Here is a 56,309-nt window from a genome sequence, read left to right on the forward strand (position 1 = left end):
GGGCGCCATCGAAGCTTTCGTGCGCCAGCACTCCCGCGCCGCCCAGGGCGAAGCGGCATGAGCGTCAAGGTTACCACGTTGCCATCGGGCCTGATCGTCGTCACCGACGCCATGGCCCATCTCGAAACCGCCTCGCTCGGTGTCTTTGCAGGCGCGGGTGCCCGCTCGGAGGGCGAGAAGGAGCATGGCCTCGCCCATCTCCTCGAGCACATGGCCTTCAAGGGCACGAAGAGCCGTGACGCCAAGCGCATCGCCGAGGAGATCGAGAGTGCCGGCGGCGAACTCAACGCCGCCACCTCCGGCGAGCAGACCGCCTATTACGCCCGCGTGCTGAAGGAAGACGTCGGACTCGGCTTTGACATCCTTGCCGATATCCTCACCCAGTCTGTATTCGACAAGGATGAACTGGCGCGCGAGAAGAACGTCATCCTGCAAGAGATCAGTGCGGCCGAGGACACCCCCGACGACCTCGTCTTCGACATGTTCAATCAGGCCGCCTTCCCCGGCCAGGCGATCGGCCGCCCCATTCTCGGCACCCCGGAGACGGTGATGTCGTTCAACCGCGGCGCCATCCAGGACTACCTCGACACCCATTACCGTGCCGGGCGCATGGTGGTGGCCGCCGCCGGTGCCGTCGACCACGACCGTGTCGTCGAGGACGCTGCCCGTCTCTTCGTTGGCCTGCCCCAAGGCACTGGCCCGGCGCCGACGCCCGCCACCTATCGCGGCGGCGAGCATGTCGAGGAGACCGATCACGAACAGGCCAATGTGCTGATCGGCTTTGCTGGCCGCTCCTATCGCGACGAGCTCAGCCCGGCGCTGGGCGTGTTCACCAACATCCTTGGTGGGGGAATGTCCTCGCGCCTGTTCCAGGAAGTGCGCGAGAAGCGGGGCCTATGCTATTCGGTCTACGCGTTTCAATGGGGCTATTCGGACACAGGCGTGTTCGGCATTTCCGCTGGCGCCGGGCCTGACGAGTTGCCGGAGCTCGTTCCCGTGATCCTCGACACCGTCGCCGAGACGGCGCGGGCCCCCGGGGAAGCCGAGATCGCTCGTGCCAAGGCACAGATGAAGGCGGGCCTCCTGATGGCGCTCGAATCCTCGTCCATGCGGGCCGAGCAGATGGCGCGTCACATGCTGATCTGGGGCCGCCCGCTGCCACCGGCGGAACTCATTGCCAGGATCGAGGCCGTCACCGCGGATGATGTGCGCAAAGCGGGCGAGGCGTTATTGGCTTCGACGCCGACGCTCGCCGCGTTGGGGCCGGTGGCCAAACTCCCGCGCCTCGACAAGATCCGCACCCGATTGGCAGCGTGAGGGGCACGCCCTTGAGCAAAATGCTTTCAGGCAGAAGTGGCTCTCAAAAGTAACTCGTTGGTATTAAAAGTATTTTTCGATTCTTAACGATTCGATCTGAAGGTAAAGCGTTCTAAATGTCCTTCCTGCGGCCCTTTTCCTTCGCGGATGTGCTGCCTCCGCTTCAGGGCCGCAGCGTGGAGTTGCGTGCGCCCGAAATGCGCGATTTCGAGGCCTGGGCCGCCTTGCGCGCCGCCAGCCGCGAGTTTCTGCGCCCCTGGGAGCCGACCTGGCCGCCCAACGACCTCACCCGCATGGCTTTCCGCGCCCGCCTGAAGCGCTACAGCCAGGATGTGCGAGCCGATGCGGCCTATCCCTTCTTCATCTTCCGCCAGAGCGATGGCGCGCTGGTGGGCGGCCTCACCCTCGGCCAGATCCGCCGCGGCGTAGCGCAGACCGCTTCGCTCGGCTATTGGATGGGCCAGGCCCATGCCGGCCAGGGCTATATGAGCGACGCCGTGCGCACCATGCTGCCCTACGCCTTCAACGGCCTGCGCCTGCGCCGCGTCGAGGCCGCCTGCCTTCCGGAGAACGAACCCTCGATCCGGCTCCTGGAAAAGGTGGGCTTTATCCGCGAAGGCTATGCGCGCTCCTATCTGTGCATCGCCGGCTCCTGGCGCGATCACCTGCTCTACGCGATCCTGGCCGATGATCCTATAAGATGACGGGGTCTGAGAGTGTTAGGGTCGAAACTCATTCAAGCTATTGAAAGAATTTTTCCAATGTGATTCAAAGCTTTGAATGAAGCTTGGAGCTTGGATCATGGCGAATGAGTTCTGGTTCAGTGACGATCAATGGGCGAGGATTGAGCCACTCTTGCCGAAGCATCGATCCGGCGCGCATCGGGTCGATGATCGCCGGGTCATCAGCGGCATTGTCCACGTCCTCAAAAGTGGGTGCCGCTGGCAAGATTGCCCAGCTCGGTACGGTCCGGCGACCACCGTCTATAATCGCTTTCGACGTTGGACGATGCAGGGAATTTGGCGTCGCCTGTTCCTCGCCTTGATCGAGGTTACTCCTGGCGAGGCGCAGATGATCGACTCCACAACCGCCAAGGCCCATCGTTCCGCCGCTGGCGGAAAAGGGGGGACCAAATTCAAGCGATCGGGCGCTCACGCGCTGGCCGCACGACCAAAATCCATGCCGTTGTAGACGGTTGGGGACGACCAATAGCCTTCGAAGTGACCCCCGGCCAATTGGGCGATGTCAGAGTAGCCCTGCCTTTGCTCGCTTCTTTGCCGCCAGCCGCCTTGTGTGCGGCAGACACTGCCTATGACAGCGATGGCCTCCGCCAATTCTTGCTGGAGCGCGGAACTCGGCCGGTCATACCCAACAATCCAACCCGCAAGCGACCTCATCCCTTCTATCCACCCCTCTACAGAGAGAGAAATCTTATCGAACGTATGTTCTGCAGGCTCAAGGACTGGCGGCGCATCGCAACACGCTATGACAAACTCGCTATCGTCTTCGCTGCAGGCGTATACCTCGCTGCTGCCGTCACCTGGTGGCTCTGATTGAGTCTCGACCCTAGAGCAAAATGCGTTCAGGCAGGAGCGGACTACGAAATTAACTTATTGGTACCAAAAGCATTTTGCGATTCTTGGTGATTCGATCCGAAAGTGAAACGCTCTAGCCCCGTCTGTCGACGGCAGCAAGCCGGGATCGACGTGCAATAACTTGCTTCATAAGGGGCAAGAAGAAGGCCTTGCTGAAGCGACCGAGGACTGCGGTCGGTTTGAGGTAATAGGATCGACCGACCCGATCGCCGTTGAATTCCTCAAGAATGATCCACAAACGGATGTCGGTATTCAGGCCGGCGCGACGCTTCTCGGTTTCGGGAATCTCCGCTGCAAATTGTGACGTGGCGGGTTGTTTGCTCGTAATCGGAAACAGGAGCAGGAGGTCTATCCCATCCGGTTGGGGAATTCTCACACCGACAGCAACCGGACGGTCCTTCCGTCCCTCTATTTCTCCGCGCTCGGCCTCCCGGTGCCAGAGATATGGATACAGGATAACCGTCGCCGACTGAATATCATCGTAGCTCATGGCTCGTCGTGTTCATGCTCATAAGCTTCAATAGCGCTTTTGAACCCTTCGAATAACTCATCTGGCATGACATCGAGAGCACCAACAAAACGAGTTTGCGCGGCCGATGTCAGGCGCTGGTAATCTTCGACACTAAGCAACACCAGACGGGGCTTGTTGCGCTGCGTGATTGTAACGGGCATGCGCAGAGCATCTGCGATGATGTCACCCGATTTTCGAGACAAATCGCTCGTCGTATAGCTTTTCACAATGAAACCCTCCGACCAAAACATACAGCATATACAGCAATGCTGTAAATGTTGCAATGCGTACTCCACCACGCGGAACAGCCATCCGATCCGATCCGCCTCGATTTAAGGGCTTCTCTCGGGCAGTAATCACAAGTCCAAACTAAAAAGGGCGCCCTTCATTTCTGGAGGGCGCCCGTGTGGTATTGCGCAAAAAACCTCAGCCGAGCAGCGCCTTCAGTTCGGCCCTCAGTTCATCGCCAAGCCCTTCGCGCTCCAGTGCATAAGCGACGTTGGCGGTGAGGAAGCCGATCTTCATGCCACAATCATAGATGCGTCCCTTGAACACCGAGCCGTAGAACTTCTGCTGCTTGGCGAGCTTCAGCATGGAATCGGTGAGTTGGATCTCGCCGCCTGCGCCACGCTCCTGTTTTTCCAGGAGATCGAAGATCTCGGGCTGCAGGATGTAGCGGCCCGACACGGCAAGGTTGGACGGCGCCGTGCCCTTCTTGGGCTTTTCCACCATCTTGGTGATCTCGAAGGCGTTGCCGCCGACGCTCTCGCCCTTGCCGACGATGCCATATTGATGGGTCTGGTCCTCGGGCGCCTCGAACACTGCGATGTGATTGCCGCCGACCCTGTCATAGGCCTCCACCATCTCGGCGAGGCAGCTCGTGCCCTTGGAGTGATGAAGCATGTCCGGCAGCAGCAAGGCGAAGGGTTCGTTGCCGACGATCTCGCGCGCGCACCACACGGCATGGCCGAGGCCGAGGGGGGCCTGCTGACGGGTGAAGCTGGCCTGCCCGGCGGCGGGGAGGCTGCGCTGCAACTCCTCGAAGGCCTCCATCTTGCCGCGCTCCTTCAGCGTGGCGTCGAGTTCATAGGCGACATCGAAATGATCCTCGATGACGCCCTTGTTGCGGCCGGTAACGAAAACGAAATGCTCGATTCCGGCCTCGCGGGCTTCGTCTACCACATGCTGGATGACCGGTTTGTCCACCACGGTCAGCATTTCCTTTGGAACGGACTTGGTGGCCGGCAGGAAGCGGGTGCCGAGGCCGGCGACAGGAAACACGGCTTTACGAATGCGCGTCATGAGAAACCTTCGATAGACCCTTTGGAAATTTGGGTGATGTTTCAGAGACTGGTATGAACCTCCTCGGGCGAGGAGGCGATGGCCGACCCTATCGACAGTTGGGCCGGGCGGCAACGCCGGGCTTGCCTGCTTGAGGTGTCAAATAAGCGGTAAGGGCTTGCGGCACCACCGCTTCTCGCCAGGATTGCGGTGGAATGTCTCAACCATGCGACAAAATCCCAACACGCCACTGTGCAAAGCGTTTCGAACAGCTCATTCCGGTTGACGCCTTCAGGAATCCGGAAGGGGCGACTTGCCCATTTTGCCATAGCTGGCTACTGGTTCTCGACACAATTGAGTGGCAGGTGGGCGGACCCGTCGAGTGACAAAGGACCGGAGGCTGGCGCGGGGTGCCAAACTCTGGCTGGAGATCGCATGTTGCAGTTTATTCGCGTAATCGCAGCCTCCCTGGCCATGATAATCGTCATGGCCATGGTCGGCGGCGCTGCGCATGCGCTGGAGCCGGTATCGGTAAATGGCGACGTCGACGCCATCGACCTCCTTCCCGCGGTCGAGAGCTATTCGAGCCAGGGCGACCGTATCCAGATCCAGACGGCTCCGGGCGCCGACGGCATCGTGCGCCGCATCGAGGTGCGCTCGAAGCAGCCGGGCACCAATCCGCACTGGATCGTCTTCGCCCTCGCCAACACCACGGACGAGCAGATCGACCGTATCGTCGTCGCCCCCCATTTCCGCCTGGTCGGCTCGGGCCTGGTCTGGCCCGATCTCGGCGCATCGCGCATCGCTGAAATCACGCCGAGCCAGGGTTTCCAGCCCGAGCGCCAGGACGACGATGATGCCGACGTCTTCCGCGTCACCTTGGATCCCGGCTCGCGCATCACCTTCGTGGCTGAGCTGCGCACCGCCAAGCTGCCCCAGCTCTATCTGTGGGATCCGGACGCCTACAAGGACAAGGTCAACTCGCTGACGCTCTACAAGGGCATCGTGCTAGGCATCGCCGGCCTGCTTGCGCTGTTCCTCACAATCGCCTTCGTGGTCAAGGGCACGGCGATGTTCCCCGCCGCTGCAGCCCTGGCTTGGGCTGTGCTCGCCTATCTCGCCATCGATTTCGGCTTCCTGCACAAATTCCTCGCTATCGCCTCCGATGGCGACCGGGTCTGGCGAGCCGGCGCCGAGGCGGTGTTCTCGGCGACTCTCCTGGTCTTCCTCTTCGCCTACCTCAATCTCAACCGATGGCATGTGCGCTATTCGGTGGTCTCAGCGCTCTGGCTGGTGGCGCTCGCCGCCCTCGTCGGCCTTGCCGTGATCAATGCCCCCGTCGCCGCCGGCGTCGCTCGCATCTCGATCGCGACACTTGCGGTGGTGGGCCTGCTTATCATCCTCTTCCTCGCCTTCTATGGCTATGACCGCGCCGTGATGCTGATTCCCACCTGGACATTGCTGCTGGGCTGGGTCGCGGCGGCGGGGCTGACCATCATGGGCCATCTCACCAATGACCTGGTTCAGCCCGCCCTTACCGGTGGTCTCGTGCTGGTGGTGATGCTGATCGGCTTCACGGTGATGCAGCATGCCTTCGCGGGAAGTGCCTTCGCGCCCGGCCTGATGACGGACAGCGAGCGCAAGGCTCTCGCCCTCACCGGCTCCGGCGATGTCGTATGGGACTGGGACGTGCCGGCGGACCGCATCTATGTGAGCCCGGAGGCCGACCAGTTGCTCGGCGTGGCGCCGGGCGCCCTCGACGGGCCGGCCAGCGGCTGGCTCGACCTCGTCCACATCTTCGATCGCGACCGCTTCCGCACTGCCCTCGATGCGGTGATCGACCAGCGCCGCGGGCGCGTGAGCCAGGATTTCCGTATCCGTGCCGCCGATGGCCATTACATGTGGTTGAACCTCAAGGCGCGTCCCGTGGTGGGTTCGGATGGCGAGGTGGTACGCTGCGTCGGCACCGTCTCCGACATCACCGAGCAGAAGACGGCCGAGGAACGACTGCTGCACGATGCGGTGCGTGACAATCTCACGGGCCTGCCCAATCGCGAGCTCTTCACAGACCGCCTGGATACCGCCCTCACCTTTGCCAAGAACGATCCGAGCATCAAGCCGACCGTGCTGCTGCTCGATCTGGACCGCTACAAGCAGGTCAACGACGCGGTGGGCCATTCGGTTGGCGATTCCATCCTGCTCACGGTCTCGCGCCGCCTTTCGCGCCTCTTGAAGCCGCGCGACAGCGTCTGCCGCATCTTCGGAGACCAGTTCGGCATGCTGATGCTCTCCGAACCCGATCCCGAGCGCATCGCGGCCTTTGCCGAGGCGATCCGTCGCTCGCTGCGCGCGCCCGTCGCCGTGGCCGACCGCGAGATCTTCCTCACCGCCTCCATCGGCGTTGCCATCTATGATCCGCAAGCGCCGGTGAAGGCGGACGAGTTGATCAAGGATGCCGAGATCGCGATGTATCACGCCAAGAAGGTCGGCGGCGACCGCATCGAGATTTTCCACTCGGCGATGCGGGTGGAACGTCCCGATCGCTCGACCCTGGAAGCGGACCTGCGCCGCGCCATCGAGCGTGACGAGCTGAAGGTGCTGTTCCAGCCGGTGGTGCATCTGCAGGACCGCACCATCGCCGGCTTCGAGGCGATCGTGCGCTGGGAGCATCCCAAGCTCGGCCGCCTGCCGCCCGCCGAATTCACCGCCATGGCGGAGGAAACCGGGCTTATCGTCGATGTCGGCCTGTTTGTGCTCGACCGTACCGCCCGCCAGCTCTCGATCTGGCAGCGCCTGGTCGAGGTCGATCCGCCGCTCTTCGGCATGGTCAACATCTCAAGCCGGCAATTGCTGCGCCAGGACCTGGTGCAGGACCTCAAGGCGGTGATGGCGCGCGCCGGCATCGAGCGCGGCTCGCTCAAGCTGGAAGTCTCCGAGAGCCTGGTGATGGAGAATCCGGAATATGCAGCACAGATCCTGGCTCAGCTCTCCGATCTGGGCGTGGGCCTGGCCATGGACGGCTTCGGCACGGGCTATTCCAGCTTGTCCTACCTGCAGCGCTTCCCGTTCGACCTTTTGAAGATCGATCCGAGCTTCGTGAAGCCCAACAGCCGCGGCCGGCCGGTGATCCTGAGATCCATTATCGGCATGGCGGGGGATCTGGGCATGGAAGTCATCGCCGACGGCGCCGAGACCGATTCGGATGCCGAGGAACTCGGCCAGCTCGGCTGCCAGTTCGCACAAGGCGAAGCCTTCGGCGATCCCGTAACGGCAGAAGAGGCAAGGCGGCTGATCGCCGGGCCGGTCAGGCTGAGGGCATAGGCTGGAAAAGTGGACGTCCCGTCCGCACTCCCGGCGCTACGCGTGTCCTGCTTCCGGCGAGAACATCCCCGGCTCGATGCCGAGCTTCCTCAAGGCCCGCAGATATTTCGTATCGACATCCGCGTCGAACAGCAGCGCCGAATCGGCGTCGCAATGCAGCCAGCCATTGGCCTGGATCTCGCGTTCGAGCTGCCCCGGCTGCCAGCCGGCATAGCCAAGGGCCAGCAACGCCTTCTCCGGCCCCTCGCCCAGAGCGATGGAGCGCAGGATATCGAGGGTCGCCGTCAGGCAGATATTGTCCTCGATCTGCATGGTCGAATTGTCGATGACGACATCATTGGTGTGGAGCACGAAACCCCTGCCCGATTCGACCGGCCCACCATTCACGATGCGGATCGGCTGGCCGCGCGGCGCCCTGAGGTCCGCCAAGCCCTCGATCACGCCGAGCTGCTTGAGGAGGTCGGGAAACTTGATGTTCTTGGCGGGCTGGTTCACCACGATGCCCATCGCGCCTTCGGCAGAATGGGCGCAGACATAGATCACGGTGCGCGCGAAGCGTTCGTCATGCTGGAGGACCGGCGTGGCCACAAGCATCTTGCCGTCGAGAAATCCGCCGGAAGAATCATCGCCAAGGGGAATATAGCGCCTCATGGTCTCAATCGTGCCGCATGGAACTGGCTTTGTTAAGGCATAATTTTGGTCAACCGTGGCGAAGACACATCCACTCTTTGGCGACCTGCCTCACGAGAATGTCACGCCTTCGTGCCTGGCGCTATTGACCATTCGCAGTTATCCGTCTCGAAGGATCCCCATTTTGAATCTCGGCCCAGGATTGATGCGCAGCCTCGTACTATCAACCCTCGTCCTGGCTCTAGCCGGGCTTCCCGCCGCCGCCCTCGCCGGTGAAGCCTCGGCCTGGTCCGCCGTCGATGGCGCGGCTGTGCGCCTGCTGCCGGGCAACGCACCCGGCAATGGGCCCGCCGGCCTGGAGATCAAGCTCAGCGAAGGCTGGAAGACCTATTGGCGCAACCCTGGCGATGCCGGCATTCCGCCGACCTTCGACTGGTCGAAATCCGAAAATCTCGGCGGCGTGACCGTGCTCTGGCCCGCGCCGACCCGTCTGGATGACGAAGGCGGCTCCTCGGCGATCTACAAGGGCGATGTCGTGCTGCCCCTGAAGGTGACGGCAGCCGATCCCACCAAACCCGTCCGCCTGTCGCTGGCGCTGGACTACGCCATCTGCCATGAGATCTGCATGCCCGCCAAGGGCAGCGCCGATCTCACCCTGGCCCCGGGAGCGCAGGGCGGCGAAGGAGCTGATGCTATTGCCGAGGCGGTGAAGCACGTCCCCAAGCCCGCGGCGATCGGTGCGCCGGAGAGCCCTGCCATCAGCAAGGTTACGCTCGACACCTCGACCAAGCCCGCCACGCTCACCATCGACGTCAAGGCAGCCTCCGCGGCCTCGCTTTTCGTGGAAGCGCCACTAAAATGGTATCTGCCGATGCCGAACCCCGCACCAGGGGCGGACAAGGCCAATCCCAAGCAGTTCGTGTTGCAACTCGATGGCCTGCCCAAGAATGCCACGTTGAGCGGAAATGAACTTCGCTTCACGCTCTCGACTGGCGAGGGCGGCGTGGAGAGCCTATATCGGTTGCCGTAACCCCACGACCAATCCCTCCCCCATGGAGACTCACGTGACGATCAAGCCCGGCGACAAGCTTCCCGAAGTGACGTTCCGCGTCGTGACGCAGGACCAGCCCGCACCCAGGAGCACTTCCGACATTTTCGGCGGCAAGAAAGTGGTGCTGTTTGCCGTTCCCGGCGCCTTCACGCCGACCTGCCACCGGAATCACCTGCCGGGCTATCTGGAGCATTACGATGCCTTCAAGGCCAAGGGCGTCGACACGGTCGCAGTGACGGCCGTCAACGACGTCTTCGTGATGGACGCCTGGGCCAAGGCGACCGGCGGCCTCGGCAAGATCGAGTTCCTGGCCGACGGCAGCGGCGACTTCGCCAAGGCGACCGGCATGGAGCTGGATCGCGTCGCCGCAGGCCTCGGCGTACGCTCGCAGCGCTATGCCATGCTGGTCGAGGACGGCGTGGTGAAGGTGCTCAATCTCGACGATGGTGGCAAGCTGGACATTTCCGGCGCCGACACGATACTGCAGGCGCTATAACTGGGAGCGTGTTTCCCTGGGATCGCAGGCATCTTTGCCTGCTCTTCCCTCTCTGAAAGTGCGGCGCTTCCAAGAGCAGGCAGATCGCAGGGTGGCTACGACAGCGCCGCCGCCCTGTCGCGCTTTTCCTGCAAATAGGGCGCCATGCCCTCGCGGGCCAGCAGGTCGGCCTCCTCGTTCAAGGGGTGGCCGGCATGGCCCTTCACCCAGTGGAACTCCACTTCGTGGCGCTCGAGCGCGACATCGAGCCTGCGCCAGAGATCTTCGTTCTTCACCGGCTTCTTGTCGGCGGTGCGCCAGCCATTGCGCTTCCAGCCATGGATCCAGCCGGTGATGCCGTTCTTCAAATATTGGCTGTCCGTATGCAGGTCGACGGCGCAGCCGCGCTTCAGCGTCTCAAGCCCCTCGATCGCCGCCTGAAGCTCCATACGATTGTTGGTGGTCTCCAGCGCCCCGCCCTTCAGCGTCTTGCGGTGTTCGCCGAACATCAGGATCGCGCCCCAGCCACCCGGCCCGGGATTGCCCGAGCAGGCGCCGTCCGTATAGAGCGTCACCCTCTTTTCGGTCATAGGTCGAATCCGTATTCGGCCGGGCTCGAGACGCGCTGATGGAAGCGCAGCTTCTTCCAATATTCCAGCGGATCCTTTGGCTTGACCATGGCGCCCGGCGGCACGCTGAGCCAATCGACCAGGCGCGTCAGCATGAAGCGCAGAGCCGAACCACGCGCCAGGATGGGCATGGCATTCATCTCTGCGTCCGACAGCGGCCTGACGGCACGATAGCCGGCCAGTAGTGCCCTACCCTTGGTGGCATTGTAGGCGTGATCAGTCTCGAAGCACCAAGCGTTCAGGCATACGGCCACGTCATAGGCGAGGATGTCGCTGCAGGCGAAATAGAAATCGATCAGGCCCGAAAGCTTGCCGTTCAGAAAAAAGACATTGTCCGGAAAGAGATCGGCATGGATGACGCCGGTGGGCAGCCCCTGCGGCCAATGCTGCTCGTGGAAAGCCAATTCATCGGCGATGATGGCCGTGAGGCCGTGCAGCACGCTGTCGGCGCGGCCATCAGCCTGCTTCGCGAGCGCCAGCCAGCCTGAGAGCGAGAGGGAATTTGGCCGGCTCATCGGAAAGGAGATCGTGGCGTTGTGCATCGCGCCAAGCGCCCGCCCCACGGCGCCGCAATGCTCGACACTGGGCCGCTTGATCCACACGCCTTCGAGGAAGGAGATGATCGCCGCCGGGCGCCCGGCCAGCTCGCCCAAAACCCTGCCGTCGCGCCGGTGGATCGGCGTCGGGCAGGTGACGCCGCTCTTCGACAGGTGCTCCATCAGCTCCATGAAGAAAGGCAGGTCCGTGCGATCGACCCGCTTCTCGTAGAGCGTGAGGATATAGGCACCCTTCTCTGTGCGCAGAATATAATTGGTGTTTTCGACACCCTCCGCGATGCCCTTGCAGGCGAGCACGCCGCCAATATCGTATTGGGCGATGAAACCGGCGAGGTCCTCGTCATTGACTTCGGTATAGACGGCCATCAGCGCGCCACGCTTTCAGGCTGGCGCACATCGCTGGTCCTCGGGTCCCCAGTTCTCAAGTCTCTCGGCAGGGGGAAGAACACGCTCTCATCGGCCGTCGACACAGTCTCGACCGTGATGGCATAGCGCTCGGCGAAGGCATCGAGAACCTCCTCGACCAGGATCTCGGGGGCCGAAGCGCCGGCAGCGACACCGAGCGATTTCAGATTGCCGAAGCGGTTCCAGTCGATGTCGCAGCCGCGCTGCACCAGCTCGGAGATGGTACAGCCGGCGCGTTCGGCGACCTCACGAAGGCGCTGCGAGTTGGAGGAATTGGGCGCGCCCACCACGATGAAGCCTTCGACCCGCGGCGCCACGGCCTTCACCGCTTCCTGGCGGTTGGTGGTGGCGTAGCAGATGTCTTCCTTGTGCGGACCGACAATGGCTGGGAAACGCGCTTTCAGGGCATCGACGATGTCGCGGGTATCGTCCACCGAAAGCGTGGTCTGGGTGACGAAGGCGAGCGCCTCGGGATTGGCCGGGGTGAAGGCGGCGACATCGGCGACCGTTTCGATCAGACGTATGGCGCCATCGGGTAGCTGGCCCATGGTGCCGACGACTTCCGGATGGCCATGATGGCCGACCAGCACGATCTCGCGACCGCGCTTGTGATGGATCTCGGCCTCGCGATGCACCTTGGTCACCAGCGGGCAGGTGGCGTCGATAGCGAAGAGATTGCGGCTCTCGGCGGCGGATGGCACGGATTTGGCCACGCCATGGGCCGAGAAGATCACCGGCGCCTGCGTCTGCGGCACCTCGTCGAGCTCCTCGACGAAGATCGCACCCTTCGCCTTGAGACTCTCCACGACATATTTGTTGTGCACGATCTCATGGCGCACATAGACCGGCGGGCCATAGATCTTGAGAGCCTGCTCGACGGCGTCGATGGCGCGCACCACGCCGGCACAGAAGCCGCGGGGAGAGCAGAGCAGGATCTTGAGCGTAGGTTTGTCAGAAATCATCACGCGCCGGATATGGGGCTCACGGGCGAGAGACGTCAAGCGGATTTGGCGTGGAAAATGCCGGGAGCGCGGACATCTTGTCCGCCTCTTGGAAACGATATGCCCTGCGGCAAGGAAAGAGCGGACAAGATGTCCGCGCTCCCAATCATCCCCTCTTTGCGAAGTCCTCGACCTTGGCCGCGCCCGTCATGATCGCCACTACGTCGGCCATCGAATGCGTCTTCGGGCTGACCACGGCCGCTCGCTTGCCCAGGCGCATGATATGGATGCGGTCGGCCAGCTCGAACACATTGGGGATATTGTGGCTGATCAGCACCACAGGCAGGCCCCGTTCTCGGATGGCCTTGATCAGTTCGAGCACCTGCCCCGTCTCGCGGACGCCAAGTGCTGCCGTCGGCTCGTCCATGATCGCCAGCTTCTTGGCAAACAGGGCAGCCCGGGCTACGGCCACGCCCTGGCGCTGGCCCCCGGAGAGCGATTCCACTGCGCTGTGGATCGACGGCAGGCGGAACTTCAGCTCCGACATGGCCTTTCGCGCTTCGTCCCGCATCTTCTTCTTGTCGAGGCGGCGGAAGACCGTGCCCAGAATGCCGGGCATGCGCAGTTCGCGCCCCAGGAAGAGGTTGCTGGCGATATCGAGCGCCGGCGCCACGGCAAGGTCCTGGTAGACGGTCTCGATGCCGCGATGGCGCGCATCGAGCGGCCCCTTGAAATGCACGGCCTGGCCATCGAGGAGGATCTCGCCGCTGTCCGGCTTCAAGGCACCGGTAAGTGCCTTGATCAACGAACTCTTGCCAGCTCCATTATCACCGACGACGGCCAGGATCTCGCCCCTGCGCAGTTCGAAATCCACGCCGTCCAGTGCCGTGACATGGCCGTAGTTCTTCACGACGTTGCGGGCTTCGAGAATGATCTCGGAAGAAGGTGCTTCTGTCATCAACGCCTCCCGCGCGAAAGCTGGTCGAAGGCCACGGCCACGATGACCAGTACGCCGGTGATCAGGTCCTGCCAAAGCGGATCGATGCCGGCGAGGGTCAGGCCGTTGCGTAGCACGCCGACGATCAGTGCGCCGATCAGCGTGCCGAGGAGGCCGCCGCGGCCGCCGAACAGCGACGTTCCGCCGATGACAACGGCCGTGATCGAATCGAGATTGGCCGTCTGCAGCGAGTTCGGATCGGCATTGGGAATACGGCCAAGCGCCAGCCAGGCCGTGATGCCGTAGATAAGGCCGGCCAGCACGTAGACGGAGAGGAGATGCCGCCGCACGGGGATACCGACCAGCCGGGCCGCCTCGGGATTGTTACCGATGGCGTAGACGTGCCGGCCCCATTTGGTCTGGTTCAGGAGATACCAGACGATGGCGTAGAGCAGCAGCATGGCAATGACGCCATAGGTCACCACGAAGCCGTAGATCGCGTCCCCATTGCCGGTCCAGCTCAGGAATTCATCGTCGACGGGGAAGGCACCGCCGGCGGAAATCAGGCGCAGCGCTGCGGTGATGATGCCGAGCGTGCCGAGAGTGACGATGAATGGCGGCAGTCTCAAGCCGCTGATCAGTCCGCCTGCCACGGCGCCGGCAATCGTGCACAGTATTATGGCGAAGGCCATGGAAAGCACGGGATCATAGCCCGAGTCGGCCATCTTGCCGGCAACGATGGTGCCGAGCACGCAGATGGCACCGACGGCAAGATCGATGCCCGCCGTCAGGATGATCAAGGTCTGACCGATTGCCAGCGTGCCGACCACCACGGTCTGCTGCAGGATGAGCGAGATGTTCTGCAGGGCCAGGAAGCGGTCATTGATGCTGGCAAAGATCACGCAAAAGACCACCAGCACCAGGAAAGGCCCGGCAGAGGGCGTCGCGAAGATACGCGCAAGCAGGCTGCGCTCTTTTTCGGGCGATGAAACCGTGGTTGTACTCATCAAATCCTCGAGAGGCCGCGAAGAGGATTGCGCAGTCATCCCGGACGCGATGCGGCACGCAGTGACGCTTCGCTGATCCGGGACCGCAGAAAGAATGAGGTCTTATGGGCTCTCGATCCCGTGTCTGCGCCGCTCCATTGCATGGTGCGGCGCGCACGGGATGACATTTACTCGCCGCCCCAGCAGTTCTTCAGGCCCCAGGCGGTATCCTTGGAATCAACGCCCTTCATCGGCTTGTCGGTGATCAGTTCCGAGCCAGTGTTGATAAAGCCCGTGGGCTTCTTGCCGGACTTGGCGTATTCGGCCACGGCATCGACGCCGGCCACCGCCATCTTGTAAGGAAACTGCATCACGGTGCCAGCGATCTTGCCCGACTTGACGTTCTTGACGCCCTCGCAACCGCCGTCGATCGAGGTCAGCATCACGCTCTTGGCCTTGCCGAAGGATTTCAGAGCAGCATAGCCACCCGCAGCGGCGGGCTCGTTGATGGTGTAGACCACGTTGATGTCGCCATTTTTCGACAGCAGGTTCTCCATGCCGGTCTGGCCCTTGTCCTGCGCGCCATTGGTGATGGCGGAGCCGACGATGACCGGGTCACCTTCCTTGACGCCGAAGCCCTGCAGATAGCCATTGTGGCGCATCGTATCGACCGTGCCGCCCGGCGTGCCATCCAGCATGGCGAGAATCGGCTTCTTGTCGCCCATCGCAGCCTTGGCATAGGCACCCTGCTTCACACCCGCCTCGAAATTGTCGGTGGCGTAGGTGGCGTCGACCGCATCGGCTGGATCGGTGGCGGTGTCGAGGGCAATCACCAGGACGCCGGCGTCGCGCGCCTTCTTGATGATGCCGAGCATGCCGGTGGAGTTGTTGGGCGTCACCAGGATGCCCTTGGCGCCGGCGCTGATGAGATCCTCGATGGCCGCGACCTGGCCTTCATTGTCGCCGTCGAACTTGCCGAAGCGGGCGATCAGCTTGAGGCCCTTCTTCTTAGCCTCAGCCTCGGCGGCCTGGCGCAGCTTGACGAAATAGGGATTGACCTCGGTCTTGGTGACGAGGCCGACGATGACCTGATCCGCGGCCTTGGCCTTGTCGGCTGTGGCAAGCGTGGTGAAGGCCGCAAAGCCAAGGGCGGCCGTGGTGATCAGGGCAGTCGACGTGAAAGTCTGGCTCAGGCGAAAAGCTGGCATGGAATCCTCCCAGGATTATTATGGTCGGAGCTTGTCGCTCTCTTCTCGATGGTGGCCTCTCATTCGGAGGCATCGGATTAATGCATCATCGCTGAATGATTGCAAATTTATTTTGATTGTTTTTAGGCATAACACTCCGGAGCGCATCACCGGCTAACTTGCGTCAGTCCGCCCGCCACGATGCGGTTGAGGTCATGCATGGCGCCACGCACCGGCTGGCTGTCGCAAAGCGCGCGGTAATTGCGATAAAGCACGCGGTAGACCGAGGCTGCCTCCTCATAGGGACGGTAGCGCCTGAAGCTGCGCGCGCCGAAACGAGCCGAGCCTTCGGAATAATTGGCAACCACCCCCGCCGCCACGGCGCCATGGATGGCGGCGCCGACCGCGGTGGGATTGTCGATCTCCGGCACCTCGACCTCGCGTTCGAACACATCGGCCATGATCTGCACCAGCAGCGGATTGTTGAGGGCGAGGCCGCTGGAGAGAATGATACGCCCGATGGCAAAGCCGCCGGCGATGAACAGGTCGTAGATGCTGCGAGCCCCGAAGCAGAGCGATTCAAGGAGCGCGCGATAGATCCCGGCCGCCGTCGTGCTGGTCTTGAGGCCGAGCAGCAGCCCGCTGAGGCCGGAATCAGCCAGCGGCACGCGATTGCCGTTCCACCAGTCGAGCGCGAGGAGATGGTTGGCGCCGGGCTCCAGCCTGGCAGCTTCCTCATTGTAGAGGCGGAAATTCTCGGCCGGATCCTGCGAGCGTGGAAAGGCCCGCACGAACCAGGCGAGCGTATCGCCGAATCCCGCCTGTCCGGCCTCATAGCACCAGAGGTCGCGTACCGACCCGTCGAAGGCAACGCCTTCGATGCCCGGCGGCAGCGGACGGAAATCCTTGCCGAGGACGAGATAGACCGCCGATGTGCCCAGCGCCCCGACCAGGCAGCCATCGCTGACGCCGCCCACGGCCGGCAGCACGACATGGGAGTCGATCACTGCGACCGCCACCACGGCCTTTCCGGCAATGCCGGTGCGTTCGCGCCAAGCCTGGGTCAGCCCACCGCCTGGAGAGCCGATACGTTGCGGCGGTGCGAGACGGCTGGCAAGGCCGGGCACGAGATGGGTGGGATAGCCGGCTTCCGCCGAATATTGCGCCTTGTAGGCCGCAAGGCCGAGGCTGCGCGTCTCCTGCCTCGTCAATTGCCAGACCAGCCAATCGCCGGCCTCGATGAAGCGCCCCGTCTCCCGCCAGAGCTCCGGCGCCTCAGCGGCCATCTGCACGGCCTTGGCGAGCAGCCATTCGCCCGAGACCTTGCCGCCGAAATTGTCGAGAAAGGCCCCACCCCGCGCATTGATCGCTTCAGCCTCAGCCTGTGCAGCGCCATGCTTCCACAGTTTGACATAGGCGTGAGGCTGGTCCGGATGATGGTGCGAGAGCGCCTGCCCCTCGCTCGTGGCGGGGAGAGGCGAACTCGCGGTGAAGCCGAGGCCGATGCCTTCGATCTCCCTGCCCCGCCCCAGCGCCGACAGGATCGCCTCGGCCGCCTCGACATAATCGGCCGCATCCTGGAGCGCCCAGAGGGGCGGCAAGGCGCGGCCGTCGGGCATGGCGGTCATCACACCGTGGCGGTACGGAAAAGCATGGCTCGCGATCTGCTCCCCGCTTTCGACATCCAGCAGGACGCCACGCGCTGATTCCGTGCCGTAGTCGAGACCGATGACATAGCGACGGGCCATGGGGCGGGCCTTCCCTTTTGCGACGGGCACACCTTAGACGGCAGCAGTCACAAATCAACGCTTATGTTTGTTTTCAGACAAAAGGGGGAGGTTAAATTTGCTCCTGGGAGCGCGGACGTCTCGTCCGCTCTTCCTCAATCGCAGGACGCATCGCTTCAAGCGTGGACGAGGACCTCCGCGCTCCCAGTTAGCGCCTTCCTCACCGCTGGCGCCACAACCGTGCCGAACAGCTCGATCGACTTCATCATTCTCGCATGGGGAATGCTGCCCATGCTGAACTTGATGAGAAAGCGGTCATGCTTGAAGAGTTCGTGCTCGTAGAGGATCTTGTCGATCACCCTCTGGGGGTCGCCGACGAAATCCGAACCGGTGGGCGAAATCGAGGCCTCGAACTGGCCTCGGCTCAAGGGTGGCCAGCCGCGCTCGCGGCCGATGCGGCCCATTACATCGACATAATAGGGGAAGATCGCATCGGCCGCCTTCCTGCTGTCCTCATCGATATAGCCATGCGAATTGATGCTCACCGGCAGCCTGGCCGCATCATGCCCCGCGCGCCGCGCCGCCTCGCGATAGAGATCGACCAGCGGCTTGAAGCGGGCAGGCTCGCCGCCGATGATCGCCAGGGCCATGGGCAGGCCCAGCGTGCCGGCGCGGATCACCGATTGCGGATTGCCGCCGACGCCCACCCAAACCGGCAAGGGCTGCTGCACCGGGCGGGGATAGATGCTCTGGCGATTGAGAGGGGCGCGATGCTCGCCTTGCCAGCTGATGGTGGTCTGCTCGCGGATCCTGAGCAGCAGTTCAAGCTTCTCGGCGAACAGGCTGTCATAGTCGTTGAGGTCGTAGCCGAAGAGCGGGAAGGATTCGATGAAGGAGCCCCGGCCCGCCAGGATCTCGGCCCGGCCGCCCGAAAGCAGGTCCACCGTGGCGAATTCCTGGAACACGCGCACCGGATCGTCCGAGCTCAGCACCGTCACGGCGCTGGTGAGGCGGATGCGCTTCGAGCGCATGGCGGCAGCCGCGAGCAGAACGGCGGGCGCGGAGGCGGCGAAGTCCGGGCGATGATGCTCGCCGATGCCGAACACATCGAGGCCGACCTGATCGGCGAGTTCGACTTCCTCCATCAGATTGGCAAAGCGCTCCTTAGCGCCGATGACCACGCCAGTTGCGGGATCCGCGGTGGTCTCCCCGAAAGTGTAAAGGCCGAGTTCCATGCTGTTCGAAGCCTCGCCGCGGGCATGGTGCCCAACGACATCTGGTGTGAATATTATGGTTACAAAACGTAACTTGGGCTAAATAAGATACAGTTCTAAAATGGACAAGGAGGCACATTCATGGCCCTGGGTGACACCGATGTAACCATCGACACCAGCAATGTCGCCGAGAGTTGCCGCCCTGTCACCGAGATCCTCTCTCGCATCGGCGACAAATGGAGCATCCTGATCGTGATGGCGCTGAGCGCCGGTCCGCGGCGCTTCAGCGAGCTGAAGCGCAACATCGACGGCATCTCGCAGCGCATGCTGACGCTCACGCTCAAAGGGCTGGAGCGGGACGGCCTGGTCAGCCGCTCGGTGACGCCAAGCATCCCGCCGCGGGTGGACTACGAGCTTACAGCCCTCGGCCATTCCCTGCGCGAGCCGGTGAACGCGCTGGGCCGCTGGGCCTTCGCCAACCGGCCGGCGATCCTGAAGGCGCGGGAGCTGTTCGACGGCCTGGGAGCGCGGACGTCTTCGTCCGCTCTTCCCTTGTCGCAGAGCGTGGCAGTTCCGAAAGCGGGCGGGACGTCCGCGCTCCCGGCTAGTCCGCCGGCCCCACCGCCACGTTGATGGTCTGCGCCTTCACGCCGCTGATCTGCAGCGTCACAGGGCCTGGCTTGAGATCGAAGCGCACGCTCTTGCGCAGGCCGGGGCAGCCTTTCGCGCCGCTGAAGGCGCCCGATTTCACCGCGGCGCCACCCTGAATTACATCGATCCAGCCCTCATCGGAGAGGGTCACCTGGTAGATGGCCGGCTTGTCGAGCGGCGGCAGCGACATAATGGCGCCGAAGCTGCCGGGCGCGGGCTTGTGCTCGGGAGCTATCGCAAAGGCGAGGCCATCGATCGGGCTGAGCTGCAGGGCTGCCGCGCCCTCGGGTTTGGCCAAGGTGGCGCCCGAAGCGAGTGAAGGCGGCGAGGCCTGGAACCATGCCTGTTCGCGGGTGAGATCCCATTTGAAGGACTTGCAGGCCGCGTCATCGGCGAGTGTCGGCACGGCACCCGAAATCGTCAGGGCCATGACGAGCAAGGAAAGGCTCGCAAATTTGCGCATATGCGATCTCCAGCGGCGAGGGTGCCCGGATCATAATCAGTTCGCCGTTATATCCAACTGGGAACAAGGCTGCAGTTCAGGTCACCTGAGATAAGACGTCCGGCTCACATAGGATTTGCGCGGCCCCTCGACGACATGAACAACCGCAAAGCTGCCATCGCTGCGGAATTCGTAGCGGCTGTCATAGCGGTCTGGCGCGCACAGATGGAGATCGGCGCCGACGAGGCCGCTCTCCCCCTCTTCGAGAATGAGGCGATGAAAGAGCTGCGAGCAGGCCTCGTCGAAGAAGATCGCGAGGCCGTCCTCCTCCTGACGGTAGAAATAATGGCGGGTTGCCGGCATGGCCGGGCCGCCTTCGAGGGCTAGCGTCGCGTGTTCGGCATAGATGGCCTCGCCCGCTGTCCCGAGCGTGAAGGTGGCCGTGCCCTGCATCGCCGCCATCGGCTTGCCCGAGGCAATATCGTCGACGGACCGGTCGAGCGACCATCGGCCGTCGAGAGCCGGGAGCATGGCATGGCGAAGCCACATGTGTTCCTCGTTGCAGATCCATCGAACTTGGTGGTTCCCGGCAGCAATGTCAGGGCATAGCCCTTGGCGCAAGTGGGTATCCGACGGCGGGGCAATGGCATAGCAAGCTGAGCAGCGCCAAACACGGAGTGTCGATCACCGATCGACATTTTTGGAAACGACGCGCTACCCGCCGAGGAAGATGTCGATCGGTGATCGACACTCCGATCCGATACCCCCGTCCTCCAGCAAAGAAAAAGGAGCGGGCCGATTTGCTCAGCCCGCTCCCGATAGTCTGGCATGGCCGAGGCCATGCCGCCTTTTCTTTTTATAACGGAAAGACTTACGCCGCTGCCGGCTGCTGGGCGCGCAGCAGCATGCCGAAGAGGTCGCGCGGCTCGTCGGGATCGGCCAGGAGATCGAGTTCCTCGTAGAGGCCGGTCCGGGCGAGCTGCTCGCGCACATAACGCAGGGCCGAGAAGTCCTCGATGGCGAAGCCGACGGAGTCGAACAGGGTGATCTGCCGGTTGTTGGCGCGCCCCTCGGCCGCGCCCGTCATCACCTGCCACAGCTCGGTGACGGGATAGTCGGCCGGAAGCTGCTGGATCTCGCCCTCGATGCGGGTCTGGGGCGGATATTCGACGAAGATGCCGGAGCGGCGCAGGATGTCGGCGTGCAGCTCCGTCTTGCCGGGGCAGTCGCCGCCGACAGCGTTGATGTGGATGCCGGGGCCGACCATGTTGTCGGTGAGAATGGTGGCGTTCTGCTTGTCGGCGGTGACGGTGGTGACGATATCGGCGCCCAGCATGACGTCCTCCACCGTATCGCAGATGGTGACGTCGAAGCCGAAGCCGGCAAGGTTCCTGGCGCAGCGCCGGCTGGCCGAGGGATCGATGTCATGCAGGCGCAAACGGTCGATGCCGAGCAATGCCTTGAAGGCAAGGGCCTGGAACTCGGACTGGGCGCCATTGCCGATGATGGCCATGGTGCGCGCGCCCTTCGGCGCCAGATATTTGGCGGCGAGTGCGGAGGTAGAAGCGGTGCGCAACGCTGTCAGGATGGTCATCTCAGTGAGCAACACGGGATAGCCGGTGCCGACATCGGCGAGCACGCCGAAGGCGGTGACGGTCTGGCGGCCCTCCTTGGTGTTCTTGGGATGGCCGTTGACATATTTGAAGCCGTAGACTTCGCCGTCGCTGGTCGGCATCAGTTCGATCACGCCCTCGGCGCTGTGCGAGGCGACGCGCGGGGTCTTGTCGAAGCTCTCCCAGCGCTTGAAGTCGGCCTCGATGAAACCGGCAAGCTCGACCAGGAAACGCTCGACGCCGACGGCATGCACAAGCTTCATCATGCTGTCGACGCTGACGAAGGGCACCACGTTGAGTTTGGGCAGCATGGGTCTTGCTCCGTTTGAATCAGGCCGTGCCGGCGCGCGTCGGGCGATCCATCACCCGCCGCCCCATCAGGCTGGCCACGAGGTCGACAAGGAGGATGGCGGTGCGGCCGCGCTCGTCGAGGAAGGGGTTGAGCTCGACGAGGTCGAGGCTGCGCACCAGGCCGCTGTCATGGAGCATCTCCATGACGAGATGCGCCTCGCGGAAGGTCGCTCCGCCCGGCACCGTGGTGCCGACGGCCGGAGCGATGCCGGGATCGAGGAAATCGACATCGAAGCTGACATGCAGGATGCCGTTGGCGGCCTCCACGCGCTGCAGGAAAGCCTTCAGCAGCGGGCCCATGCCGTGCTCGTCGATGGCGCGCATGTCGTGCACGGTGACGCCCGCCGCGGTGAGCGCCCTGCGCTCCGCCGGGTCGACGCTGCGGATGCCCATCATGCAGATGTTCGCAGCCTTCACCGGCGCTGCGAGGGTGGGAAAGAAGCCGTCGAAGCCAGCCTGTCCGGTGGCATAGGCAACCGGGCAACCATGCAGGTTGCCGCTCGCCGTCGAGTCGAGCGTATGGAAGTCGGGATGGGCATCGAGCCAGAGCACGAAGAGCTCGCGCCCCTGCTCAGCCGCGCGCCGGCTGAGGCCGGAGAGCGTGCCGGCGGCGAGGCTGTGATCGCCGCCGAACACGATCGGCATGCCTTCGGCGCTCATCCGGTAGGAAGCCTCTGCGAGCGCTTCGGTCCAGGCGGCGATCTCCGGCAGATTCTTCACGATCGGGTTGGGATGCTTCAACGCACGCAGGCGGGCCGGCGCCAGATTGCCGCGATCGGAAACCCGATGGCCGAGCTCTTCCAGCGCGGCGGTAAGCCCGGCGGCGCGAAAGGCGCTAGGGCCCATGTCGCAGCCAAGGCGCCCGGCGCCTTCCTGCACCGGCGCACCCAGCAAAATGCATGTTGTCGAAGGCATGTCGAACCTCGTTTGACTTGCCCGCAATCTACCGGCTCCGATTGGCGATATGAACAATACAAATTGGCAAAAGTGACAATATGGCTTATCAAATTGGCATTAAGCCTTGATCATTTCGGTGGGCCATGGACGACATCGACCAGCAGCTCCTCACCCAGTTGCGCCATAATGGCCGGCGCAGCATCTCCGATCTCGCGGCAGAACTCGGCCTGTCGCGCGCCACCGTGCGCGCTCGCATCGAGAACATGGAGAAGCGCGGCGATATCATCGGCTACACGGTCATCCTCAGAGCCGACGCCATCTCCATGCCGGTGCGCGGCATCGTGCTGATCGAGGTCGAGGGCCGCGCCGCCGACCGCGTGATCGACACGCTGGGCGGCTTTCCGGAAGTGAGCGCCGTGCACACCACGAATGGCAAATGGGACATCGTGGTGGAATTCGCGACGCAGAGCCTGACGGATCTGGATGTCGTGCTGCGTCGCATCCGGCTGATCCCGGGCGTCAATGCCTCGGAGACGAACCTGCTGCTGGCAACACCGCGGAGCACGAAGGCGAGGTTGTGATCCTTCCCGGGTGCGCGGACATCTTGTCCGCCCCTTCCTTTCAGCCCGGCGCCGCGTTTCCAAGGTGCGGACAAGATGTCCGCGCACCCAGGAAGCTCAGGTCCCGATCACGATCTCGATCAGGTTCGGCTGCCCGCTGGCAATACCCGCCTCCACCGCTCCGGCGATATCCCCGGCTCGCGTGATCCGCCGCGCTGGCACACCATAGGACTTCGCCATGGCTTGGTAATCGATCGGCGGATCGTCGAGGTCCATGGCGATGAAACGGTTCTGTCGATGCGAGGCGTAACCCGCCTGCCCCTTCATGAAGTTCTTCAGGATGTTGTATTCGCGGTTGTTCATGACGATGAAGGTAACAGGCAACTTTTCATGCGCCGCCGTCCACAGGGACTGCGGGGAATAGAGGGCAGCGCCGTCACCCACGAGAGAGACCACCGGCTCGCGACCGAGCCCCAGGCAGCAGCCCACCGCTGCCGGCATGCCCCAGCCGAGCGCACCGCCTCGCAGGAAGGAATATTGCCGCGACGAAGAGCTGTTGAGGAAGCCTCGCACATGCAGCGATGTGGCGATCGCCTCGTCGACGACGGCAACATAGGGGCCGATCGCCCGCATCGCCTGCTGTGCAGCCACCAATGGCGTGACGGGAACCACATCCATCTGCGCTGCGGCAAGCGCGGCAAGTTCCTGCCGCCGCTGTTGCTGGTCGAGCCCCGCCTGGCGCAGCAGGGCGGAATAGACCTCCGTCCTTCCGGCGACAGCCTTGGCGAGCAGGGGCGCCAGGGCATGCAGTGAATGCTTGAGATCGCCCACTACCGAGAGCCTGGTAGGATAGGTGCGGCCGAGGTCGCGCACATCCGCCGACATCTGGAACACTGCGCAGCCGGGCGGCACGGCCGAACCCTCGGTGTAGAGGATGGTGATCAGCGACTTGCCGCCGAGAGCGAAGATGGCATCGTAATCGCCGAGCCGCTGGGCAATATCCACCGCCTTCGTCGGCATGTTGCCGCGCCACAGCGGATTGGCCGTCGGGAAGGGAATGCGCGAAGGCCAGGACGAGCCATAGACGGGCGCACCCAGCATCTCCGCGATCGTCACAGCTTCCTGGGCCGCGTCACTGCCATGGATCTCGTCGCCGGCGATAATGGCCAGGCGCCCGGGCCTTATCCCGGCGAGGTGTTCGGCGAGCTTGTCGAGCGAGCCCGCCACCGGGTGCCGGTCGACCACCGAGCGCTCGGAGATGCCGACAGTGCTCATCTCCTCCATCACATCCATGGGCAGCGACAGGAAGACCGGGCCTGGTGGCGGTGCGCAGGCGTCGTGGAAGGCCCGCCTGACAAGGATCGGCAGCTGGTCGGCATGCGTGACTTCCTGCGCCCATTTTACCGCGGGCCGGGCAACCTGCACGAGATCGCCGAACAGCAGGGGATCGGTGATGGTGTGGCGTGAATCCTGCTGACCGGCGGTGACCACCAGGGGCGTCATCGAAATGCTGGCGTTGAAGAGGTTCCCCATGCCGTGGCCGAGCCCCCCCTCGGTGTGGAGATTGAGGAAGCCCGGTTTGCCGGCCGCCTGGGCGTAGCCATCGGCCATCGCCACCGCGCTCGCCTCCTGCAGGGCCAGAATGTAGCTGATGTCGGGCGCCTCGATCAGCGCGTCCATCAGCGGCAATTCGGTCGTGCCGGGATTGCCGAAGATGTAGTCGACGCCCTCGTTGCGCAGGATCTCCAGCAACACCGCCGCTCCCCGGCGCGGATTGACGGCCTCAACGGGAACGATGGCCTTCCTGTTCATGCTGATCTCCTGTGCGATTGGCGGGACGATCCTACCACCCTTGGCACTTGAAGCCTGCCCGAAGAAGCGATGGAACCTCCGCAATTTGTCATTGCCGGGCGCATCCCGGCAATCCATTGGCGCGACGTGTGGAAGGGCTGCGACTGGATGCCCGGGATAAGCCCCGGCATGACAAAAATCTGAGCCCTTCTCGATATTGTCGCGTCACAGAAGCCCCCTCATGCCGACTCGTGCAGCAGTTCCAGATATTCCTCGCGCGTCGCCAGCCGTGGGTTGGTCGCATGACAGTGGTCCCTTAGCGCCTCGCCCGAAATCCTCTCCATCATCGCCTCGGTCACGCCCATGGCGCTGAGCCCGCGCGGCAGGCCGATCTCGCGGCAGAGACCGGCGACAACCTCCGCCGGATCGCCCCCGAGGATGCCGGCCAGCACATCCCATTTGCTGCCGATCACGCCGCGGTTGAAGCGCAGCACCGCCGGCATCAGCACCGCGTTGAGCGTACCGTGATGCAGGTTGAGTTCGCGGATGGCGCCAAGCGGATGGGTGAGCGCATGCACGGCGCCGAGCCCCTTCTGGAAGGCCATGGCGCCTTCGAGGGCGCACATCATCATCTCCCAGCGCGCCACGCGATTGCGGCCATCGTCGACGGCGGTGCGGATGGCGCCGAAACCACGCTTGAGACCGTCGATGGCGATGGCGTCCGCCGGCGGATTGACGGCTGGCGCCATATAGGTCTCGAGGCAATGCGAGATGGCGTCCATGCCGGTCGCCGCCGTCAGATGGGGCGGCAGGCCATAGCTGAGTTCAGGATCGCAGAGCGCAATACTCGGCAGCATGAAGGGGCTTATGATGCCGAGCTTGCGCCCCTCAGCCGTGATGATGACCGCCGCGCGGCCGACCTCCGAGCCGGTGCCCGAGGTGGTGGGCACGGCGATCAGCGGGCAGATGCGGCCATGGATGCGCGCTGCCCCACCTTCCACCGCAGCATACTGTGCAAGCGGCCCTTCATGGCCGGTGAGCAGGCGAACCGCCTTGGCGAGATCGATCGAGGACCCGCCGCCCAGCCCCACGAGCCCGTCGCAATCAGCATCGCGATAGCGCGCCAGAGCAGCGAGTGTCGCCTCCTCCGTGGGGTTGGCAGGCGTGCCATCGTAGACGGCGGGCGGTTCGGCAAAGAGCGCCCTGACCCGTTCGACCAAGCCGGCAGCGACGAGGCCGCGATCGGTGACCAGCAGCGGACGCTTGACGCCCAGCCCCTCCAGCAGAAAGGGAAGCCTGGCGATTGCGCCTTCGTCGAATTCGATACGGGTGAGATAGGTGATGGTGGCCATGGCAATGACTTCGTTATGAACAGGAATTCTGGTTTTGAGAGCACGACTCGAAAGTCGGGAAGCAGCCAAGTAGGTCACAGCTCTTTCATGCCCGGCATCGTCCCGGGCATCCACCTGCGACCCCTCGAAGGTTTGCGCTTCCTGGATTGCCCGGACAAGCCCGGCAATGACAAAATGGTGAGGTTCCCGCGACTTCTCGGTCAAGCTCGCCAATTGCGCGCGATCAGAGCCTCTGCCAGAACGGTTTCTGCCAGAAGCTTGTGCAAGGTCTCGTCATTGATGCGGTTCTCGAGGAGCAGCTTGCGCACGGCGTTGCGCTCCGCGTTCAGCGCCGCCGCCAGCAACTCCTTTTCGACATCGGATGCGTCGCGTGCCTCCTTGTGGATGTCCTCGCTCAAGTCGCTGGAGGCGGCGCGGCGGCGATAGTTCTCGATAAGGCGGCCGGCAACGTCGCGCGCGACAAGGCGGCCGGCCGCTTCGGCATCGGCCGCGAGGGCCTCCACCTGATCGATGGCCGCCTGGGCGGCGATGATACGAGCGAAACGCTCTTCCTCCTCGATGGGATCGTCCTCGGCCATCTTGAGACCGCGTGTGATCGCCGGCAGAAACAGGCTCGCGAGCCCCAGTGAGCAGAGGATTACCCCAGCCGCCAGGAAGATCGCGACATCGCGGCTGGGAAAGGGAGACCCATCCGGCAGCGCCAGCGGCAGGGACAGGATGCCGGCCAGCGTCACCGCACCGCGAACACCGGCGACCGAAGTTGCAATCTTCACGCGCAGGCTTTCCTTGGGCTCGGGCCGGTGGCGAAGGTGCCCCACCCATCGCCGAATGCCGATGCCCCCGGAAATCCAGGCAAAGCGCACCGCAATCAGCACGAAGGTGAGCCCGAGCACGGTGAGGAAGGGCTCTATCACGGGCAGCCGCGTCGAAAGTTCCGATGGCACCGAACGCAGGATTGTCGGCAACTGAATGCCCAGCAGCAGGAAGATAGCGCCATTGAACGCGAAGGGAACCGTGTCCCAGACGACGCCTGTCTTCAGCCGCGCTCCGACGCTCAAATGCCGGAAAAAGCCGGCCCGGCCGACTGTCAGGCCGGCAGTGACGGCGGCGAGGATCCCCGAGGCGTCAAAATGCTCGGCGAGCAGATAGGCCGCGAAAGGCAGCAGCAAGGTGAGAAGGACTTGCGCCTCAGACGGCGTGCCGTCACGCTTCCTGAGGAGCCTGAGCAACTGGACCGAGCATAAGACCGAGACGAAGCCGGCCAGGATGCCGCCGACCACCGCGAGGAAAAAGAAGCGCGCGGTCTCAGGGAGCGAGAACTGCCCGGTGAGAGTGGCCGCCACGGCGAAGCGGAAGATGACCAGGCCCGACGCATCGTTGAGAAGCGCCTCCCCTTCGAGGATGTGCATCAGCCTGCCGGGCACGCGCTGGCGATCGACGATGGAGGACACAGCCACCGCATCGGTGGGCGACAATACGGCCCCGAGCGCGAAGGCGACCGAGAGCGGCAGGGTCGGGATCAGCCAATGCAAGGCATAGCCGAGGATGAAGACGGTGAAGAAGACAAGGCCGAAGGCAAGTCCGAGAATCGGCACCTTCAAGGCCTGGAACTCGCGTTTGGGCGCGTTGAAGGCGTCCGAGAACAGCAACGGCGGAATGAAAACGAGGAGGAAGAGGTCGGGATCGAGCGCCAGATGCAACCCGTTGGCCGGCCAGGCCAGGATCAGGCCAATGGCGATCTGCAGGATGGGCAACGGTACCTTCACGAAGCTCGCGAGAGCGCCACACAGGGTCAGGATGAACAACAGCAGCAAGATGGCGATGGCGACGTCCACAGCTGTTCAGATCCTCCAGTCCAAGCCGTCGGGATGCTAGGCACTCAGGCAAGCGTAAGCAATCGGGGATGGCCGGCGATGCGCAATTCGGGTGCAACCACAGCACCCCTCAATGTGCAGCCGGGCTCGTGCCATCCCTCGGCTCCCTGATCCGATACCAGGTCACATAAAGCGCCGGCAGGAAGAGCAAGGTGAGGAGCGTCGCCACCAGGATGCCGCCGATCATGGCATAGGCCATGGGTCCCCAGAACACTTCGCGGGCGATGGGGATCATGCCCAGGCTTGCGGCGGCCGCCGTGAGCAGGATGGGGCGCATGCGGTGCACGGTGGCGGTGACTACCGCGTCCCAGCGGTCCTGGCCCTCCTTTTCGTGATCCTCGATCTGCTTCACCAGGATCACCGAGTTGCGGATGATGATGCCGATCAGCGCGAGAACGCCGAGGATGGCGACGAAGCCGAGCGGCTGGTGGAAGGGCAGCAAACCGAGCACGACGCCGATCAGGCCAAGCGGCGCCACCGAGATCACCAGGAAGAGTTTCTGGAAGCTCTGCAATTGGATCATCAGCACGGTGACCATCACAAGGAGCATGATGGGCACGATCTGGATGATCGGCGACTGACCCTTGCCGGCCTCTTCCACCGCACCGCCGATCTCGACCTTGTAATGGTCGGGAAGTTGCCTGGCGAAGGTGTCGATCTTGGGCTGCAGGCGCTGCACCACCGTCGCCGGCTGAATATCGCCGACGAGAGCGGCGCGCACGGTGATCGTCGGCAGGCGCGAGCGGCGCCAGACAATGGGCTGTTCCAGCTCGTAGCCGATATTGGCGACGGCCCTCAGCGGCACCACCGTGCCACCCGTCAGGGATATCTGCAGGTTCTCCAGCGTCTCCACCGAGTTGCGCTGGTCCGCCGTGGCACGGCCGACGACATTGACGAGATAGATGTTGTCGCGCACCTGCGTGAAGCTGGTGCCGGCCAGCGTGCCATTGAGGATAGAGGCGATGTCCTGCGAGGTCACGCCGAGCAGACGGGCCTTGTTCTGATCGACCTCGACACGCAGCACGCGGCCAGGCTCGTTCCAGTCGTAGGTGATGGTGCCGAGATTGGGATCGTCGGCGATCACGCCGGCAAGCTTCACCGCCTGCGCGCGCACCTCCTGGATATCGGTGCCGCTGACGCGATACTGCACGGGGCGGCCGACCGGCGGGCCAAGTTCGAGCGGATGCACGAGAATGTCGATGCCGACGAACTGCTCGCGCGCCAGCGCCTCCAGCTTGGCCTTCACGCGGTCACGCGCCTCGATGCCCTTCGTCACCACCACGGCCTGGCCGAAGAAGGGATTGGCGAGTTGCTGGTCGAGCGGCAGATAGAAGCGCACGGCCCCCTGCCCTACATAGGAGCTCCAGCGCTCGACATCGGCATCGCCTTCGAGCGTCCCTTCGAGACGATCCATCTCTGCCCTGGTCTCGGCGATGGTGCTGTTCTGGCGCAGCGTCATGTCGACCAGGAGTTCCGGCCGATCCGAAGACGGGAAGAACTGCTGCTGCACATGGCCCATGCCCACCACCGAGGCGCCCAGCAGGGCAAGGCAGACGGCGATGGTCAGCCAGCGCCAGCGCATGCAGGCGAGAAGGATCGACTTGAACATCCCGGCGAAGAAGCTCGGCTTCTCATCGTGCTTCTTCATCGATTTCGGCAGGATGCTCACGCCGAGCAACGGCGCGAACAACACCGCCACGATCCAGGACGTCAGCAGGGCCACCGCGATCACCACGAAGAGGGTGAAGGTGTACTGGCCGGCGGAGCTCGAATTGAGGCCGATCGGGATGAAGCCCGCCACCGTCACCAGCGTGCCGGTGAGCATCGGGAAAGCGGTGGAGGTGAAGGCATAGGTCGCCGCCTTGCCGAGCGTATCACCCTCCTCCAGGCGGCTGATCATCATCTCCACCGTGATCATGGCGTCGTCGACCAGCAGGCCGAGGGCGATGATCAGGGCGCCAAGCGAAATGCGCTGCAGGGAAATGCCGGTATATTCCATCACCAGGAAAACGATGGCGAGCACCAGCGGGATGGAGATAGCCACCACCAGGCCGGCACGCAGGCCCAGGCTGACGAAGCTCACGGCCATGACGATAATAACGGCTTCCATCAAGGCCCGCGTGAAGCCCGAGATCGCTTCCTCGACAATGGCGGGCTGGTCGGAGACGAGATGCACGCCGACGCCGACCGGCAATGTGCCGGTGATCTCCGTCATGGCTTTCTTCAGGTCTTCGCCGAACTGCAGCAGATTGCCGTTGGGCGCCATGGCAACGGCGAGGCCGATGGCCGGCTTGCCGTTGAAGCGGAAGAGCTGGGATGGCGGATCCTCATAGCCGCGGGTGATGGTGGCGACGTCGCTCAAGCGGAAGAAGCGGTCATTGACGCGCAGGTTGATGGCCCGCAGGTCTTCCTCGGACTTGAAGCCGCCGCCGACGCGCACGCTGACCCTGTCCTGCCCGGCCTGGATCACGCCGGCGGCCGACACTGTGTTCTGTGCCTGGAGCGAGGCGATCACGGTTTGGCGGTCGAGGCCGAGGCTCGAGAGGCGCGCGGTATCGAAATCGAGATAGATCACCTCGTCGAGCGCACCGAGGATCTGCGTTTTGCCGGCATTGGGCACCGAGAGCACGCGGTCCCGCACGCTCTCCACATAGTCGCGCAGCTGGCGGAAATTGATGCCATCCGCGGTGAAGGCGTAGATGTTGCCGTAGACGTCGCCGAATTCATCGTTGAAGAACGGCCCCTGCACGCCGCTCGGCAAGGTGTACCAGATGTCGTTCACATGCTTGCGCACCTGGTAGAAGGCATCGGTGAGGGCACGGCCATTGGTGGTGTCCTTGAAGTTCACCATGATGGTGGCGCTGCCGGGCTTGGTGTAGCTGCGCGTGTAATCGAGCGCCCCGACCTGCTGGAGTTCCTTCTCGATGCGGTCGGTAACCTGGTTGATGGTCTCGTCCAAGGTCGCGCCCGGCCACTGCACCTGCACGACCATGGTCTTGATATCGAAGGAGGGATCCTCCTCGCGGCCGAGGCGCGCGTAGGAGAGCGCTCCGGCAAGCACAGAGGCGATCATCAGGTACCAGATGAAGGAGCGATGCCTGAGTGCCCAATCGGACAGATTGAAGCCGTTCATTTCTGGCCCTCGGGACGCGGGGTAATAGGAAGTCGCACGGCCTGGCCAAGCTCGAGCGAGGCGGCGCCGGCCTCGACCACGATGTCACCGTCCTTGAGGCCGTCGACGATGGCGAGACCGTCCTTGATGGAGACCAGCTTCACGGGCCTCGCGGCGACGACCGACCTGACGGCATCGACGACCCAGACCGAACGCCGGTCGCCGTCGCCGGCAAGCGCCGTCTGCGGCACGGCGATATAGGATGGGACGGCGCGCACGGCCGAGACGGATATGGTCGAGCCCAGGCGGAAAACATTGGGCGGATTTTCGAGTGAGAGCCGGGCGCGGCGGGTACGGGTAATCGCATCCGAGGCCGGAGCGAGCTGGCGCAGCGTAGCGCTGGCCTTGATGGAGGGCTCGCCCGCCAGCATCACGTCGAAACGCGGATATTGCAGCAATTCCGGCGCGAGATAATCGGGCACGTCGACCACGGCCTCCCGTATATCCGGCCGCGCCAGGGTGACGATGATGTCGCCGGCCGAGACGACCTTGCCGACATCCGAATTCACCGCGGTGATCACGCCGTCATAGGGGGCGATGAGCTCGGCATAGCTCAGGACGTTCTGCGCCTGGCGCAGCGAAGCTTCCGCCTGGGTGACCTTTGCTTCCGCCGTCTCGCGAGCGGCCACCGCGTTGTCGACCTGCGCCTTCGAAGCTGTCTCGGTGACGACCAGCGCCTTGCTGCGGTTCTCGGTCAGCACGGCATTGGCAAGCTGCGCCCTGGCATTGGCGAGATCCGCCTCCGCCGACTGCACGGCAAGCCGCAGAAGGGTGGCGTCGACGGCCGCGAGCCTTTGGCCCTGCTTGACGGTGTCGCCGACATTGACCTCCCGGGCGATGATGCGCCCGCCGACCTGGAAGCCGAGATCCGTCTGGTAACGTGCATCGACGCTGCCGATGAAGGGGCCGAACATCGCCTTATCCTGGGCGTGCGCGATAACTGTGAGCACCGGGCGCGCCGGCTCCTGCGCGAGGGCAGGAAGCGTGGCAGCAAGCAACGCCGGCAGGACGGACTGCAGGACTGCGAGGGTGGGCCGCCTTTGACTCTCTTCCCGCTTGTGAGGAGAGGTTGGGGATTGGGGTCGATCCGGATGAGACGCCCTCTTTGCCAGGTGCCCCCACCCATCCAGCCGATCGTTACTATTTCTGGAAATCACCCAGGCGGTCATCCTCATGGCGCCTTCTCCTCGACTGTTTCGACCACCTGTCCGGGGCGCAGAAGCTGGCCGCCCTTCGTCACCACGACATCGCCATCCTTGACGCCCTCGGCGAGGACGATGGACTGGGTGGTGTAGCGGTCGAGCGTCACCTCGCGCGGCTCGGCCTGCCTGGTGTCCGCTGTCACGGTCCACACCGCCGGCCTGCCCTGCCACATGAACAGCGCCGAGGCAGGCAGCACGAAGCGCCGTTGCGGCGCCAGGCCCGCATGGCCGCGCACGGCAGTACCCAGGGACATCGCCGGCGGCGTCTCCTTGAGACCGATCTTGACGCGGATCGTGCCTTTCTTGGCGTCGACGATGGGCGAGACCTCGCGCACGGTTCCGGTGGTCGTCACCGTCGGATCGGCGATCAGCGTGATGCCGACATCGGGCGAACCGGGAGGTTCGCCGACCAGCGCTTCATAGACATCGAACACCGCATCGCGCGGCCCGTCCTGGGCGATGCTGAGCACGGTCTGCCCGGCCTGCACCACCTGCCCGGCTTCCGCGCTGCGCGAAGTGACGGTACCGGAGACGCCCGCACGCAGATCGGCATAGGCGAGCTGTTCCTTTGCCTGGGCAACCTGTGCCGTCGCCGCCGCTACCGCTCCCTGCGCCACGCTGAGATTCTCCTGTGCGGCGTCGAGCTGGGACTGCGAGGTGGCGTTGCTGGCGATCAGCGTCTTCTGGCGCTGGAAGGTCGCCTCGTTCTGCTGGAGCTGCGCTTGGGCCGAAGCCAGTGAGGCATTGGCAGTGTCGAGGGCGATGCGCTGTTCCTGGCCGTCGACGCGCGCCAGCACCTGGTCGGGAGTAACGTGGTCGCCCACATCCACCAGGCGCTCGACGATGCGCCCGCTGACCCGGAAGGAAATGTCGCTCTGCACCTGCGCCTCGATGTCGCCGGTCAGGCTCACCTCGTCGCTGAAACTGCTGGCCTTGGCTGTGACCACCTCGACACGGGCCGGAGGGCCTCCGGCCGCAGCCGGCACGATCGCAGTTCCGGCGATCACCATCCCGATGGCCAGGCACGAACTGCGTGCTGGCCGCCTTGACGCGCTGGGTTTCATCGGCATCCTCGCTTCATGCTGGACGTGACTAACGTATTGCGTGGCGCCCCCATAACAGTTAAAAATAAAACCGTCCAGACGGTTTTTTAATCAGGGATATCGCGGTGAGGACCATGCCCCCACTCTCTGACCCACCCAAGGCAGCCCGAACGCGCAAGCCCCAGCAACGCAGCACGGAGACCATCGGCCAGATTCTGACCGCAACCGTCGCCGTGATCGAACAAGTGGGCGTACACAATCTCACCATCGACATGGTGGCGGCGGAAGCCGGCGTCAGCAAGGGCGGCGTGCTGCATCACTTCCCGGCCAAGAAGGCACTGGTGGTGGCGGCAATCCGCCGCAACATGGAACAGCTGGTTGAAGAAATCGAGGATACCGCCGGTTCGACCCGCACTTTCACCGAAGCGCTCGCCATCCACGCCCGGCAGATCATGCGGGAGAAAGGCGGCGTCTCGCCCGCCCTCTTCGTCGCCTCCGCCGAGTTCCCGGAAGCGGCGGCGGCCGTACGGGCCATGTTCAGCGCTCTGACCAGCCGCCTCGTCCGCGACGGTGATACCGGCGGCGTCGACCGCATCCTCTTCTTCTTCGCCGCCTTCGGCATCCTGGTCGGTCGCGGCATGAACTTCTTCCAGCCCAATGAGGAGGAACTGGAAGCGCTGTTCAACAAACTCGATGAGTATGCTGCAAAGGAGACTTGATTTGGAGTGGCGGTCTCCGACCGCCATTCTCGAGCCGCCGCGCCGTCAGGAGGGGAAGATGGCAGTCGGAGACTGCCACTCCAAATTTGGCCCCTCTCACTGCGCCAGGAAGCCGCCATCCACCGGCAGCGTGTGACCTGTCACCATGGCCGCGCCTGGCCCCGCCAGGAATAGGATGGCCGGCGAGACTTCATGTGGCTCGGCGATGCGGCGCAGCGGGGTCATGGCTTCGATGCGCTGCATCAGTTCCGGCTGGGCCAGCAGCGGAGCGATGAAAGGCGTGCGCACATAGGTCGGCGCGATGGCGTTGACCCGGATGTGGTGCGGCGCCCACTCCACCGCCAGCGCCCGTGTCATGTTGACGATGGCTCCCTTCGTGGTCTGGTAGGAGATGTTGGGATAGAGACCGCCGCCCGAGAGGCCCATGATCGAGGCGGTGTTGATGATGGCGCCGCCTTTTCCTGCAGCGATCATGTGGCGCGCCGCCGCCCGTGCGCACAGGAAGACGCCGGTCATGTTTACGGCCACCACCTTGTCCCAGGCTTCGAGGCTGAGATTGACGGCGGCATCGCGGATGGCCAGGCCCGCATTGTTGACGAGGATGTCGATGCCACCGTGCCGGGCCACGATCTCGGCGAAGGCCGCTTCCACCTGCGCTTCGTCGGAGACATCCATCACCAGCGCCGCAGCCGGCCTGTCGCCGCCGATAGAGGCAAGGACCTCGGATGCCACCGGCGCCCGGTCGAGCACGACGACCTCGGCCCCAGCCGCCGCCAGAGCCTGCGCCGCCGCAAGGCCAATGCCGCTGCCCGCGCCCGTCACGGCCGCGACCTTGCCGGAAAGACCGAAAATGCCGGCCAGGCTTACGGCGCCCCTACCCTCGTGATCTTGCATGCTCGATATCCTCACGGCGCTCTCGACAGGCGCCTTCCTATTCAGCTGCCCCATTTCGTCGGACATATGCCGATTTGTAAATGGCCCCGAAGCGGCTCAGCGTGCGCCCCGTGCGCAAGCTTCCACGAAGGCCCGAAGCTTGGGCTGGTTGCGGCTGGTGCGCGGGAAGTAGATGAAGAAGGCGTCGCGCGAGGGCGAGAAGGCCTCCAGCACCGGCTCGAGCAGGCCGGCCGCCAGTTCCCGCGCCGACATCAGGTTGGACGTGTAGATCAGGCCGAGCCCCTCGACCGCCAATGCCCGGAACAGCTCGGGGTCGCTGACCACCAACGAGCCGGGCGGGTCGATGCTGAGCGCCTGACCCTCGCGTTCGAATTCCCACCGATAGACGTCGCCGAAATCGGGTCGGCGATAGCGGATGCATTCGTGCTGGGCGATGTCTTCCGGTATTTGGGGCCGGCCGTGCACGGCGAGATAGGATGGGGCGCCCATGACGAGCCAGTTGAAGGACGGCGAGACTCGCACGGCCACCATGTCACGGTCGATATATTCGCCGATGCGGATGCCGGCGTCGAAGCCACCGGCCACGATCTCCTGGCGGCTATCCTCGACGGTGATCTCGATCTTGAGATCGGGCCAGGCCTTGCGGAAATCGGGCATGATCGGCGTGACGACATGCGGTATCGCCACTCGTTGCACGAGAAGGCGCAGCGTGCCCGACGGCCGGGCGCGCGACTGAGTCAGCTCATCGAGCGTGGTGGTGATTGCATCCGCCGCCGGCGCCAATTGGGCGAGCAGCCTTTCGCCAGCCTCGGTCAGCGAGACCCTCCGGGTGGTACGTTGGAACAGCGGCAGACCGAGCCGGCGCTCCAACGTCTGCAACGCCTGACTGACCGCACCGGCTGTCACGCCGAGTTCGATCGCCGCGGCGCGAAAACTGCCCTGACGCACGATGGCAAGGAATTCGGAAAGACCGTCGAAGGAATCGCTGCGAGCCATGAACCCTCGGAGCGCGGACGTCTCTGCGACACTCAAGCGAGTGTCGGACGATCCGCTCTTCCTCTTTGGTAGAGCACACCGTTTCTAGGAGCGGACGTCGCCGCCATATTGAACGCAGTTCAATGTGGCTGAAGTCCGCGCTCCGAACATTGTATAGCACAGCTAAACAGCTTGTGGAGCACTATCGGGCTTACGGCTTCGTCCGGATCAGCCTATGTTCCCGACACCGAGACCGCCCGAAAGGCTTGGCCTTTCCGAGCCCTCTCGCCTTGCTCGTTACCTCAACAACGAGAGCTATCCTCTTCTTTTCACGGACATAATTCCATGCGCTACAACACACTCGGCGGCACCGGCCTGCTCGTGTCGGAAATTTGCCTGGGCACGATGACCTTCGGTGGCCGCGGCTTCTGGACCAATATCGGCACGCTCGACCAGTCCGTCGCGGATTCGATCGTGGCCAAAGCGCTCGAAGCCGGCGTGAATTTCATCGATACGGCAGATGTCTATTCCGAAGGCCTGTCGGAGGAGATCACCGGCAAGGCGATGGTGAATTCCGGCCACAAGCGGTCCGACATCGTGCTCGCCACCAAGGCGCTCGGCGTTGTCGGCCAGGGCGTGAATGATCGCGGCGCCTCGCGCGGCCATATCATGGATGCCGTGAAGGCCAGCCTGAAGCGGCTCGGCACCGATTATATCGACCTCTACCAGATCCATGGTCTCGACCAGGTCACCCCGATCGAGGAGACGGTGCGTGCGCTCGACGATCTCGTACGCCAGGGGCATGTGCGGTATGTCGGCGTCTCCAACTGGTCGGCCTGGACGATCATGAAGGCGCTCGGCATCGCCGACAGGAATGGCTGGACACGCCCCGTCACCCTGCAGGCCTACTACACCATTGCGGGCCGCGACCTCGAACGCGAGATCGCCCCGCTGCTGAAGGCCGAGAGGCTTGGGCTGATGGTATGGAGCCCGCTCGCCGGCGGCCTGCTCTCCGGCAAGTATGACCGCGAGGGCAACGGCCCCGAGGGCTCGCGCCGCGTCAGCTTCGACTTCCCGCCCGTCAACAAGGATCGCGCCTTCGACTGTGTCGATGTCATGCGGGAGATCGCCGAGGCCCGCGGCGTCTCCGTGGCCCGCATCGCGCTGGCCTGGGTGCTGCACCAGCGCTTCGTGATGTCGGTGATCATCGGCGCCAAGACGACCGAGCAGCTCGACGACAACCTCGCCGCCACGGGCGTCAAGCTCACGGCGGAGGAATTGGCCCGTCTCGACAAGGTCAGTGCCCTGCCGCCCGAATATCCCGGCTGGATGATCGAGCGCCAGAGTGCCAACCGGCTGCCGGCCACGCAGAGCTGAATACGATGGTCGACCAGACTCAAGCCGCTGCCGTCAGCGAGGATCGGGGCCCGTCCGCGGCCCTGATCACCGTGGTGGCGCTGGCGACCGGCTCCCTCGTCGCCAATCTCTATTATGCCCAGCCGCTGGTCGCCTCGATCGGGCCGGCCATCGGCCTCAGCCCCGACATTGCCGGCTCCATCGTCAGCGTCACGCAGATCGGCTACGGCCTCGGCCTCTTCCTTCTGGTCTCCCTCGCCGATCTCGTCGAGAACCGGCTCCTGGTGCTGGCGACGCTGAGCTGCACGGTGATCGGCCTGATCGGCGCCGCCGTTTCGACCGGTGCCCTGCCCTTTTTCGCCGCCTCGCTGCTGATCGGCCTCAGTTCCACGGGCGCGCAGGTGCTGCTGCCCTTTATCGCCCATCTCGTGCCCGCGGCGCAGCGCGGACGCGTGGTCGGGAATATCATGGGTGGCCTGCTCACCGGCATCATGCTGGCGCGGCCCGTATCGCTGTTCATCGCCGCGAGCTTTGGCTGGCGTGCGGTGTTCTGGTGTTCGGCGGTGCTGATGGTCTTCATCGGCCTCGCCCTCTCGCGCATGATGCCCAGGCATAAGCCGCATGGAGGCATGCATTACGGCCAGATCCTAGCCTCCATCTTTACCCTCGTCCGAGACCTGCCGGTGGTGCGCTGGCGGGCGGCCTATCAGCTCTTCCTGTTCGCTGCCTTCAACCTGTTCTGGACGGCCTCGCCGCTGATGCTGGCGGAGCGCTTCGGCATGAGCGAGCATGGCATCGCCCTCTTCGCCCTGGCCGGCGCGGGTGGCGCCTTCGCCGCGCCGATCGCCGGACGCCTGGCCGATCGCGGCCTCAGCCGCACCACCACAGCCGGCGCCATGCTCACGATCGCCCTCGCCTTCTGGGCCACCGGCTGGGTCGTGGCGGCACTGGCCCTGGCCGTCCTGGTGGTGCTGGCAGTGATCATCGATGGAGCGGTGCAGGCCAATCAGGTCGTCAGCCAGCGCATCATCTTCTCGGTGCCGCCGCAGGTGCGCGGGCGTGTCAACGCTTTCTACATGACCTGCACCTTCATCGGCGGCGCCATCGGCTCTGTGCTGGGCACGCTGACCTATCATTGGGGCGGCTGGACAGCGACGGCAGCCGTCGGCGGCTCCATGGGGGCGTTCGCCCTGCTCCTTTTCTTCCTGGAGCTCAGCAGAACGAGGGTCTCACCGGCGTAGGGCATGGGAGATGCGATTTCCCTAGACGATAGCTTGCTTTATCACTCTATCTTGATGCATTTTTTCAACAAGAATCGCTGAGGGACTTCGGTTGAGCAAAGCCAGGATCGTCTATTTCATCACCCACGCGGAGGTCGAGATCGATCCCGCCATTCCCGTTCCGGACTGGCGCCTATCGCCGCGCGGCCGTGCGCGCCACGAAGCCTTCAACCGGCGCGACTTTGTCGGCGGCATCGGCGCCGTCTATTCCAGCAATGAGGAGAAGGCGCGCAATGGCGGGGACATCCTCGCCCGCCACCTCGGCCTGCCGCTCCAGGTGGTCGAGGCCCTGCATGAGAACGACCGTTCGGCCACCGGCTTTCTGAAGCCACAGGAATTCGAGGAGACGGCCAACGCCTTCTTCGCGAATCCCGAGCTCAGTATCCGTGGCTGGGAGCGCGCCATCGACGCCCAGGCCCGCATCGTCGGGGCCGTGACCAGCATCCTCGACGGGGATCGTGGCGAGGGCGATATCGCCGTCGTCGCCCATGGCGGTGTCGGCGCGCTGCTGCTCTGCCATCTACGCGCCGTGCCGATCAGCCGCACGCATGACCAGCCGGCTGGCGGAGGCGGTCATTACTTTGCCTTCGAGGCTGGCTCGCGGTATCTGCTCCATGGCTGGAAGCGCATCGATGAAGAGGCGTCGGTAGCGGCTTCCTGATGGCAGCTTCAGGACTGGCGGGCGCCAGGCTGCAGCCATGTATCCGGATGTATATATAGGCTGCCGGAGGGCAGACAGGAGATCAGTCATGACAGCCGCTCTCGCCATCGCCGCCACCAGCGAGATCCTGCGCTTCCTCGTCGACGAGGCGCTGCGGAAGACCGGGCAGGCGCTGAACTTCACGCCGCCTGCGGTTACCATCGGCTCACCGCCAGCGGGCAATACGGCTACGCCCAGCGTCAACCTGTTCCTCTGCCAGGCCCTGCCCAACTCATCTCTCAGAAATGCACCCGGCTTCGTGCGCGGCCCTCTCGGCGATCGACCGAGCCAGCAACCTTTGCTGCTTGACCTGTTCTATCTCGCCAGCGGCCACGGTCCCGGCAGCGCCCGCGAAATAGGCCTTGGCGCCGCCATCGAGACCCTGCAGCAAACGCCGATTGTCACGACCGCGCTCATCAGTACCGCCCTGAGGAGCCTTGATGGTGATCCGGACCCGCTGCGCCGGGCGCTTTCTGACCAGGCGGTGATAGACGGCTTCGAGAGCATCGCCATCAAGGCCCAATCCCTCGGCCTCGACAGCACCGCAGGCCTGTGGATCGCCGCACAAGCGCCCCTCAGCCCGAGCGCCTCCTATGTCGTGACCATCGCTTTCAAGGATCCTTCAGCCTGAAAAATGGAGTGGCGGTCTCCGACCGCCATCTTTTTTGCCGACAAGCACTTTGTTTCCGCCAATGGCGGTCGGAGACCGCCACTCCAATTCGCACGACATGCGGCAATTCCAGGCCGTGCTCGATGCCGGACCGATGGCAAGCAATGTCTCGCGTATCAAGATCGCCAAGCTGGTCGAGCATGACTTTACCGCACAGGCGGCCATCTCCGACGTGCTCAAGAACAACCGCCTGGTGGCCGAGGCGGCACGAAATGCGAGGATCGCTTCGCCCTTGCTCGACATCTGCCCTGCTCTGTTCAGCGAGACCGAAGCCATGGGCCTTGGTCAGGCCGACATGGCGGCGGTGGTCCGCGCCATCGAGGCCCGGACGGATGGAAGCCCGCCGTCAGCCTGACCGCCCTCAGGCCGCGATCCCGATCAATCCGCAGCGATCCAGCATGGAGAATTGTATTGTCACCATACTTCCCAAACGTTCTCATTCTCAAAATTCCAAGCGCCCTTGTTCCCACGCCCTTTCCGGCTGGGTTGATGAGGAGACCGGGCGATGGCGGCTGCAGGGCAGCCGTGAAAGCAGGATCATGGAAGATGCAGGCCGCACTGTCGGTGCAGGCCACCATCGCCCTGTTCCGGCGGCCCGGCACGCTGACAAAGCGCGCAAGGCCACCCGTTTTTCCGCCTTCTGAAGGCGGAGGCGAGCCTGGAGCGGATGGCACGGACCATCCGAACCCGGCCCAGCCGGCTCGGCAAAGGGGCTGAGCGACGTCCATCCTGGCCGGACGGTGGCATCAGCCGTCTTCACCGCATCGGCGGGAGGAGGGACGAAGGCGTTGCCGGGCTCAAGCCCTTCACGCTCCGTCCAGGGATTGCGTGGTCTTTCCATCGCCTGGCACTTCCATGGGGTGCCGATCCCTCTGTCCCGCTCGTCACCCCTGGAGGCCAGCTTCGAAGGAAGCATGGCCGCCGCGCGCCTGTCGCGTGGACAGGCTCTCGGGGTGGATGGAGGCGTTCGGGGCCGGGTTGTACAGACGCCGGCCGCTGACGCCTCATTCCGTTACGGAATAGAGCATGGGAACGAACGAAAGTCAATCTCTGTACTATTTATGTCTAAAACAATCGCTTCAGGCTCAGGTGATATTTGAGTTCACCGGCGTGGCTCGCATGCGCGCCAACTTTGCGGGGCGACGGGAGGGAAACTGGAGGGGCGATCACCGATCGCCCTCCTCCTTCCCCACAAAACGCATCATCGCGCCGGTGTGCCCTCGAGCCCGAGCAGGCGCGCCTTGACCTCCAGGCCTCCGGCAAAGCCGGTAAGCTCCCCGCTCGACCCGACAACGCGATGGCAGGGCGCGATGATCGAAATGGGATTGCGGCCATTCGCCGCCCCGACGGCCCGCACCGCCTTCGGGCTTCCAAGCCGCCGCGCGATCTCCGCATAGGTGCGCGTCTCGCCGAAGGGAATGGCGAGCAGGGCCGCCCACACCTTCTTCTGGAAATCGGTGCCGGCGAAATCGAGCCTGATATCGAAGGCCTTTCGAGTACCGGCGAAATAATCGCGCAGCTGCTGCTCGGTCTCCAGGAGGATCGGATGATCCTGGGCCTCCGCCACGACGTTGAGGCGCACACGCCCCGGCCGGTCATTCTCCCACAGAATCGCCGCCAGGCCATCCTTGCTGGCAACCAGCTTGAGTCGACCAATGGGCGTCTCCGTCCATTTGTAGAAATAGTCCTTGGCTGCGCCTTTGAGTGCCCCGGCCATGACAACCTCCTCGTTCCGATTCGGAGCACCACTGCTCCTCGATGATTGCCTTGTAAGGCATGCCAGCAATCGCCGCCGCCCGTTCTCTGTTGTGCTGGAGATTGCATTCCTATGTCGGGAAATGCCGGTCGAGACTCGAAATCGCAAGCCAAGCATGCTAGAACAAAAAGTGAACAGACTTGTAAATGGAACGCCAGCATGCCTCCCATCGCGAGCAAGGGCCGCGCCTCGCAGTCCAACGCCTCCGGCCGCTTCGAAGGCCTGGCGCGTGAAAGCTTCGACGATGGCTGGTGCGACGAGGATATGCCGGTCGTCCGCCATGAGACCACGCTGACGGCGGAGAAGGCGCACACCATCCTCTCGCGCAATGACAGTCCCGATCTCGCCTTCGATCGCTCCATCAACCCCTATCGGGGCTGCGAGCATGGCTGCATCTACTGCTTCGCGCGTCCGAGCCACGCCTATCTCGGCCTCTCGCCGGGCCTAGACTTCGAAACGAAGCTGTTCTTCAAGCCGGACGCTGCCGCGCTTCTCGACGCGGAACTGCGCCGGCCCGGCTACCGCGTCGAGCGGGTGCAGCTCGGCGCCAACACGGACCCCTATCAGCCGATCGAACGGCGGCTCGGCATCACGCGCGCGGTCATTGAGGTGCTCCAGCGCTTCAACCATCCGCTCGCCATCACCACCAAGAGCGTGCTGGTGACGCGCGACATCGACATCCTCGCACCAATGGCCGAGCGGGGTCTTGCCATGGTGGCCGTCTCCATCACCACGCTCGACCGCAGGTTGGCGCGCAGCATGGAGCCACGCGCCTCGACGCCCGAACGCCGCCTCGACGCCATCCGCCAGCTCAGCGCCGCCGGCATCCCCGTCGTCGTCGGCGTCTCGCCGATGATCCCCGGCCTCAGCGATCACGAGATGGAAACGATCATGGAACGGGCAGCCGGGGCCGGGGCCACCGGCGCCTATTATTCCACGCTGCGCCTGTCGCATGAACTCAAGGACCTTTTCCGCGAATGGCTCGCGGCCGAGCAGCCCGGACGTGCCACCCATGTGATGTCGCTGGTGCGGCAATTGCGCGGCGGCCGCGATAATGACCCTCGCTTCGGCAAGCGCATGACCGGCGAAGGCCCGCTCGCGGACCTCCTCGCGAGGCGCTTCGACCTTGTCCGGCAACGGCTGGGCCTCTCCGACCGATTTCCGGCCCTGGATACCGGGCTGTTCCGGATCCCGGCGCGAAGCGGTGACCAACTCAGCCTACTGTAAGGGCCATCGCATAGCTCCCTTGAAGACTCGGACCGCGCACCTGAACACAAAAATGCCCGCCATCCCATACGACGGCGGGCATTCTCTACGGATCTAAAATCGACGATCTAGTCGCGATAATCAGACAAGATCAAACCGGTCGAGGTTCATCACCTTCGTCCAGGCGGCCACGAAGTCATGCACGAACTTCGCCTTCGCGTCGCCGGAGCCATAGACTTCGGCCAGAGCGCGCAGCTGGGAGTTCGAGCCGAAGACGAGGTCGACGCGGGTGCCGGTCCACTTCACCTCGCCCGTGGCCCGATCGCGGCCCTCGAACACGTCGTCCGCCTCCGAGACCGCCTTCCAGACCGTGCTCATGTCGAGCAGGTTCACGAAGAAGTCGTTGGTGAGAGCTCCCGGCCGCGTGGTGAAGACGCCGTGCTGGGAGTGCCCGGCATTGGCGTCGAGCACGCGCAGCCCGCCTACCAGCACGGCCAACTCCGGCGCGGACAGCGTCAGGAGCTGAGCCCTGTCGACCAGGAGCCCCTCGGCCGAGACCGTGAAGGCACCCTTCAGATAGTTACGGAAGCCGTCGGCCTTCGGTTCGAGCACCTCGAAGGATTCGATGTCCGTCTGCTCCTGTGTCGTATCGGTACGGCCGGGCGCGAACGGAACCTCCACCTCATGGCCGCCGTCCCTGGCCGCCTTCTCGACGGCGGCGCTGCCCCCGAGCACGATCAGGTCGGCGAGCGACACCTTCTTGCCGCCGGACTGGGCGGCGTTGAACTCCGCCTGGATCTCCTCGAGGGTGCCGAGCACCTTGGCGAGCTGGGCAGGCTGGTTGGCCTCCCAATCCTTCTGTGGCGCCAGCCGGATGCGCGCGCCATTGGCGCCGCCGCGCTTGTCGGAACCGCGGAAGGTCGAGGCCGAAGCCCAGGCGGTCGAGACAAGCTCGGAGATCGACAGGCCCGAGGCGAGGATCTTCGCCTTGAGGGTGCTGATGTCCTGCTTATCGATCAACGGGTGATCGACGGCGGGGACCGGATCCTGCCAGATCAACTCTTCGGCCGGGACCTCCGGGCCGAGATAGCGCACGCGCGGCCCCATGTCGCGATGGGTGAGCTTGAACCAGGCGCGGGCGAAGGCGTCGGCGAACTGGTCCGGGTTCTCGAAGAAGCGGCGCGAGATCTTCTCATAGGCCGGATCGAAGCGCAGGGCGAGGTCCGTGGTCAGCATCGCCGGCGCGTGGCGCTTCGAGGCGTCATGCGCATCAGGCACCGTGTTGGCGCCCCCTCCGTTCTTGGGCTTCCATTGATGGGCTCCAGCGGGGCTCTTGGTCAGTTCCCACTCATACCCGAACAGGTTCCAGAAGAAGTTGCCGCTCCACTTGGTCGGCGTCGAGGTCCAGGTGACCTCAAGGCCGCTGCCAATGGCATCCGCGCCGATGCCGGTGCCATGGGTGCTGCGCCAGCCAAGGCCCTGTTCCTCGAGGCCCGCGCCTTCCGGCTCGACACCCACCAGCGTGGCATCGCCCGCGCCATGGGTCTTGCCGAAGGTGTGGCCACCGGCAATGAGCGCAACGGTCTCTTCATCGTTCATGGCCATGCGCGCAAAGGTCTCGCGGATGTCGCGGGCCGCTGCGAGCGGGTCGGGATTGCCGTTCGGCCCTTCCGGATTCACATAGATCAGGCCCATCTGCACGGCGGCGAGCGGATTTTCGAGATCGCGATCGCCGCTATAGCGCTTGTCGGCGAGCCAGGTGTCCTCCCCGCCCCAATAGATGTCCTCTTCGGGCTCGAACACATCGGCACGGCCGCCGCCGAAGCCGAACGTCTTGAAGCCCATCGATTCGAGCGCGACGTTGCCCGTGAGGATCATCAGGTCGGCCCAGGAGATCGTATTGCCGTATTTCTGCTTGATCGGCCAGAGCAGGCGACGGGCCTTGTCGAGATTGACGTTGTCGGGCCAGGAGTTGAGTGGCGCGAAACGCTGCGTGCCCGCACCGGCTCCGCCGCGGCCGTCGCCGGTGCGATAGGTGCCTGCGCTGTGCCAGGCCATGCGGATGAAAAGCGGGCCGTAATGCCCGAAATCAGCCGGCCACCAAGGCTGTGAGTCCGTCATCAGCGCAAGGAGGTCCTTCTTCAGGGCTTCGATATCAAGCTTCTTGAACTCCTCCGCATAGTTGAACGTCTCGCCCATCGGGCTCGACAGCGCGGTGTTCTGGTGCAGAACCTTCAGATTCAGCTGGTTCGGCCACCAGTCCCGATTCGACCGCCCACCCAGGCTCGGGTTGAAGCGCCCATGTGGCACCGGGCATTTGCCGGCATTGCCCGCATCACTTCCGTCCATGATTTCCTCCGATCGTGGTTACACTGTTTGAACCTGCCCGTGCTCAGGACCTACGACGCCGGGAAGACAATCCGGTGTCACGGTCCTCCGATCCGCAGCACCGGGAACGCCAAATGCCCCCTGCCTTACTGCGCTGGGATCGGCCCAAAACAATCAATTGGGCTGCGCGAACGTTGCACATTGTTTGAGCCGCGCACGCCTGTCCGCCTCGCGTGCGCTGCTCCTTGTCTCTGCGTTTAGAGGTCTACCAAACTGCATCCATTAGTTTAAGTTGGGATTTCTGATCGCAGCGATAAGGCAGGATTATGATCAATCTCACGCTCAGGCAACTACGCTATTTCGAGGCGCTGGCCAGGCACGGTCATTTCGGGCGCGCAGCGGAAGCCTGCGCCATCAGCCAGCCGGCCTTGTCGATGCAGATCAAGGAATTGGAAGAAATGCTGGGAACGGCGCTGCTCGAGCGGGGCGCGCGCCAGGTGCAGCTCACCAATTTCGGCAAGGAATTCTCCCTGCGCACCCGCGACATCCTGCGCTCGGTCGACGAGCTTGGGAATCTGGCGCAGGCGACCCGGGATCGGCTGGTCGGACGGTTGCGCATCGGCGTCATTCCGACAGTCGCGCCCTATCTGCTGCCGACCATCATCGGCAATCTCAGTCACCTGCACCAGGGGCTCGACATTCACGTGCGGGAGACGCTCACCCCCAAGCTGATCCAGGAGCTTGCCGACGGGCGGCTGGATACTGCCATCGTTGCCCTGCCGGTATCCGAGCCTTCCTTTGCCGAGGTCGCATTGTTCACCGAGGACTTCGTGCTGGTGCGCCCCGGCGAGGACGAGGGCAAGCCGGTGCCCGATCGCGAGATGCTGCGCGAGATGAAGCTGCTCCTCCTGGAAGAAGGGCACTGTTTCCGCGATCAGGCGCTGGCCTTCTGCAACATTCATTCGGTGCTGACGCGCGAATTGCTGGACGGCAGCTCCCTGTCCACGCTGGTGCAGATGGTCGGCGCCGGCATCGGCGTCACGCTGATCCCGGAGATGGCGGTGGCGATGGAGACGCGCTCCGCCTCCGTGTCCATCGCGCGCTTCGTGGGCCCTCAGCCCTCGCGGACAATCGGCATGATCTGGCGCAAGACCAGCCCCCTGGTCGCCCAGCTCCTGCAGATTTCAGAGGTCGTGCGGGATTCGGCCGACACGCTGCGCAAGCGGCACATCAGGACCATGCCGTCGCCCGCTCCGGTGCCATGACAGCATGGCGGCATGTGATCGGGGAAGATGATATCGCGAGGGCGCCGGCAAACCGGATTGCACCGTTGCCCATTTGGCCACGGGGTCTCCGCGCGAAATTGTCGACGAATACCATCAGACACCATGCGATCGCCCGCAGTGAGAACGCACCAGGCTTGCACGGAAAGGATAGATCAAGTGGTTCGGCAACCAAATTTGCACCCCCGCGGGCTCGCCGAGTAGTAATCCAAATGGGTATAGTGCGAAAACTCCAAGGTTTGGTTACTATCGATGGGAACAATAACAAAGACCGTGCCATCAGCGACCTGGACCCTGCGGTGCCAATCCGCTCCCATACTGCAACCTCGAATGGAAAGGCTGTCGAATGAACCGCATGTCGTTTGCCGATGCCCTTGAAACGGCTGCGGAACAGATCGGTGCTCCCCTGACCGACGACACCGCTGCCCTGCTCAGGAATGCGGCCATCAGGATTCGCAACGGCAATCTGGTGGCCCTCTCCCCCCATGTCGATTATTCGCTGGCGGAACTGGCAACCGAATTCGGGGTCCCCAAGGACCAACTCATCCGTACCATTCTCAAGGATTGGGTCGAGGCGAATTATCCCACGGCCGCGATAGATCGTGACGCAAAGTCCGGCGCGGCGCTACGCCCCTTGTCAAAACTCAAGCACTGATCCGGCCCGCGCAAGGAGGGCCGACGAGCCACTGCGGACAGTTTGTAATGTGAGGCGGCAGGGGCACCACGCAACCCAGCCTGGCTGTCGCCTTGCGAGATCAGCCTACCGGACTTCCGGCGATCTCCCGAGGCGCAGCCTCGCGGCCGATTCCACGGTTGCCCCTTCACATGGCCATTCCCGCCCAAGCGTGACACTCCTGTGTCAGGGAAATTCCTTGAACAAGACACGATGAAAGGCTAAGGCTGAGAAAAGGTTTTCTCAGCACCAACGTTACTCGCCGACAGCCCGCGATGAGTGGGATCACGTTGGGAAAACGTTTGCGCAAACAAGTGGTGGAAATGCGGGAAGAAGCCCAGGGCTCAAGCGTGGAACCCGTAACGCTTCGCAAGGTGGCCGCCGCCGCCGGTGTCAGCGTTGCCACGGCGTCCAAGGCCTTGAATGGACGAGGGCGCATGACGCCCGAGACGCGCAAGCTCATTCGCGAGACGGCCGATCGCATGGGTTTCCGCCCCAATGCCCTGGCGCAGAGCCTGCTTCGCAAGCGCAGTTTCACAGTGGGCCTCCTCACCAACGATACCTATGGCCGCTTCTCCCTCCCCTTGATGGCAGGAATTTCGGAGGCTCTGGTCGACAAGGGCGTGTCAGTCTTCCTGTGCAACGTCGAGGATGATCCACGCCTTGCCCAGCTGCATGTGAATGCCATGCGCGACAAGCGCGTGGACGGCATCATCGCCACCGGAAAGCGCATCGACCGCCGTCTGCCGATCGACCTCTCGGGCCTCGGAATACCCGTGGTCTATGCCTTCACAGAACCCGATCCCGCCTCGATCGCCTTCGTTGCCGACGAGGCCGGAGGCGTCAGGCTCGCGATCGAACACTTCGCCAGCCTGGGCCGTCGCCGCATTGCCCATGTCAGCGGCCCGACAAGCTTCGTCGTGGTCCATTTGCGCGCGCAGGCCTATCGGGAGACACTCGAACGCCTGCAGCTTCCAGCGTTCGAACCCCTGCTCGGCACATGGTCGGAGGCCTGGGGGCGCGAGGCGGTGCGTCGGTTGTTCGAGGGAACACAGGAGCCGCCGGATGCAATTTTCTGCGGCAATGATCAGATCGCCCGAGGCGTAATCGACGCACTGCGCGAGCGAGGCGTCGCCGTGCCTGGCGAAATAGGCGTTATCGGCTTTGACAATTGGGAGATCATGGCTGCGCAAAGCAGGCCGCCCCTCACATCCGTCGACATGAATCTCACGGCCATTGGCCGCGAGGCAGGGCTTGCGCTGCTGACCCTGGTCGATGGCCAGAAGGCCGAGACCGGCATCCGCAGGCTGCCGTGCCGACTGGTGGTCCGGGAATCCTGCGGCCAGACCACCGCGAAGACCACCGAGGTGCAATCCACATCCGGCTAGCCCGGAATGATAAAACAGGGAGGAATGAAATGAACAAATGGATCGCCGGACTGGCGCTGTGCGCCGGGTTGGGCTTGACGCAGGCCGCGTGGTCGGCCGAAACGGCCAATATCTGGGTGCGCGCCGACGCATCCAATTTCATGCCGAAGGTCGTGGATGCCTTCAACAAGAGCCATCAGGACCAGATCAAGCTCGACATCATCCCCAATGCCGAAATCATCCAGAAATACGGCACCGCCGTCGCCGGTGGCACCCCGCCGGACGGGCTTTCGCTAGACCTGATCTATACGCCGGCCTTCGCCGCCTCCGGGCAACTGGAGGACATCACGGACTGGGCGAAGTCCCTGCCCTATTTTGCGAGCCTTTCGCCGGCGCATGTGAAGACCGGCACCTATCAGGACCGCATCTATGGGCTGCCGTACTCGGCCGACGCCTCGGTACTGATCTGGAACAAGAAGCTTTTCAAGCAGGCCGGCCTCGATCCCGAAAAAGGCCCGACGACCTGGGCCGAGATCGAAGCGGATGCAGAGAAGATCAACGCGCTGGGCGGTGACATCAAGGGCTACTATTTCTCCGGCAATTGCCCCGGCTGCAATATCTTCACCTTCACGCCGCTGATCTGGGCCTCCGGCGGCGACATCCTGTCCGCGGATGGCAAGAAGGCGACGCTCGACAACCCGCAGCTGCGCGCCGCCATCGACTTCTATCGTTCGATGATCAAGAAGGGACTCGTTCCCGAAGGTGCGCAGAGCGATAACGGCTCCAACTTCTTTGCCGCCTTTGCCGGCGGCAAGATCGGCATCAATCCGTCAGGCGCTTTCGCGATCGGTGCCCTGAACACGCAATATCCCGATATCGACTACGGCATCACTTTCCTGCCCGGGAAAGATGGCGGCTGGTCCTCCTTCGCCGGCGGCGACAATTTCGTCATCACCAAGGGCACGACCAAACTTGCCGTATTGAAGGAATTCCTCGACTTCAGCTATTCGCTCGAGGGCCAGACCATCCTGGCCAAGTATGGCAGCCTGCCGGTCCGCGGCGACATCGCCAAGGACGCCCTGAAGGATCTCGACCCGCGCTATCAGATCGCCGCCGAAGCGATGGCGAAGGGCCGCACGCCCTACAGCACCGTGTTCAACGACATCATCAATTCCGCCAACGGCCCGTGGAACCAGATGATCGGGGATGCGATTTTCGGAGGCGACATCGACGGCGCCATCGCGACCGCGGAGAAGACGATGCAGTCGACCATCGACACGGCGCCCTGACGGCGATGCCCCATACCAGGCCGCTGCGCCCTTGCAGCGGCCGGCTTCCCAATAGCTCCGAACCGCCGAGGTCCATGAGCATGACCGCGATCCATCCGGCACTGCCGCGGCTCCGCGCCTCCTATCTGAAGCGCAGCCAACTGATCGGCCTCGTCTATATCGCGCCGGCGATCGCGCTGGTGCTGGTCTTCTTCATCATTCCGCTGGGCATGACGGCCTGGATGTCGCTTCACAACTGGCCGCTGATGGGTGTGCCCCGCTTCATCGGTCTCGCCAACTACTATGCCATCGAGAATGACAGCCGCTTCTGGGGCGCCCTCGGCTTCACCTTCTACTACACGGTGATCGTCACCATCGCGATCTTCGCCGTCGCCTTCCCGCTGGCGCTGTTCATCGAGCGCCCTCGCGCCGGCGTCGGCTATTACCGCACCGCCTTCTTCATGCCGGTCGTGGTCGGTTTCGCCTCGGCGAGCCTCTTGTGGTCATGGCTGCTCAATGTCGATTCCGGCCTGTTCAGCCCTGCTGCCTATGCCCTTGGCCTCACGGAAAAGAAGATCAACCTGCTGGCCACCTTCCAGCCGGCCTTCTGGTCGATCATCGCCATGGTGGTGTGGAAGGTCGCCGGCTTCACAATGATCATATTGATGTCCGGCCTGCAGTCGATCCCCGGCGAACTGCATGAAGCGGCCAAGATCGACGGCGCCAGCCCCCTCGCCCGCTTCTGCCATATCACCCTGCCTCTGATGAGGCGCACGCTCGCCTTGGCGCTGATCCTCTCGGTCGCCGGCTCGATCCTCGCCTTCGACCAGTTCTACATCATCCTCCGCGGCGGCCCGAGCAACCAGACACTCACGGCCGTGTACTGGATTTTCAACCAGTCCTTCGTCTCCTTCAAGCTCGGTTATGGCGCGGCGCTCTCGATGGTGCTGCTCGTCATCCTGGTGGTGCTCAGCCTGGTCCAGTTGCGCGTGCTCAGGAACCCGGAGGGCCTGGAATGAGCCCCCCAGCCGCGGCATCCCGGCGCAAGCAGGCGGGCTTTCTCGCCACCCATATGGTCGGCATCGGCGTCGCCATCCTCTTTCTCGCGCCGATCTTCTGGACGGTCCTTTCCAGCTTCAAGCCGCCGAGCGAGGCGCGGCAACCGCCTTTGCCGCCCTGGCCTGTAACCGGCTTCTCAACGGAGAACTACGCCGCGCTCAACGGCTTCGGCGCGGGGCTGCTGGGGCCGGCCCAGAACAGCCTCTACGTCACGGCGATGACGGTGGTGCTCTCGGTGATCATCAGCGTGCTGGCGGGCTACGGCTTCTCGCGCTTTCGCTTCCCGTTCAAGGACGCGCTGTTCATGATGATCCTCTCGACCATCATGATCCCGTTCCAGTCGATCCTCACGCCGATCTTCCTGATCCTGACTAGGCTCGGCCTCTCCAATACGCTGACGGGCCTCGTCTGCGTCTATGTCACGCTCCAGCTGCCCTTTTCGGTCTTCATGATGCGCAACGCCTTCGACGCCGTGCCGCGCGAGATCGAGGAGGCCGCTCGCATGGACGGCGCCAACAATACGAGGCTCCTGCTGACCGTGATGTTGCCGCTCGTCTGGCCAGGGGTGGTGACAATCGCCCTGTTCGCCTTTCTCGGCGCCTGGAACGAGTTCCTGGCCGCACTGGTGCTGATGACCGACCAGGCTAAATTCACTTTGCCGATCATGATGACGGCGCTGCAGTCGGGCCGCTTCGGGGCGGTCGACTGGGGCGCCGTGCAGGCCGGCGTGACGGTCATGATGATCCCCTGCCTCATCCTCTTCCTGCTTCTGCAACGCTATTACATCCGCGGCCTGACGGCCGGTGCGGTGAAATGATCCTTTTTCCCTGGGAGTTTGCCATGACGAACGCAAGCACTGCGCCGAACGAGATTGCCACCCGCGCCCGCTTCCGGCCGCCGGCCGTGCCTCAGATCGACCTCGGCGGCTTCTGGGGCGATCGTGTCGATGCCGTCGCCGCCCGCACCGCCGACATTCTCTACGAACGCTGCGTGGCAGCCCGCATGCTGGAGCAGATCGACCCGGACCGCCCGTCGCCCGGCGTGGTCATTCCCTTTCATTCGATGTCGCCGACCGGCAACGAATTCACCGGCGCGACCGTGACGACGCAGATGTTCTGGGACTCCGACTGGGGCAAGACCATCGAGACGGCCGCCTATTCGCTCTACCGCCGCCGCAATCCAGAGCTCGAAAAGAAAATCGACGCCGTCATCGACATGTATGAAAAGCTCCAGCAGCCGGACGGCTATCTGTCGAGCTGGTACCAGCGCATCCAGCCGGGCCTGCGCTGGACGAACCTGCGCGACTGCCACGAGCTCTATTGCGCCGGCCACCTGATCGAAGGGGCGGTCGCCTATTATCAGGCTACCGGCAAGCGCAAGCTGCTCGATATCCTGTGCCGCTATGCCGACCATATCGGCGATACCTTCGGGCCGGAGCCCGGCAAGAAGAGAGGCTATTGTGGGCACGAGGAAATCGAGCTTGCTCTGGTAAAGCTCGGCCGGGTGACGGGTAGCCAGAAATATCTGGATCTGGCGAAATTTTTCATCGATGAGCGCGGGCAAGAGCCGCACTACTTCGACCAGGAAGCGCGGGCACGCGGCGCCGACCCGAAGAATTTCCACTTCAGGACCTATGAATACAACCAGTCCCACAAGCCGGTGCGCGAGCAGGACAAGGTCGTGGGCCACGCCGTGCGGGCGATGTACCTCTATTCGGGCATGGCCGACGTGGCGACCGAATATGGCGACGACACGCTCCGGGTGGCGCTCGACCGTCTGTGGGACGACCTGACCCAGAAGAACCTCTATCTCACGGGCGGTCTCGGCCCCTCCGCCGCCAATGAGGGCTTCACCGCCGACTATGATCTGCCCAACGATACGGCCTATGCGGAAACCTGCGCCGCCGTCGCCCTGGTGTTCTGGGCGAGCCGCATGCTCGGCATGGGCCCCAATGCGCGCTATGCCGACGTGATGGAGCAGGCGCTCTACAACGGCTCGATCTCCGGCCTGTCGCTGGATGGCTCCCGCTTCTTCTACGAAAATCCGCTGGAGAGCCGTGGCAGGCACCATCGCTGGATCTGGCATCGCTGCCCGTGCTGCCCTCCCAATATCGGGCGCATGGTGGCCTCCGTCGGGAGCTATTTCTACGGCCAGTCGGAAGATGCGATCGCCGTGCATCTCTATGGCGACAACAGGGGCCGCTTCGAGGTGGCCGGTGGCAAGGTGACGCTGACCCAGGAGAGCCGCTATCCCTGGGACGGCGCCATCGCGATTGCCGTGGAGACTGAAGCCCCGCTCCACTTCAAGCTGTATCTTCGCATTCCCGGCTGGTGCCGGAAGGCGAGCCTCAGCGTGAACGGCGAGCCTGTCGACCTGTCCGCGGCAAGCGAGAACGGCTATGCGAGGCTCGACCGCCTGTGGAAGAGCGGCGACACGGTGAAGCTCGACCTCCAGATGGAGGCCCGGCGCATCTACGCCAACCCGAATGTCCGGCAGGATCTCGGCCGCGTAGCCCTGGCAAGAGGGCCGATGCTTTATTGTGTCGAGGAAGTCGACAATCGCGGGGACTTGTCAGCCCTTGCCCTGCCAGCAGACACGGCGCTGAAGACCCTCGACGAGCCAGGCGTGCTTGGCGGCATCGTGTCGCTGTCGGCGACAGGCGAAGCCGAACTCGCAGATGACTGGAACGGTGGGCTCTATCGTTCCACGCCACCTCGCAGGACCTCGGCGGACTTGAAGGCTGTGCCCTACTTCGCATGGGACAATCGGGAACCGGGGGAAATGCTGGTCTGGCTGCGGGAATCGAAGGGATGATTTCCGTTCACGAAGGCTCGACGGCCAGGCCAAACAGCTTCGGATGTTGTCCAACGGCTTGAATGGGGTCAGCGGCACGCTCGTCAACTTGCGCCTCGTGCGGTCCTGCAGGCTCAGACGAGGTTGAAGGAAGCGTCGACGTTGCCGCGCACGGCCTTCGAATATGTGCAGATGCGTTCGGCATCCTTGATCAGCGACAGGGCGATGTCGCGGTCCAGGCCAGGCAGGCTGACGTTGAGGCGCCCGCTGATGAAATACTCCCCGTCCGCCAGATGCAGGTCGATTTCGGCATCGATCGTGATCTCGGGAATCGAAATTCTCCGCCTCTGGGCGGTGATCCCGATCGCGCTTTCGAAGCAGGCCGACCAGCCGGCCGCGAAAAGCTGCTCGGGATTGGTCCCCATGCGCGGCGAACCGGGAAGCGAGAGCATGACATCAAGCCGGCCGTCGGAACTGCGCGACTGGCCGTTCTCGCGGCCGCCCGTGGTGCGTGTCTTGGCAGTGTAGATCACCTTGCCTTGCGATCTTGTCATGTTCGGCTGTTCGGAAGAGGACATGGCGCTGATTCTTTCTTGGGATGTCATTGCGCCGAGGCCGAACCCGTCGGCCCGACTTCGGCGGGGATACGATCGGAAGGCGTGGGCGGTGCAAGCCACGCGCTCGTACCATTCACTTCATCGGCGGCGTCGCCTGCCAAAATTTCAGGATCGCCGCGGTCAATTCATCAGGACACTCTTCCGGCAGGAAGTGACCGCAGCCCGGGCCGATGGCGCCACCCTGTATGTGGTCAGCGGTGGAAGCGATGGTCGCGCGCAGCGCATCGCCCACCCCGTCGGATCCGCCGAGCGCCAGAACCGGCATCGTCAGACGCTTGGTGGCACGTGCCTTCGCCTGCGCGATACCCGCGTCATCGAAATTCGCCCGGTACCAGTCGAAGCCGGCACGCATCGCGCCTGGCGCAGAATATTGACGCGTGTATTCGTCAATGGCAGCCGGATCGATGGCGTAGGTACGCGTGCTCTTGGTCGCGTAGATCCAGGTCAGGTAGGCTCGCTCATGTCCTTGGACCAGGGTCTCCGGCAGATCGTTCAGTCGATTGAACGAGAACTGCCAGCTCTTCAGGTTCGTGGCATCGGGCGGCGTCGCCCCCGGCGGCGGCGGTATCAAGCCCGGAATCAGCACTTCGGTTAGCACCAGTCGCTTGACGTCGGCCGGATATTCCACTGCGTGGGCCTGGGCGATCCAGGACCCGATATCGTGGGCGACGATGTCAATGCCTCCAGACGGCGCGAGTTGGGTCACTGCTAGAAATTCGTGCAGGTCGCGTGCGGCGGTGTCGAGATCGTAGCCGCCGATTGCCTTCTCGCTTTCACCGATGCCGCGCGGATCGAGGATGACGACGCGTCGGCCTGCATGGACCAGGAGGGGGACGACCTTGCGCCAGGCGATCCAGCTTTCGGGCCAACCCGGGATGAGCAGGACAGGATCGCCGCTTCCCGCTGTTACATAGTGGAAGCGCGTGCCTTCGATCTTCACCATGTGATGCTCGATCTGGTCAGAATTCGAGGCGCTTTGGGCTGGAGCGTTTGTGGCGAACGCCGTGGCGACTGCGGCTATGGCGAGCATCTTGGCGAACGAGGCCATCTTATTCTCTCCCCTGGATCGATGCGGCAGCAAAGGGCGTCTGGCTGGGGGCCGGTGCGGATCGCCGGCTCAGCCCGGTTGGCGCAACGGCCGGAACGCGGCCCGCAGTTCGCCACTGAAAAGCCCGGGCTGTTCCCAGGCCGCGTAGTGCCCGCCCCTGTCGACCTCGTTGAAATAGATGAGCTTGTGGTAGGCCCGCTCGGTCCAGCTGCGTGGAGCCTGATAGTTTTCGCCGGGAAAAACGGTAACGCCGGCCGGAATGGAGACGTCGGCGGCATTATAGAGGTTGATGTGGCTTTCCCAGTAGTAGCGGGCGGCGGAAACGGCGGTGTTCGTCAACCAATACAGCGTGAAGTCGTCGAGCACGTCGTCGCGTGTGAGATCGCCCGCCGGATGTCCGGCGACGGTGCGGCCAAGAACCGCCGAAGTTATCGCCGCAGCCGGCTGCCCGTAACCGTCGCCGTGGTCGAAGAGCCAGGCGGCCAGGCCCGCCGGCGAATCCGCCAACCCATATAGCGTTTGCGGGCGAGTCCCCATCATCTGGGCATAGGCGCGCTTCTTCGCGAACAGGATGGCCAGCTGTTCGTAGGCACGCCGCTCGTCTG

Annotated in this window: 53 protein-coding genes (2 of these 53 cut by a window edge); 24 read left to right on the forward strand and 29 right to left on the reverse strand. The window is 63.8% G+C overall.

Features of this window, described 5'->3' with window-relative positions; translation table 11 throughout:
- The 4 genes from thrC to ACMDCR_RS23415 form a co-directional block, all read left to right on the forward strand.
- Window positions 1–61, forward strand: partial view of a threonine synthase gene (gene thrC, locus ACMDCR_RS23400; RefSeq protein WP_413988929.1) — the final stretch only. It extends 1,352 nt beyond the left edge of the window; 61 of the gene's 1,413 nt are visible here — the last part of the coding sequence; its start codon lies beyond the left edge, outside the window; its stop codon occupies window positions 59–61.
- Window positions 58–1,317 carry a M16 family metallopeptidase gene (locus tag ACMDCR_RS23405; protein ID WP_413988930.1) on the forward strand — a complete coding sequence of 420 codons (1,260 nt, stop codon included), beginning with the start codon at window positions 58–60 and terminating at the stop codon, window positions 1,315–1,317. Before thrC ends, ACMDCR_RS23405 begins: the two co-directional genes overlap by 4 nt.
- Window positions 1,318–1,433: 116 nt before the next feature.
- Window positions 1,434–2,021 (forward strand): GNAT family N-acetyltransferase, encoded by a 588-nt coding sequence (locus ACMDCR_RS23410; protein WP_413988931.1) that lies wholly within the window; start codon window positions 1,434–1,436, stop codon window positions 2,019–2,021.
- 97 nt (window positions 2,022–2,118) lie between these two features.
- A protein-coding gene (locus ACMDCR_RS23415) for an IS5 family transposase (RefSeq protein WP_413988602.1) occupies window positions 2,119–2,870 on the forward strand; the annotation gives its coding sequence in 2 pieces (ribosomal slippage) (window positions 2,119–2,452 and window positions 2,452–2,870; 753 coding nt in all).
- Between the two features lie 115 nt (window positions 2,871–2,985).
- Here the strand turns inward: ACMDCR_RS23415 and ACMDCR_RS23420 are convergent.
- From ACMDCR_RS23420 to galU, 3 genes are all read right to left on the reverse strand, one after another.
- A complete protein-coding gene (locus ACMDCR_RS23420; RefSeq protein ID WP_413988932.1) occupies window positions 2,986–3,402 on the reverse strand; it encodes a hypothetical protein in 417 nt (138 codons plus the stop codon).
- Window positions 3,399–3,650, reverse strand: coding sequence for a type II toxin-antitoxin system Phd/YefM family antitoxin (locus ACMDCR_RS23425; protein WP_413988933.1), 252 nt, complete (start codon window positions 3,648–3,650; stop codon window positions 3,399–3,401). Before ACMDCR_RS23425 ends, ACMDCR_RS23420 begins: the two co-directional genes overlap by 4 nt.
- A gap of 199 nt (window positions 3,651–3,849) precedes the next feature.
- Window positions 3,850–4,725, reverse strand: coding sequence for a UTP--glucose-1-phosphate uridylyltransferase GalU (gene galU, locus ACMDCR_RS23430; RefSeq protein WP_413988934.1), 876 nt, complete (start codon window positions 4,723–4,725; stop codon window positions 3,850–3,852).
- A 417-nt stretch (window positions 4,726–5,142) separates the two neighbouring features.
- Here galU and ACMDCR_RS23435 point away from each other — a divergent pair, with 417 nt between their 5' ends.
- The gene (locus ACMDCR_RS23435; RefSeq protein WP_413993700.1) at window positions 5,143–8,025 is read left to right on the forward strand and encodes an EAL domain-containing protein; all 2,883 of its coding nucleotides are present in this window, start codon (window positions 5,143–5,145) and stop codon (window positions 8,023–8,025) included.
- Between the two features lie 36 nt (window positions 8,026–8,061).
- Here the strand turns inward: ACMDCR_RS23435 and ACMDCR_RS23440 are convergent, their stop codons facing one another.
- Window positions 8,062–8,676 carry a YqgE/AlgH family protein gene (locus ACMDCR_RS23440; RefSeq protein ID WP_413988935.1) on the reverse strand — a complete coding sequence of 205 codons (615 nt, stop codon included), beginning with the start codon at window positions 8,674–8,676 and terminating at the stop codon, window positions 8,062–8,064.
- Between the two features lie 184 nt (window positions 8,677–8,860).
- Between ACMDCR_RS23440 and ACMDCR_RS23445 the strand changes: the two genes are divergently transcribed.
- Both ACMDCR_RS23445 and ACMDCR_RS23450 read left to right on the forward strand, forming a co-directional pair.
- Entirely contained in the window at window positions 8,861–9,685 is an 825-nt protein-coding gene (locus ACMDCR_RS23445; RefSeq protein ID WP_413988936.1) for a protein-disulfide reductase DsbD domain-containing protein, read from the forward strand.
- A 34-nt stretch (window positions 9,686–9,719) separates the two neighbouring features.
- Complete coding sequence (locus ACMDCR_RS23450; protein ID WP_413988937.1) at window positions 9,720–10,202, forward strand: peroxiredoxin; 483 nt, start codon at window positions 9,720–9,722, stop codon at window positions 10,200–10,202.
- Window positions 10,203–10,297: 95 nt separating this feature from the next.
- Here ACMDCR_RS23450 and rnhA read toward each other — a convergent pair whose 3' ends face one another.
- The 8 genes from rnhA to ACMDCR_RS23490 form a co-directional block, all read right to left on the reverse strand.
- Entirely contained in the window at window positions 10,298–10,771 is a 474-nt protein-coding gene (rnhA, locus tag ACMDCR_RS23455; RefSeq protein WP_413988938.1) for a ribonuclease HI, read from the reverse strand.
- A complete protein-coding gene (locus tag ACMDCR_RS23460) occupies window positions 10,768–11,733 on the reverse strand; it encodes a homoserine kinase (protein ID WP_413988939.1) in 966 nt (321 codons plus the stop codon). Before ACMDCR_RS23460 ends, rnhA begins: the two co-directional genes overlap by 4 nt.
- Window positions 11,733–12,734 (reverse strand): 4-hydroxy-3-methylbut-2-enyl diphosphate reductase, encoded by a 1,002-nt coding sequence (gene ispH, locus ACMDCR_RS23465; protein ID WP_413988940.1) that lies wholly within the window; start codon window positions 12,732–12,734, stop codon window positions 11,733–11,735. The genes ACMDCR_RS23460 and ispH overlap by 1 nt, the downstream gene beginning before the upstream one ends.
- A gap of 145 nt (window positions 12,735–12,879) precedes the next feature.
- Window positions 12,880–13,671, reverse strand: coding sequence for an ATP-binding cassette domain-containing protein (locus tag ACMDCR_RS23470; RefSeq protein WP_413988941.1), 792 nt, complete (start codon window positions 13,669–13,671; stop codon window positions 12,880–12,882).
- The gene (locus tag ACMDCR_RS23475) at window positions 13,671–14,657 is read right to left on the reverse strand and encodes an ABC transporter permease (protein ID WP_413988942.1); all 987 of its coding nucleotides are present in this window, start codon (window positions 14,655–14,657) and stop codon (window positions 13,671–13,673) included. The genes ACMDCR_RS23470 and ACMDCR_RS23475 overlap by 1 nt, the downstream gene beginning before the upstream one ends.
- A 167-nt stretch (window positions 14,658–14,824) precedes the next feature.
- The gene (locus ACMDCR_RS23480) at window positions 14,825–15,844 is read right to left on the reverse strand and encodes a substrate-binding domain-containing protein (RefSeq protein ID WP_284315443.1); all 1,020 of its coding nucleotides are present in this window, start codon (window positions 15,842–15,844) and stop codon (window positions 14,825–14,827) included.
- A gap of 146 nt (window positions 15,845–15,990) precedes the next feature.
- Complete coding sequence (locus ACMDCR_RS23485; protein WP_413988943.1) at window positions 15,991–17,571, reverse strand: FGGY-family carbohydrate kinase; 1,581 nt, start codon at window positions 17,569–17,571, stop codon at window positions 15,991–15,993.
- 155 nt (window positions 17,572–17,726) lie between these two features.
- Window positions 17,727–18,785 carry an LLM class flavin-dependent oxidoreductase gene (locus ACMDCR_RS23490; RefSeq protein WP_413988944.1) on the reverse strand — a complete coding sequence of 353 codons (1,059 nt, stop codon included), beginning with the start codon at window positions 18,783–18,785 and terminating at the stop codon, window positions 17,727–17,729.
- A 120-nt stretch (window positions 18,786–18,905) separates the two neighbouring features.
- Here ACMDCR_RS23490 and ACMDCR_RS23495 point away from each other — a divergent pair, with 120 nt between their 5' ends.
- Window positions 18,906–19,397, forward strand: a complete 492-nt coding sequence (locus ACMDCR_RS23495) for a winged helix-turn-helix transcriptional regulator (RefSeq protein WP_413988945.1) — start codon at window positions 18,906–18,908, stop codon at window positions 19,395–19,397.
- On the opposite strand, the gene ACMDCR_RS23500 is transcribed toward ACMDCR_RS23495, so the two are convergent.
- The 4 genes from ACMDCR_RS23500 to rocF all read right to left on the reverse strand — a co-directional run bounded on the left by ACMDCR_RS23500 (window position 19,369) and on the right by rocF (window position 22,736).
- Window positions 19,369–19,878, reverse strand: coding sequence for a hypothetical protein (locus ACMDCR_RS23500; protein ID WP_413988946.1), 510 nt, complete (start codon window positions 19,876–19,878; stop codon window positions 19,369–19,371). The two genes, ACMDCR_RS23495 and ACMDCR_RS23500, sit on opposite strands and share 29 nt — an antisense overlap.
- 81 nt (window positions 19,879–19,959) lie before the next feature.
- Entirely contained in the window at window positions 19,960–20,406 is a 447-nt protein-coding gene (locus ACMDCR_RS23505) for a DUF6314 family protein (protein WP_413988947.1), read from the reverse strand.
- A gap of 322 nt (window positions 20,407–20,728) precedes the next feature.
- Window positions 20,729–21,781, reverse strand: a complete 1,053-nt coding sequence (locus ACMDCR_RS23510) for an ornithine cyclodeaminase (protein ID WP_413988948.1) — start codon at window positions 21,779–21,781, stop codon at window positions 20,729–20,731.
- Window positions 21,782–21,800: 19 nt separating this feature from the next.
- Window positions 21,801–22,736, reverse strand: a complete 936-nt coding sequence (gene rocF, locus ACMDCR_RS23515; protein WP_413988949.1) for an arginase — start codon at window positions 22,734–22,736, stop codon at window positions 21,801–21,803.
- A 125-nt stretch (window positions 22,737–22,861) separates the two neighbouring features.
- Between rocF and ACMDCR_RS23520 the strand changes: the two genes are divergently transcribed.
- On the forward strand, window positions 22,862–23,299 hold the full coding sequence (locus tag ACMDCR_RS23520; protein ID WP_413988950.1) for an Lrp/AsnC family transcriptional regulator: 438 nt from the start codon (window positions 22,862–22,864) through the stop codon (window positions 23,297–23,299).
- 96 nt (window positions 23,300–23,395) lie between these two features.
- Here the strand turns inward: ACMDCR_RS23520 and ACMDCR_RS23525 are convergent, their stop codons facing one another.
- The 6 genes from ACMDCR_RS23525 to ACMDCR_RS23550 form a co-directional block, all read right to left on the reverse strand.
- The gene (locus ACMDCR_RS23525; protein WP_413988951.1) at window positions 23,396–25,090 is read right to left on the reverse strand and encodes a thiamine pyrophosphate-binding protein; all 1,695 of its coding nucleotides are present in this window, start codon (window positions 25,088–25,090) and stop codon (window positions 23,396–23,398) included.
- A 218-nt stretch (window positions 25,091–25,308) separates the two neighbouring features.
- A complete protein-coding gene (locus ACMDCR_RS23530; RefSeq protein WP_413988952.1) occupies window positions 25,309–26,421 on the reverse strand; it encodes an iron-containing alcohol dehydrogenase in 1,113 nt (370 codons plus the stop codon).
- Between the two features lie 200 nt (window positions 26,422–26,621).
- Window positions 26,622–28,256 (reverse strand): Na+/H+ antiporter, encoded by a 1,635-nt coding sequence (locus tag ACMDCR_RS23535; RefSeq protein WP_413988953.1) that lies wholly within the window; start codon window positions 28,254–28,256, stop codon window positions 26,622–26,624.
- Window positions 28,257–28,365: 109 nt separating this feature from the next.
- Window positions 28,366–31,428, reverse strand: a complete 3,063-nt coding sequence (locus ACMDCR_RS23540) for an efflux RND transporter permease subunit (RefSeq protein WP_413988954.1) — start codon at window positions 31,426–31,428, stop codon at window positions 28,366–28,368.
- Window positions 31,425–32,417 carry an efflux RND transporter periplasmic adaptor subunit gene (locus ACMDCR_RS23545; protein WP_413988955.1) on the reverse strand — a complete coding sequence of 331 codons (993 nt, stop codon included), beginning with the start codon at window positions 32,415–32,417 and terminating at the stop codon, window positions 31,425–31,427. Before ACMDCR_RS23545 ends, ACMDCR_RS23540 begins: the two co-directional genes overlap by 4 nt.
- A gap of 221 nt (window positions 32,418–32,638) precedes the next feature.
- On the reverse strand, window positions 32,639–33,679 hold the full coding sequence (locus tag ACMDCR_RS23550) for an efflux RND transporter periplasmic adaptor subunit (protein WP_413988956.1): 1,041 nt from the start codon (window positions 33,677–33,679) through the stop codon (window positions 32,639–32,641).
- 167 nt (window positions 33,680–33,846) lie between these two features.
- On the opposite strand from ACMDCR_RS23550, the gene ACMDCR_RS23555 reads away from it, so the two are divergent.
- The gene (locus ACMDCR_RS23555; protein ID WP_413988957.1) at window positions 33,847–34,431 is read left to right on the forward strand and encodes a TetR/AcrR family transcriptional regulator; all 585 of its coding nucleotides are present in this window, start codon (window positions 33,847–33,849) and stop codon (window positions 34,429–34,431) included.
- Window positions 34,432–34,527: 96 nt separating this feature from the next.
- Here the strand turns inward: ACMDCR_RS23555 and ACMDCR_RS23560 are convergent, their stop codons facing one another.
- Entirely contained in the window at window positions 34,528–35,325 is a 798-nt protein-coding gene (locus tag ACMDCR_RS23560) for an SDR family NAD(P)-dependent oxidoreductase (RefSeq protein WP_413988958.1), read from the reverse strand.
- 96 nt (window positions 35,326–35,421) lie between these two features.
- Window positions 35,422–36,321, reverse strand: coding sequence for a LysR family transcriptional regulator (locus ACMDCR_RS23565; protein WP_413988959.1), 900 nt, complete (start codon window positions 36,319–36,321; stop codon window positions 35,422–35,424).
- Window positions 36,322–36,645: 324 nt separating this feature from the next.
- On the opposite strand from ACMDCR_RS23565, the gene ACMDCR_RS23570 reads away from it, so the two are divergent.
- From ACMDCR_RS23570 to ACMDCR_RS23595, 6 genes are all read left to right on the forward strand, one after another.
- Window positions 36,646–37,677 (forward strand): aldo/keto reductase, encoded by a 1,032-nt coding sequence (locus ACMDCR_RS23570; protein ID WP_413988960.1) that lies wholly within the window; start codon window positions 36,646–36,648, stop codon window positions 37,675–37,677.
- Between the two features lie 5 nt (window positions 37,678–37,682).
- Window positions 37,683–38,897, forward strand: a complete 1,215-nt coding sequence (locus tag ACMDCR_RS23575; protein ID WP_413988961.1) for an MFS transporter — start codon at window positions 37,683–37,685, stop codon at window positions 38,895–38,897.
- Window positions 38,898–38,988: 91 nt separating this feature from the next.
- Entirely contained in the window at window positions 38,989–39,597 is a 609-nt protein-coding gene (locus ACMDCR_RS23580) for a histidine phosphatase family protein (protein ID WP_413988962.1), read from the forward strand.
- An 88-nt stretch (window positions 39,598–39,685) separates the two neighbouring features.
- Complete coding sequence (locus tag ACMDCR_RS23585; protein WP_413988963.1) at window positions 39,686–40,267, forward strand: Pvc16 family protein; 582 nt, start codon at window positions 39,686–39,688, stop codon at window positions 40,265–40,267.
- A gap of 61 nt (window positions 40,268–40,328) precedes the next feature.
- Entirely contained in the window at window positions 40,329–40,661 is a 333-nt protein-coding gene (locus tag ACMDCR_RS23590) for an NAD-binding protein (RefSeq protein WP_413988964.1), read from the forward strand.
- 170 nt (window positions 40,662–40,831) lie between these two features.
- A complete protein-coding gene (locus tag ACMDCR_RS23595; RefSeq protein WP_413988965.1) occupies window positions 40,832–41,023 on the forward strand; it encodes a hypothetical protein in 192 nt (63 codons plus the stop codon).
- Between the two features lie 484 nt (window positions 41,024–41,507).
- Here ACMDCR_RS23595 and ACMDCR_RS23600 read toward each other — a convergent pair whose 3' ends face one another.
- A complete protein-coding gene (locus ACMDCR_RS23600; RefSeq protein ID WP_413988966.1) occupies window positions 41,508–42,023 on the reverse strand; it encodes a methylated-DNA--[protein]-cysteine S-methyltransferase in 516 nt (171 codons plus the stop codon).
- A 198-nt stretch (window positions 42,024–42,221) separates the two neighbouring features.
- Between ACMDCR_RS23600 and ACMDCR_RS23605 the strand changes: the two genes are divergently transcribed.
- Window positions 42,222–43,289 (forward strand): PA0069 family radical SAM protein, encoded by a 1,068-nt coding sequence (locus ACMDCR_RS23605; RefSeq protein WP_413988967.1) that lies wholly within the window; start codon window positions 42,222–42,224, stop codon window positions 43,287–43,289.
- A gap of 120 nt (window positions 43,290–43,409) precedes the next feature.
- Here the strand turns inward: ACMDCR_RS23605 and katG are convergent, their stop codons facing one another.
- A complete protein-coding gene (katG, locus tag ACMDCR_RS23610; protein ID WP_413988968.1) occupies window positions 43,410–45,617 on the reverse strand; it encodes a catalase/peroxidase HPI in 2,208 nt (735 codons plus the stop codon).
- Window positions 45,618–45,922: 305 nt separating this feature from the next.
- Between katG and ACMDCR_RS23615 the strand changes: the two genes are divergently transcribed.
- From ACMDCR_RS23615 to ACMDCR_RS23645, 7 genes are all read left to right on the forward strand, one after another.
- Window positions 45,923–46,861, forward strand: coding sequence for a LysR substrate-binding domain-containing protein (locus tag ACMDCR_RS23615; RefSeq protein ID WP_413988969.1), 939 nt, complete (start codon window positions 45,923–45,925; stop codon window positions 46,859–46,861).
- Between the two features lie 364 nt (window positions 46,862–47,225).
- Complete coding sequence (locus tag ACMDCR_RS23620) at window positions 47,226–47,534, forward strand: hypothetical protein (protein ID WP_413988970.1); 309 nt, start codon at window positions 47,226–47,228, stop codon at window positions 47,532–47,534.
- 341 nt (window positions 47,535–47,875) lie between these two features.
- Window positions 47,876–48,940 carry a LacI family DNA-binding transcriptional regulator gene (locus tag ACMDCR_RS23625; RefSeq protein ID WP_413993701.1) on the forward strand — a complete coding sequence of 355 codons (1,065 nt, stop codon included), beginning with the start codon at window positions 47,876–47,878 and terminating at the stop codon, window positions 48,938–48,940.
- Window positions 48,941–48,969: 29 nt separating this feature from the next.
- The gene (locus tag ACMDCR_RS23630) at window positions 48,970–50,208 is read left to right on the forward strand and encodes an ABC transporter substrate-binding protein (RefSeq protein WP_413988971.1); all 1,239 of its coding nucleotides are present in this window, start codon (window positions 48,970–48,972) and stop codon (window positions 50,206–50,208) included.
- Window positions 50,209–50,282: 74 nt separating this feature from the next.
- Entirely contained in the window at window positions 50,283–51,206 is a 924-nt protein-coding gene (locus tag ACMDCR_RS23635; RefSeq protein WP_413988972.1) for a carbohydrate ABC transporter permease, read from the forward strand.
- Complete coding sequence (locus tag ACMDCR_RS23640) at window positions 51,203–52,063, forward strand: carbohydrate ABC transporter permease (RefSeq protein WP_413988973.1); 861 nt, start codon at window positions 51,203–51,205, stop codon at window positions 52,061–52,063. The genes ACMDCR_RS23635 and ACMDCR_RS23640 overlap by 4 nt, the downstream gene beginning before the upstream one ends.
- 23 nt (window positions 52,064–52,086) lie before the next feature.
- On the forward strand, window positions 52,087–54,060 hold the full coding sequence (locus ACMDCR_RS23645) for a glycoside hydrolase family 127 protein (protein WP_413988974.1): 1,974 nt from the start codon (window positions 52,087–52,089) through the stop codon (window positions 54,058–54,060).
- A gap of 113 nt (window positions 54,061–54,173) precedes the next feature.
- Here the strand turns inward: ACMDCR_RS23645 and ACMDCR_RS23650 are convergent, their stop codons facing one another.
- From ACMDCR_RS23650 to ACMDCR_RS23660, 3 genes are all read right to left on the reverse strand, one after another.
- Complete coding sequence (locus tag ACMDCR_RS23650; protein WP_413988975.1) at window positions 54,174–54,593, reverse strand: Ohr family peroxiredoxin; 420 nt, start codon at window positions 54,591–54,593, stop codon at window positions 54,174–54,176.
- A gap of 136 nt (window positions 54,594–54,729) precedes the next feature.
- Window positions 54,730–55,704: an alpha/beta fold hydrolase gene (locus ACMDCR_RS23655; RefSeq protein WP_413988976.1), complete on the reverse strand. Its 975-nt coding sequence runs from the start codon at window positions 55,702–55,704 to the stop codon at window positions 54,730–54,732.
- Between the two features lie 69 nt (window positions 55,705–55,773).
- A protein-coding gene (locus ACMDCR_RS23660) for an epoxide hydrolase family protein (RefSeq protein WP_413988977.1) crosses the window boundary here: on the reverse strand, window positions 55,774–56,309 show its 3' portion. Its footprint extends 805 nt past the window's final position; only the last 536 of its 1,341 coding nucleotides appear in the window; the start codon falls outside the window, past its right edge; it ends in the stop codon at window positions 55,774–55,776.

Source organism: Labrys okinawensis (genome assembly GCF_047345005.1).
Classification (GTDB): Bacteria; Pseudomonadota; Alphaproteobacteria; order Rhizobiales; family Labraceae; genus Labrys; species Labrys okinawensis.

What these genes read in the sequence shown, in the direction of transcription:
- ACMDCR_RS23460 (WP_413988939.1), bottom strand. Translation starts at nt 11,733, where the DNA reads ATGGCCGTCTATACCGAAGTCAATGACGAGGACCTCGCCGGTTTCATC.
- ACMDCR_RS23575 (WP_413988961.1), top strand. Translation starts at nt 37,683, where the DNA reads ATGGTCGACCAGACTCAAGCCGCTGCCGTCAGCGAGGATCGGGGCCCG.
- ACMDCR_RS23585 (WP_413988963.1), top strand. Translation starts at nt 39,686, where the DNA reads ATGACAGCCGCTCTCGCCATCGCCGCCACCAGCGAGATCCTGCGCTTC.
- ACMDCR_RS23470 (WP_413988941.1), bottom strand. Translation starts at nt 13,671, where the DNA reads ATGACAGAAGCACCTTCTTCCGAGATCATTCTCGAAGCCCGCAACGTC.
- ACMDCR_RS23615 (WP_413988969.1), top strand. Translation starts at nt 45,923, where the DNA reads ATGATCAATCTCACGCTCAGGCAACTACGCTATTTCGAGGCGCTGGCC.
- ACMDCR_RS23630 (WP_413988971.1), top strand. Translation starts at nt 48,970, where the DNA reads ATGAACAAATGGATCGCCGGACTGGCGCTGTGCGCCGGGTTGGGCTTG.
- ACMDCR_RS23640 (WP_413988973.1), top strand. Translation starts at nt 51,203, where the DNA reads ATGAGCCCCCCAGCCGCGGCATCCCGGCGCAAGCAGGCGGGCTTTCTC.
- ACMDCR_RS23600 (WP_413988966.1), bottom strand. Translation starts at nt 42,023, where the DNA reads ATGGCCGGGGCACTCAAAGGCGCAGCCAAGGACTATTTCTACAAATGG.
- ACMDCR_RS23565 (WP_413988959.1), bottom strand. Translation starts at nt 36,321, where the DNA reads ATGGCTCGCAGCGATTCCTTCGACGGTCTTTCCGAATTCCTTGCCATC.
- ACMDCR_RS23445 (WP_413988936.1), top strand. Translation starts at nt 8,861, where the DNA reads ATGCGCAGCCTCGTACTATCAACCCTCGTCCTGGCTCTAGCCGGGCTT.
- katG (WP_413988968.1), bottom strand. Translation starts at nt 45,617, where the DNA reads ATGGACGGAAGTGATGCGGGCAATGCCGGCAAATGCCCGGTGCCACAT.
- ACMDCR_RS23555 (WP_413988957.1), top strand. Translation starts at nt 33,847, where the DNA reads ATGCCCCCACTCTCTGACCCACCCAAGGCAGCCCGAACGCGCAAGCCC.
- ACMDCR_RS23475 (WP_413988942.1), bottom strand. Translation starts at nt 14,657, where the DNA reads ATGAGTACAACCACGGTTTCATCGCCCGAAAAAGAGCGCAGCCTGCTT.
- ACMDCR_RS23540 (WP_413988954.1), bottom strand. Translation starts at nt 31,428, where the DNA reads ATGAACGGCTTCAATCTGTCCGATTGGGCACTCAGGCATCGCTCCTTC.
- ACMDCR_RS23625 (WP_413993701.1), top strand. Translation starts at nt 47,876, where the DNA reads ATGCGGGAAGAAGCCCAGGGCTCAAGCGTGGAACCCGTAACGCTTCGC.
- ACMDCR_RS23440 (WP_413988935.1), bottom strand. Translation starts at nt 8,676, where the DNA reads ATGAGGCGCTATATTCCCCTTGGCGATGATTCTTCCGGCGGATTTCTC.
- ACMDCR_RS23510 (WP_413988948.1), bottom strand. Translation starts at nt 21,781, where the DNA reads ATGCTGCCCAAACTCAACGTGGTGCCCTTCGTCAGCGTCGACAGCATG.
- ACMDCR_RS23520 (WP_413988950.1), top strand. Translation starts at nt 22,862, where the DNA reads ATGGACGACATCGACCAGCAGCTCCTCACCCAGTTGCGCCATAATGGC.
- ACMDCR_RS23655 (WP_413988976.1), bottom strand. Translation starts at nt 55,704, where the DNA reads ATGGCCTCGTTCGCCAAGATGCTCGCCATAGCCGCAGTCGCCACGGCG.
- ACMDCR_RS23570 (WP_413988960.1), top strand. Translation starts at nt 36,646, where the DNA reads ATGCGCTACAACACACTCGGCGGCACCGGCCTGCTCGTGTCGGAAATT.
- ACMDCR_RS23505 (WP_413988947.1), bottom strand. Translation starts at nt 20,406, where the DNA reads ATGTGGCTTCGCCATGCCATGCTCCCGGCTCTCGACGGCCGATGGTCG.
- ACMDCR_RS23560 (WP_413988958.1), bottom strand. Translation starts at nt 35,325, where the DNA reads ATGCAAGATCACGAGGGTAGGGGCGCCGTAAGCCTGGCCGGCATTTTC.
- rocF (WP_413988949.1), bottom strand. Translation starts at nt 22,736, where the DNA reads ATGCCTTCGACAACATGCATTTTGCTGGGTGCGCCGGTGCAGGAAGGC.
- ACMDCR_RS23650 (WP_413988975.1), bottom strand. Translation starts at nt 54,593, where the DNA reads ATGACAAGATCGCAAGGCAAGGTGATCTACACTGCCAAGACACGCACC.
- ACMDCR_RS23405 (WP_413988930.1), top strand. Translation starts at nt 58, where the DNA reads ATGAGCGTCAAGGTTACCACGTTGCCATCGGGCCTGATCGTCGTCACC.
- ACMDCR_RS23420 (WP_413988932.1), bottom strand. Translation starts at nt 3,402, where the DNA reads ATGAGCTACGATGATATTCAGTCGGCGACGGTTATCCTGTATCCATAT.
- ACMDCR_RS23635 (WP_413988972.1), top strand. Translation starts at nt 50,283, where the DNA reads ATGAGCATGACCGCGATCCATCCGGCACTGCCGCGGCTCCGCGCCTCC.
- ACMDCR_RS23550 (WP_413988956.1), bottom strand. Translation starts at nt 33,679, where the DNA reads ATGGTGATCGCCGGAACTGCGATCGTGCCGGCTGCGGCCGGAGGCCCT.
- ACMDCR_RS23480 (WP_284315443.1), bottom strand. Translation starts at nt 15,844, where the DNA reads ATGCCAGCTTTTCGCCTGAGCCAGACTTTCACGTCGACTGCCCTGATC.
- ACMDCR_RS23590 (WP_413988964.1), top strand. Translation starts at nt 40,329, where the DNA reads ATGGCGGTCGGAGACCGCCACTCCAATTCGCACGACATGCGGCAATTC.
- ACMDCR_RS23605 (WP_413988967.1), top strand. Translation starts at nt 42,222, where the DNA reads ATGCCTCCCATCGCGAGCAAGGGCCGCGCCTCGCAGTCCAACGCCTCC.
- ACMDCR_RS23620 (WP_413988970.1), top strand. Translation starts at nt 47,226, where the DNA reads ATGAACCGCATGTCGTTTGCCGATGCCCTTGAAACGGCTGCGGAACAG.
- ACMDCR_RS23525 (WP_413988951.1), bottom strand. Translation starts at nt 25,090, where the DNA reads ATGAACAGGAAGGCCATCGTTCCCGTTGAGGCCGTCAATCCGCGCCGG.
- galU (WP_413988934.1), bottom strand. Translation starts at nt 4,725, where the DNA reads ATGACGCGCATTCGTAAAGCCGTGTTTCCTGTCGCCGGCCTCGGCACC.
- ACMDCR_RS23410 (WP_413988931.1), top strand. Translation starts at nt 1,434, where the DNA reads ATGTCCTTCCTGCGGCCCTTTTCCTTCGCGGATGTGCTGCCTCCGCTT.
- ACMDCR_RS23495 (WP_413988945.1), top strand. Translation starts at nt 18,906, where the DNA reads ATGGCCCTGGGTGACACCGATGTAACCATCGACACCAGCAATGTCGCC.
- ACMDCR_RS23530 (WP_413988952.1), bottom strand. Translation starts at nt 26,421, where the DNA reads ATGGCCACCATCACCTATCTCACCCGTATCGAATTCGACGAAGGCGCA.
- ACMDCR_RS23645 (WP_413988974.1), top strand. Translation starts at nt 52,087, where the DNA reads ATGACGAACGCAAGCACTGCGCCGAACGAGATTGCCACCCGCGCCCGC.
- rnhA (WP_413988938.1), bottom strand. Translation starts at nt 10,771, where the DNA reads ATGACCGAAAAGAGGGTGACGCTCTATACGGACGGCGCCTGCTCGGGC.
- ACMDCR_RS23490 (WP_413988944.1), bottom strand. Translation starts at nt 18,785, where the DNA reads ATGGAACTCGGCCTTTACACTTTCGGGGAGACCACCGCGGATCCCGCA.
- ispH (WP_413988940.1), bottom strand. Translation starts at nt 12,734, where the DNA reads ATGATTTCTGACAAACCTACGCTCAAGATCCTGCTCTGCTCTCCCCGC.
- ACMDCR_RS23485 (WP_413988943.1), bottom strand. Translation starts at nt 17,571, where the DNA reads ATGGCCCGTCGCTATGTCATCGGTCTCGACTACGGCACGGAATCAGCG.
- ACMDCR_RS23500 (WP_413988946.1), bottom strand. Translation starts at nt 19,878, where the DNA reads ATGCGCAAATTTGCGAGCCTTTCCTTGCTCGTCATGGCCCTGACGATT.